A 41,605-nucleotide genomic window follows, 5' to 3' on the forward strand; every position below is an offset into this window, starting at 1 on the left:
GGTACGATCACCTTCTCGTCTGGCGATACCGCGGTGGCACAGATTGTAAATGGTAAAATAAAAACAACCGGCGTAGGCACTACCACCATTACCGCAAATGCATCGGCTACCAGTAGCTACCTCCCGGCCGGTCCTGTATCACAGACATTAACGGTTATACCAAAAATACTGACCATCACGGCCAACGATTTAAGCCGCCCGTATGGCACACCTAATCCAGCACCTACTTTCAAGTATACCAGCTTTGCTTATAACGACGATTCTAGTGTGATCATTGGCACTATCACCGCTACTTTCAGCAGCGACATCAACAGCCCTGTAGGTACCTACGATATTACTCCTGTTCTTAGCGGGGCCAGTGCAGCTAATTACACGTTAACAGGCGAAGAAGGCACCCTAACCATTACTCCGGCAGACCAAACCATTACCTTCCCGGCTATTGCTGATAAAACATATGGCGATCTGCCATTCGCCCTGAGCACTACTAGCAACAGCGGGTTACCAGTCACTTACACTGTAGTTAGCGGGCCTGCCAGCATTACCGGCAACACCGTTACCATTACCGGTGCAGGTGCCGTAACCATTGCCGCTAATCAGGCGGGCAACAGCAACTACAATGCAGCACCGGAGGTTACCCAGTCGTTTACTATCGCACCTGCCGTACTCACGGTAACGGCCAACGATAAAACCAAAACATATGGGCAGGCAAACCCGGCATTTGATTATACGATCAGTGGATTTGTATATGAAGAGACCAGCAGCATAGTAAGCGGCGCGCCAGATATCAGTACCGCTGCAGACGAAAACAGCGATGCCGGCGACTATACCATTACCATTACCGCTGGCAGCCTGCAAGCCCCTAACTATACATTCAACCCGGTAAATGGCACCCTGCATATTACGCAAGCCGGCCAAACTATTACCTTTGATGCGGTAACAGATAAAACCTATGGTGATGCGGTAACACTCAATGCCAGCAGCAATGTGGGATTACCTATCACCTTCACCGTTACTGCCGGACCGGCTACTGTAAGCGGTAACCAACTTACGATCACAGGTATAGGTAGTATCACTGTAACGGCTACACAGCCTGGCAATAACGATTACCTGGCCGCTACTCCAGTGAGCCGCACCTTCCAGGTAAACCCAGCCACGCTCACCGTAACAGCGGATGATAAACAGAAAGCATACGGTGAAGCTAATCCACCGCTTACCTATACTATTACCGGATTTGTAAACAATGAAGATAACAGTGTCGTATCAGGCGCAGCAGTGCTCAATACTAACGCGGATGCCAGCAGTACACCGGGTACTTATACCATCACGGTTGCTGTGGGCACTTTAAGTGCGGCAAACTACCTCTTCACTACCGCAGGGGGTTCCTTAACAGTGAACCTCGCCGCACAAACCATTACATTCCCGGTTATCACCGATAAAACATATGGCGATGCAACGTTTACCCTGAGCGCTACCAGCAGCAGCAGTTTACCGGTCACTTATACTGTGATAAGCGGACCTGCTACCATTACTGGCAATACCGTTACCATTACCGGTGCAGGCAGTGTAACCATCGCCGCCGACCAGGCAGGTAACAGTAATTATCAACCGGCAACACAGGTAACCCAGTCCTTTACCGTTGGCAAAGCCGTGCTCCTGGTTACAGCCAATGATAAAACCAAAACGTATAAACAGCCAAATCCAACGCTCGACTATAGCATTACCGGATTTGTAAACGATGAGAACAGCAGTGTGGTAAGCGGTAACGCAAACATCAGCACTATGGCGGATGACAATAGTAGTGTAGGTGATTATACGATCACCGTTACTACCGGCAATCTGCAAGCCGCCAATTACTCATTCGATTTTGTAAATGGTACCCTTCATACTACACAAGCCGGTCAAACCATTACCTTCGATGCGATCACGGATAAAACCTACGGAGATGCACCGGTAACATTGAACGCCAGCAGTGATGCAGGACTACCGGTTACCTTTATAGTTACTTCCGGCCCGGCAACTATCAGCGGCAATATGCTCACCATTACCGGTGTGGGCAGTATCACTGTAACGGCTACACAGCCTGGCGACAACAATTACCTGGCGGCCACGCCAGTGAGCCGTACCTTCCAGGTAAACCCTGCTACGCTCACTGTAACGGCAGATGATAAACAGAAAGCGTATGGTGAAGCCAATCCTCCGCTCACCTATACTATCTCCGGATTTGTAAATGGTGAAGGCAACAGCGTAGTAACAGGCGCGCCGGTACTTAATACCAACGCAGATGCCAGCAGTATCGCCGGCTCCTACCCGATTACCGTGGCCATTGGCTCTTTAACGGCGGTTAATTATACCTTTAGCCTGGTAAATGGTACATTAACCATCAATGCGGCTTCACAAACCATTACATTCCCGGCTATCACTGATAAAACATATGGCGATGCACCGTTTACCCTGAGCGCTACCAGCAGCAGCGGTTTACCAATCACTTATACCGTAATAAGCGGACCTGCTACCATCAATGGCAACACTGTTACGATTACCGGTGCAGGTGCCGTAACCATTGCCGCCGACCAGGCAGGTAATGATAACCACCAGCCGGCAGTTCAGGTAACGCAAACATTTAACATAGGAAAAGCAACCCTGAACATTATAGCCAGGAATGATACACGCAGCTATACCGGCACCCCTTATACTGGTGGCAACGGGGTAGACTATATCTCTTTTGTGAATGGTGACGACGCTACCAAGCTGAGTGGCACGCTCACTTACAGCGGCACCGCACAGGGAGCTATCAACACAGGCACCTATACGATAACGCCTGGAGGCCTTACCAGCAACGATTACAACCTGGTATTCACAGACGGACAATTGACCATCACACCTGCATCCCAGCAGATCACCTTCAATGCGCCGGGTGATAAAAACCAAGGCGATCCGGATTTCACACTGGTGGCTACAGCCAGCTCCGGATTACCAGTAACGTTTACCAGCGATAATCCACAGGTGATCAGCATCACTGGCAGCACAGCCCATGTAGGTATAGCAGGGGTTGCCCATATTACCGCTTCGCAGGCTGGCGACAACAACTATACAGCGGCGCAACCGGTAGTACAAACCATTACTGTTACGGCCTATCCGCCTCCAGTAATCAGTAGCCAGGGCAACACTATTTTCTGTGAAGGCAATAGCGTTACCTTACAATCTACCGAAGCACCTGCCTACGCATGGTACCGCAATAATGTCCAGATACCGGGCGCCAACAGCAGATCACTTGTTGTTACTGAAAGTGGCAGCTATACCGTGAATGCCATTTACCCTAATAGTTACACTACCATGTCTGATGCAGTGGAGGTAACTGTAAATCCGCTGCCAACCGGCAGTTTACAGGTGGTGGGCAATACTACCCTCAGTAAAGGGGAAAGCGTAAGCCTGATTGCTTCCGGTGGAGACACCTATATGTGGGAACCAGCAGCCGGGCTCAGTAGCACCAACATTTCCGATCCGCTGGCCCGTCCTTCTGTTACCACTACTTACCAGGTAACCATCGCCAACCATGCAGGTTGCAGCGTTACCGAATCGGTTACTATTACGGTAAAAGAAGACTATAAACTGGAAGCTACCAATATCCTTACTCCTAATGGCGACGGTAAGAACGACCTATGGGTAGTAAAGAACATAGACATGTATCCGCAGAATGAAGTAAAAATATTTGACCGCGCCGGCCGTATAGTATACTACCAGCGTAGTTACAACAATACCTGGAATGGTATGGTAAATGGTCAGCCGCTAGCAGAAGGCACCTACTACTACGTCATAGACCTGGGCGCGAACAAACCACAATTCAAAGGATTCATTACTATCATCCATGACAAATACAAATAAGCAAACGATCATGAAAGCATTTGTAAAATATATACTACTGCTGGGAGCTTTCGCTCTCAGCAGCCACCAGGCAGGTGCGCAGAGCGCTGGCAATCCCGCGATGCTGAATGAACCGCTGGCAGCACAATACTTTTTGGATCAATACATGGCCAATGCAGCAATGGCTGGGATAGACACGGGATTGCACGTGTATCTCGCCTGGCAACGCCAGTGGACCAACTTACCCGGTTCTCCGGAAGCCAAAGCCCTCACTGCAGATTATAAGCTCTTTGAACGGGTAGGCATAGGCATGAATATCTACAACGATAAAGCCGGACTGCTCAATAATACCAAGGTGGCTTTCACTTATGCTTACCACCTTCCCCTGAGCCAGAGCGGCAATAGTGTACTCCACTTCGGTATATCCGCGGCCTTTATTAACCGCCGGCTCGATACCAAAGAAGTAGATGGCGATATCACCGATCCTTCTATTTACGCATTTAACAGAAGGGATAACTATTTTGAAGCGGATTACGGTATGGCCTATACGTATAAAGGACTCACTGTACAGGGAGCTATACCCAATCTGGTAAGCTTCATCAGAAATTCCGGCGACTTAGGCATAGACCGGCCACAGTACTTTGCAGCCGCTGGCTACAAATTTGAAACAGGGGAGCAACTCACCTCCATTGAGCCCAAAGTTACCCTCCGCGGAATAAAAGGATATAGCGATATCGTAGATGCCGGCGCCAATTTTGTATTTTTCCGGAACCTGCTGAACGTTTTTGGCCTGTATCATACCTCCAAAAGCTTTAGCGCAGGCGCAGGCATCAACTACAGATCTATCGCTGGCTTTCAGTTTACCTACAGCTCACAAACAGGAGGACTGAGCAATTATACCAACGGAACATTTGAATTGAATTTAGTGGTGCACCTGTTTCAATAAAAACAAGTGCATCATTCAAAAAATCATCATACTCCTCTCAGCCCCGCTATCGTTACCCGGCGGGGCATACCACTCCCCTACCATGTTATGGATATTCACATAACATGACTACAGAATTGCTCCAGAAAGCATTGATAACTTGTGTGTTATTGTACAACAGTACCGTTTACATACATGCCGGATATCAATTTAACATATACCACCACGTTTGACCGGATATTTAATGACGCCGCCAGGAAATTGACGGAATTAGTGTCTGGCAGTAATAAACTCACCAGGAAGGGCTACTGGAACCGGTTAAAAATTAACCGGCTGATAAAAGTATTCGATACCTGTTTACAAGTAAATCCAAGGCATTGGGAAAGCATGTTTTCCCTGGGGAAAGCCCACCAATATCTCGGCGCACATACCCTTGCACTCACCTGGCTGGCAAAAGCCCTGAATATCCAACCCAACAATCCCTATCTCTTACTGGAGATCTCCATACAGCAGGTATATTTAAATGATATTTCCCAAGCTATTCTTTATACAGAAAAAGCATTGCAGGAATTGCCTGGCGACCCGGTGATCCTCGGCAATCTCGCGATGAACTATTTAGTAGCAGGTAAAGACCAGGAAGCTATCGCTACTATTGCTACTGCACTCTCCATCCTTCCGGAAAACCAGATTAACCTGGATATCCAGGCCATCATCACAGCTGTTATAGCCGGAAAACGCCACCGACCTATTTGCCAGGAATTAATAGATAGATAAACAATGCCTGGTTATACTTCTCTTGTCAAAGAAAGACAAAGAACAAATCTTTTCATTCCCGATTTTATCAGAATTTGTATATTAGCTTAATTTTCACTACGCTTGGTGTTACTTTTATAAGGATGCTTAGCCCATAAGTTCTATTATCTGAAACCTTATCTACTATACCAAAATCTATAATGAAGCCATTCTACGCTAATACCACGATGTTGCAGACATACCTTTCGAGCTTGCCCAAAAGCTTATTTTCAATGAAAGGAATATTACTTTGCTTTATTTTATTTTTCTCTTTGGCACCATTCAGCTACGGGCAAAATAATGACTCCACAGACAATTATTCCAATAGTAAAAAAATTATCCGTGACCTTAGTAAAATATTAAACCCTAAAGGTATTCAGGAAAATTACGAAGCTAACATAGGCGGTGTTAAACAATGGGTTTTCGCACGCGGGCAAAACAAGGATAATCCGGTAATCCTGTTTGTACATGGAGGCCCAGCATCTCCAATGTCTCCTGTAATGTGGATGTTTCAACGCCCCATCGAAGAATATTTTACAGTTGTTAATTATGACCAACGGGCTTCAGGGAAAACTTATCTGGCCAATGATACCGCCGCATTAAGCGAAACCATCAATATAGACCGTTATGCGGATGATGCTATTGAGCTGACTGAATTAATTAAAAAAAGATATCAAAAAAAGAAAGTTATTTTGATCGGGCACAGCTGGGGAACAATTGTTGCTATGAAAGCGGCATTAAAACGGCCAGATTTGTTTTATGCCTACGTAGGAATAGGCCAGGTAATAAATACAATGGATAATGAGCGCTTAAGCTATGAGTATGGTGTAAAAGAAGCAACCAGGCTAAATAATGAAGCCGCCCTGAAAGAGTTAAAATCCATTGCTCCCTACCCAGGAGATAAACCTGTTACAAGAGAACGGATTATTATTGCCCGGAAATGGCCACAATATTATGGCGGGTTAAGCGCTTTTAGAGATGAACCGATATATTATTTCGACGCCCCACTATTGTCTCCGGAATATAATAAGCAAGAGGTAGCAGCCATAGACCAGGGAAGCCTGTTTACTTTGTCACGTATATTGCCTGAATTTCTTAAAGTTGACTTTAAAAACATTAAGGAATTTCCAATTCCGGTACTCATGTTCATGGGACGGTATGATTATACCACACCTTCAGCACCAACTGATTTATGGCTTAAAAAAGTAAAAGCCTCCTATAAAAAAGGAATTTGGTTTGAAAACTCGGCCCATCTGATTCCGTTAGAAGAACCCGGCAAAATGTTTCTTACATTAGTGGAATATGTACGGCCACTTGCTTTACAATAAGAAACCTGCATTTGTACAATGCACCAATACTATTTTATTAACTGTATAAATCACTTACCTCAGGTTCTTGCTGCATGCTGATTTAAGTGATTTATACAGTTAATGTGATCCTGTCCAGAATGGGTCTTCCCCTATATCAACTGGCAAGGTATTTATTTTATAATTAATATGTTTACTCTAAGCACCTTGCTTACGCACATATATCGTCTTAATCATAATACTTTGCCCTTCTATTTTCCCCTCGACATAGTTGGTATCGTTAGTATCAAGACGTATATTTTTCACTACAGTACCTAAACGCGCATTTACTGTTGAACCTTTTACATCCAGTGATTTTGTAAGCACAACCGTATCGCCGTTTTCCAATATATTACCATTGGCATCTTTGTGTAAATCTACACTCATGTCATTTTCATGGTCGCCAGTTGCTTTTGCCCATTCCATCGTAGCATCGTCAAAGTACATCATCTCGATATTATCCGCAGCCCAACTTTCATTGCGCAACCTGTTGAGCATCCTCCACGAAACGACCTGAACTGCCGGGATTTCGCTCCACATAGAAGTGGTTAGGCATTGCCAATGGGTGCTGTCAAGTTCTTCTTTCTTCTCTATTTGTGCAAGGCATTTGTTGCAAATGTAAATTTCCCTGTCTGGAATATTATTTACAACGGGCGGCACTTCATAAATATTCAGTGCTCCTGTTGCGGCGCAAAGTTCACATGCATTGCTACTTCTTTCCTGTAATTGAGCAAGATTCATATCATTTCAAATATTGTTGAGGCCACAAATGTGTTAATTATTTGGGTTTATACAAAAAATAATAGCCGAAAATGGGCTTTGTGCAGAAGGATACGGCTTATGGACTCATCGCCACAGGCGCTAAAAACAGATAATAAGCAATCATTGTATGCTATTTTGATCTAATGTGGAGAATATGGCACCTCAAAAGTTAACAAAAAATTAAATATTGAAGGGCGTTTAATAGCGCTAACTCAATATACCTACTGCCAGAAAAAACCCTTGCAGAATCAGATTCTACAAGGGTTTTTTTCAGGATTGAAAGCGGTACTTGTATGAATACCTCCTCATCATCCTGCATCAATCAATAACTTAACTGATTTTTTCCAGGCGGCAATCCAGGCGTTTATCTTTTTTGAAATATTCCAGGATCATCACAGAACCTGGTTTAGCCGGGAAAACTTTTAGTTTACTGGCTTTGGATTTCAGATTTATTTTATCCTGTGTAAATTTAGTACCGTTAAAACGGATTGTATTAAAAGTTTGGCCTTTATAATCCGCATCTTTTACATAATCACTGAAACAGATGGAGAAATTAGCATTATCCTCATCCCCGGTAGTGAAGTCATAATCAAAAGCACCAATACTTTTCAAGTACATAGCAAGCAGATGTTGACTGTTAAAATCACTGATCGCACTGTTCGTGGCAGTATTGTTGGTTTTATCATAGATTTTGGCGTTTGTAACGTGGTATCCCTCATCAAATGTCATGACTACCATATCCGTGATCACTATTTTGGTTGCGCCTACGCTATTTGCAGCGCCAGCAGCTGTGCTCAATACTTTCAAAGCAATACCACCAGCACTGGCCTGTCTTTTATAACCTTCTCCCACAACATATAAATTGCCGTTAGCTCCCTGGATCATTTTATGAATGTACAAGTATCCTACATTGTCTATTTTACCTTTACTGCTGGTTCTGAGATATTTGGTAAAATCCTTCTCCCAGCTATTGTAAGCTTTAGAAAGTACTTTACCCTCAGAATTCACTACATAAAAGGCCATGCCCTTACTTGCATCTTTCACCACATTAGCGTCTTTATCGAAATAAGTACCCGCTATAATAAAGTTACCACTGCTTTTCTGCATACTGATGCTGGCCGGCACTAAAAGAAATTCGTCCTCCTCTCCATCGAGGTCAAATATTTTCTTCTTAGTAATGAAGTTGATGCCCACAATATGTGAAGAAATTCTCTGGCTCATCAGTCGTTTTCTTTTAAACACCTGCAAAATGATTAAGCTATCAGTGTTACCCAGGTACTCGGCAAAAGCAAAACGTTCCTCATCATCTGATGGAATATATTTCCAGAAGGCTTTTTTCTCAGAACCATAAAAGTTTACTTCGTAGGTACGTTCTTTTCCATCTCTCACGGGCATTACAGAAACGAATCCTTTGGTGCCTACATCAAATACATTCTGGTTAGTACCATCATCTGTATGTTGTGTCAAGTAGGTTTCCATCAGTTGTTCCGTTTTACGGGTATACTCATTTTCGTAGGTGTGTAACAGTTTGCCTTCAATTGAGTACACTTTCATAGTGAGCTTTCTTTCTTTTTCGTCCTGAAAGAGGAAAGACAAGCTACCACCATTATAGGCAGCTTCCAGCAAGTTTACATTTTTTCCATCCTGTAATTTAATATCCTTCACTTTATTCAGATTCTCATCCAATATCTGCAAAGTATATTCATTGGTTTTTCTATCTACCTTATCACTCTGATAAAAGAAGAAATAACCTTTGATCTGGCCGTTCTCCATAATGGTACCACTATTACGGAGATACGTTGAATACACATTATCTATAGATAATTTGTTTTGGGCTTGTGCAAAGACCACACACATGCAAAAGAACAGCGAGGCTGTAAACATTTTTCTGGACATCTTCAAAGGTTTTTGAATTAGGGGGACAATTTTGATTATTGAATTAATTGTTTAGCTTTATTATATTCCTTTATAAAAGCGTTGTAGGCATTAAATTGCGGACAGAATGATGCGAGATAATGAAAACTAATCGCCGGAAAATCTTCCAGGTAAAGGTTTTGGATCATCTGCAGTAATACATTATAATTAGCCGGATAATCGGGAGAAGGCAGTTCCGTAAGCTTTCCTAGTATATGCAATTTCTGGGCATCATAACAGCTGTTTAATATCTTTCCTATCTGTGTTACCAAATAAGGATCGCGAGGCGATTCCTGGAGCATTGTAATGGTGTAGTACAAACTTCTTGAATAGTTATCGTTCTCGTAAGCATACACAATCACTTCGTACTTGAAATCATGTTGCAGGGAATCGAATTTCACTTTGTCTATCAGATATAATACCCTGTTATTATTTTCGTTGGCTTTTACATAAGGTTCGAGCAATTTAATACGCAGTTTACAATCCGGATGCGTTTTAAGTGAATCTTCCAGTTCCTCGTTATTCTCTAATTTCGCATGTCCTCCCAAAAGTCCTTCTCTTTTGGTGATCCACCTTTTACGGAATGGGTAATCTTTAGCATCGAAAAGCTGCTCCAGTTGCACAGCTGTATTCGTGGTGTCTACATCAATGTTGTCGAGCAAGGTAAGCGCCGTAATGGCGCCATCCAGGCTGAAACGAGTGTTTTGCATAAACACCAGCCCCATAGAATCTGCTTCCGACTCATGATCCCTGCTATGTCTGCGGCTATTAAAGGTAATTCCCTTTACTAAGTTTTCTAGTTGTTCCCGCTTTTGATACTCCAATGCTTTAATTTTCCGCAACTCCTGTTGCATGTCCTTTCCATTCATCGTAGTAACATACCGGGCAATGCTATTTTCACTATGTTGCAGGTAGTAGTGGGCCAGTTCATGGCAAAGCACAAAGGCAACCTGGCTCTCATTCTCCAACCTCTTAAACAATCCCATATTAAAAAGAATGATCCCCTCCCCTACGTAACTGGCGTTAGGTACACCCGATCTGGAGAAGTAACAATGCAGGTTCTTTTGTTGCAGCAAAGGATTGGCTTTCAAAATCACATGTACCAATTCATCCAGGTATTGCTGGGCAAAAGCAGTGGTATAAATTTCTTTTTTGTCGAACCTGGATTTTATATTCTCCCAACGCCGGTTATATAAGGAAACATATTCCTTTTTATCTTTAGAGGGCAATTGATCCAGCGTGGCCTTATAATTGGCTTCAAACTGCTGCTCCAGGCTTTTAAGCTTACTTTCGCTTTGGGGAGCCGGGTTAAACATCTGTAATTGTGCATTTGATTGAAAGGGCAACAAAAAACTACAGATTACAGCAATAATACAAATCCGGGCTAATAATGATAGCCTGGTAAAATGCGTATTCATGTGAACATTAGGTTATAGGGAGCACGAAATTAATACATTTTATTTCATAGGAAGAAAAAAATTGTGGAGGAAGACATGAAATTCAAGGATCTATTAAGGAACCATTCCACCATTCACAGCATTTGAAGAATGTAAACTACTTATCGACTACCTGTTTTTTAATATCAAATTTCATTTGGTAGACCCTAAATACACCTAAACACAACTGCACCAAGTATAGGTTCCAAGATTATCCAGTAATCCCTATGATACAGAAATCGAACTATTTATACAAAAATTATCATCCCTGAATAATTGTTATCAATTGGTTAATCCCAATTCCATAAAAGCTGGGTACACAAGATAAAATTTTGTTCTGCCGTTATTTGCGCATTGATTAATCAATAGCCAAGAATATGGAAATTTATCAAAATTTAGGTGGCGATTCCAGCGTCTATGCATTTCTTATTGACGATAGTTCTATAATAGTTGAATTCAGTACAGGGGCCAGGTATCTTTATAATAACAGTCAACCAGGTCGTGGTTATGTAGAGCAAATGAAATCACTAGCGCTAAGTGGAAGAGGGCTAAATTGTTTTATTAGTAGGTATATCAAAAAAAATTATGCTGCCAGATTAAGATAATTCTGCCAGGATTTCCGGAGAACAAAAAAGTGGAACGGCCAGGTGCTATTTTAGATCTTCCCGTCAAATACCCCAAAAGCAGAAAAGCCGCGTAAATCCTATGATTTATACGGCTTCGCATCGGCTTATTTTCTTTGATCTGGATGCATGCAATCCCATAGAGCTAAGCACTGCAACTATTTTAGGGCTGCCATATCGGCTTTTGCTTTTGTGGTAGATATCTTCCACTTCTTTACAAAGGACTTGTTTGTCCATAGAACGTTTTGATGGCTTTCTTCTAACCCAGGCATAATAACCACTACGGCTTACTTTGAGCACCTTGCACATCTTCTCAACATCAAATTCTGCCTGATGGTCCTTTACGAACCTGAATATTTGTTGTCTTCCCTGGAGAAGATGCTCACCATCTTTTTTAGTATCCGATTTTCCATTGCTGATTCCTGCAGGGCTTTCTTAAGGGCCTGAATTTCCTTCTGTTCTCGTGTCAGATCCTGTTTCCAATTCCTTGGAAAACTACGGGTATCATGCTCTCTGTGCTCTCTGGTCCAGCGACGAACCATATCAACGCCTATACCAAAGTTCTTTTGCAACAGTTGATGAAATTTTTGAAAGATACCTATCTGGCATAGAAAGGTCTTTAATGTTGATTTTAATACTGGATAGAAGGAGGAGGTCAGCACATTTTGTAGATCAAAAAAATCCGCTACACTCTTTTGTGATAAAGAGTTATAGCAGATTGGACATTATTTTACCTGGACAGTAATGAAAAAAAATTATAAAAATTAGAAGGTGGATAAGTAGCATTCTCATAAACTTTTCCAGAAGGATCAATTAGGACATGATGGGGCCATGCCTGCATTTTATACTTCAACCGTATTTCATCACCAACTTTCTTTTCCGCAAACAAATTTATGCCAGCTATCTTTTTATCAGACAACATTTGCTTCCAGTCAGCATATTTGCAGTCAATACAAACGCTTATAATCTGCAACAGACCATCTCCAGATACCGACTCCAGGTGATTCTTGGCTGGTATATCTTTCAAACACGGTGTACACCAAGTAGCCCATAAATCAAGATATACCCACTTCCCCTTAAACTGTTCGAGTATCACTTGCTTTCCCGCCTCGTCAGGCAGTGCGAATGAAGGCGCTAGCATGCCACTGTCCAGTGATAAAGGTCCGGATAAATATTTTTCTCTGGAAACCAGGCTTTCAGATATTACTGTATGCAGGTATGGACTGGTGATGTCACGTCGGCAGTTTTCATAGAGGTTTTTGTATGTCTTCAACATCCGCCTGTTCTCAATTATTTTCGTATTAAAAGTAATCCAGTAGGTATGAAACAGCTGGAGGGAAGTAGAATCTCTTAGCGCTGCTCTTAGGATAGGAATCACTTTTTCATAAGCATCCGGGAATGATAAATCGTTCTTTCCGGGAATCTTCCCCCAGAAAAGATATTGCAGGAATAAATAATAAACCGGATCAGTTGCCGTATATTTTGATACAGACATCAGAAAAGCATTGTCGGCACCTATGGCAGTATATGACGATGACTCCGGGGGAATATTTCGCCAGGACGCGGCACGGAGCTTCATCCATTTATTCCTCAACACATAAATAGCAAGCTCCCGCTGGTATAAAACCGGCAGGAGTTTTTTCCCGTGCTCACGAAGAAAATCTTGTTCCACTTGATAATAATGGTCAAAAGCAAGGAAGCAAGAATCTAACGGTATAACTGTTTCTACCAGCTTCCAACTCACATCACTACTGTAACGGTATCCGAGAAATTTGGCTTTATGCTGTAGCAATTCATTCAGTGCCGCCGCTTTTCCTGAAAAGGCAAGGTCCTCATTGTCCTTTCCAAAATATATATGCAATGTATCCCCCGGCAATACGGTTACTTCATAACCATCATCATTATCCAGCTCTAGATAAATATCAGTAAAATGATCCACCTGCAAGGCAATGAGTGTATCAGGGGAGTTTCCCGGCATCACTTGTTGTCTGCTATTACCTGGCAACAACATATACCAGGAAATTTCCTTTACTTTAATATTACTGCCGGAAGGAAAATGACAATACAGCCATGAGGAAGAGGGCTGTACATTTTTACCTGCTGCATAACCAGGAAGATCAGGAACCGGTTGACCCGTAGTATTGAATCCTACACACACAGCAAGGATAACAGCAATTAATGAAGCAGGAAATCTCATAAGCTACAATAAAAGATATACTCAAGATAAGGTTATTTTCTTTTCTATTTTAATCAAATAATTCACAGCTAAGTGATTCCAGTGAATTATGTATTTTGTACATGGAAATACGTTATCCTATGTCACTCTATTCTCCTTTCCGGATCATCATATTGTTTACAACACTTACCATCATTGGCATCTGCCTGATTCTGTATCTCCATAGAGACCTTACACCGGAACAATCTTCCTAGAGGCTGACAATCAATTTCCAAATGGAAAATACCACACTGGAAATGACAGAAGAGAAAGTTACTGCTGTATTGGAGAATGCGGTATCTCAATTAGGGCAACTACGCAAGATAACTTCCCGTTCTACTCACTCAAGTGGCAATATAAATTTGGAATTTAATACCAGAACAAATATGCAAGTGAAACACTTCGAAGTTGCTTCCATTATCAGAAAGGTATTTCCATCTCTGCCCCAAAGTGTAACCTTTCCTGTTATTAAAGAAGTACATGACAACTACCTCGGACTGGAAGAAATGTTAATGACTTATACAGTATCAGCAGATAAGGCGTCATATGACATTTTACAGTTTACTGAAGAAAAAATTGTAAAGAAATTATCAAACCTACTAGGCATAGAAGAAACCAACCTGTCTGGAGCCTCACCTCTTAAGATCGCGATAAGCCTTAACCCATATAAATGCGAGGCTCTTCAAATCAGTATGGAATCTGTCCAAACCTCCCTGAAAGAACAACAGGAACAACGCTACCCGGATATGAGGTAATTTATTGTCAATCGGCTAAATGGGAGCAAGACTATCAGATTTTTAACCCCAATGGCGGCTGCTACCCTGGCAGATGTGGCAAAAGAGCCTATAAAGCAAAGGTCAGTAACAAAATCCGGGATGTGTTTTGTTTAAAGGTTTAAAATTTTTTCTGACAGAGCGATTAGTTCATTTTGAGTGTCCTCGCCTACTTCATTTGAGAGCAGGACAATACCTGAATTCAAATCGGGATAAAATACCATATAACTGCTAAATCCTAAACTGCCGCCTGTATGAGAGATGCTCCTGTTACCTCTCTCTGTTTTTCGTACTTTCCAGTTAAAGGCAATCGCACCATCCTCAACCCTTCCAAAAGTTGGCCGATGACTTAACTTTACAATGGGGTTTGCTTCATTCATCTGAAATGCCATGTACTTTAACATGTCTGAGGTTGAGGAGGCGATACTTGCAGCCACTTTTAAGTCTTCCCAGTCAATAACCGGCATTAAACGCCCCTTGCCATCATAACCTTTTGCCATTAGGGCAGGTTGTTTCCCAGGTTTAATCAGGAATGTATTTTTCATTTTAAGCGGATCGGTGAAATATATTTTTAAGAGATTCTCGTAAGTGTTGTTATAAACGCCTTCCATAATATAACCGAGCAATTGAGCTGCAGTGTTACAGTGACGAGCAACAGTGCCTGGTAAAACTTTTAGCTTTACATCGTGCAGGTCATGATAAAAATCTTGCCTGCTGTATTTTTGGTGAACCAAATCCAAAATATAAGGAATAGAGTCTGGATCTGCTTTTCCAAAAATATCTTTATCTGGCATCCAATTAGGCAACCCGGAGGTGAGATTTGCTAAATTAAGTAAGATAACAGGCGTTCCATTGTAATTCAAATTAGGATAATCTTCTTTTAGGTAATTGCGTATGTCATCTTTGAGGTCAACCTTTTTATCTAGTACGGCCCTGGCAAGCAAAGTGGCCCCAAAGGTTTTTGTAATGGATGCAAGTTCGTAAACAGTATTGTTTGTTGGTAATTCAGATTTCTCTCTTTGAGTTGAACCATAATTATAGGTATATGGCTTTCCGTTTTTAATGATTCCTATTGAAATGCCAACCCTAGAACTATTTTTCATAAATGCAGAAACGGATTGATCTACCAGTGAATCTAAGTCAGTTTTCAATCTGTTGTCTGTGGCTACTTTTATTTGATTTGTTTGGGCAGTGCATATAAATGTATACGCTAAAAATGTTAAAAAGAAGGATACCTTTTTCATATGTTTTTAGGTTGTTTTTAATAAGACGATAAAATATTTTAAAAGTTGCACCATTTAACATAACGGGCTAGCAGATAGAACAAAGATCAAAAGCAAGTTATTGATAATTTCATTAATCTCCTGCGACCTTCGCCCATCCTCCAGTAAGCAGCTGCCAGATACCTAGATCACAATAATCTTTATTGAATTAACACACCTCTAAAAATTGTTTATTATCCTAACCATCATCACAATTTATTAAATAGTAAACATATCTATATTTCATTTATTTAAAGGCAACAAAATATTTATTGATACCTACTTTTAGAATTAATACAAAATATCTTCATTCAATAAACTATTTAATCAAAGTATTGTTATACTGTCTGTAATTCCATAATCTATAATAATATCCCTTTTCGTCGATTTATTTTAAGGAAATTTTAATGGTAATTTTTTTTAAAGAAACGAGTGTATTATGTTTTAAAAAAGGTATATATATTCCTATATACAAACAGTCATAACAAGGAAAATATTTACAATGGCCAAATCAGCAAAAGCTAGTGAGACTTATTTAGTGAAACTAATCTCCGATTTATTTAAGGATGATGTTGACATAGATTATGCGGCATTGCCAAATATCCTATTATCAAATGTAATAATCCACGACAAGCATTTAAAAAATAACCAAATAAAAGTTGATGCTACAATTAAGTTTGATGATAGATACTCTGGAAAATTTCTTCTGGTAGGTAAAAAGTCAACTACCTGGCAATTTGTTGCCTATGCTGGATTCAACCCTAAAAAACCTTTAGATATTGGCAGCCAGATTCCACTTGTTGGGGGTGAACTAGAAGGTGATTTAATATTGAAAGATGCCTATCTTATTATCACCACAAAAGAACCAGATGATATAACTATAGATACTGGAAATGCTCCTACATTCGATCCTGGAATCTCTTTCGGATATGATATTTCATTAGTAGAGGAAGATCAACAGATAACATTACCCGTATTAAAATATAAAAAAAAAGCAGAAGCAGAAAATTTTGCAACTATAATGGAGGAGAGTGATGAAGAGGATAAACCATCTATCTACACCATTAGTATTCAAAAACAAATTGGTCCTATCCTCATTGATAGTATTAGCTTGAGTTATTCCGAACAAGTTATTTCCTGTTCTCTTGATGCTTCTATGACAATTGGTCCGTTAAGCATATCATTGAATGGATTATCATTTGGTACCTCTGTAAAAGTCTTCAAACCTAAATTTAATTTAGATGGACTTGGAATTGGATATACTACAACTGCATTAACCATTGAAGGTGCAGTTATACGGGTTCCTGAAGCAGATCTGGAGAAGGATATATTAATACAGTTTGATGGTGAATTAATTATACAAACAGCAAAATTTGGTATGGCAGCCCTGGCTTCTTATGCGCAAGCGAAAAGCGGTTTACCTTCCTTCTTTGCTTTCGTAAATGTAAATATTCCGCTTGGAGGCCCACCATTTTTTATAGTAACCGGATTAATGGGGGGCATGGGTTTTAACAGAAACTTAGTAATGCCTTCTTTCAAACAGGTACAAGACTTCCCATTGATGGCTATTAGTCGCCCACAAACAGGAAGTGCTAAAGAGCATGCAATGGAAACATTGCAGATCCTGGAAGGTCAAAAAGCCGGTGCAGACGGAGAAAAAGTAAAATGGATCACTCCAAAAGCAGGTGACTACTGGTTAGCAACAGGACTAAAATTTTCCTCATTTGAAATAATTGAAGGGAAACTATTATTAGTTGCCGAATTTGGCCATGATTTACAATTTGCAGTACTGGGGTTGGCATGGCTTAGCTTCCCGCTGGGAGTTGATATGAGCAAAAGATTTATTTTTATTGAACTGCAAATTGAAGCTGTTTTAAAACCGATAGATGGATATTTCAGCGCTTCCACCAGTCTTACCGATAATTCATTTTTACTTACTCAGGATAGCCATTTAACAGGAGATTGTTCCTTCAATTTATGGTTTAGTAATAATAAAAATGCTGGTCAATTTGTATTTACAGCAGGCGGTTATCATCCCGCTTTTAAAATTCCTTCCCATTATCCAAAAGTTGCACGATTAGGTTTTAACTGGAAAATATCAACCGATGTATCAATTAAAGGCAATTCCTACTTCGCCATTACACCTTCATGTTGTATGGCAGGTAATGCTATGGAATTGGTCTTTCAACATGGCAGCATAAAAGCATGGTTTACAACAGAGGCTAATTTCCTTGTTACCTGGCACCCATTTTCATTCTTAGCAGCTTTACACATTGAAGTCGGAGTCTCCAAAAGTTTTGATCTGCTTTTATGCCATAAAACAGTATCAGTTTCGGCAGGTGCAACCCTTAATCTTTGGGGACCACCACTCGGAGGTAAAGTAGTTATACATGTTGCCTTTGTTACAATCCCAATATATTTCGGCTCCTCAGAAGCGCTCGACAAAAACAAAACAAAACTGGATTGGAAGTCATTCAGTGAGTTATTACCAAAACCAACTGATACCTGTAAAATCATTGCTAAAAGGGGGCTAATAAAGGAACTGCTAAAAGACAAGCGTACCAAAAAAATTCTTTATACCAATCAATCAACCTCTGATCAAACTACCAAAATTTGGATTGTACGCCCAGGTAGTTTTCAGTTTAGTACACAAAGTGTTATTCCGGCAAGCCGTTTAACATATGGTACGACTAATGATTATGGTAAAAATGTCATTGGTCAAGATATCACCATACGGCCAATGAACCTCTCAAAAGCCACATCTATCCATAATATAAAAATTAATAGAAGTGCCGGCAGTAGTACTCCTATTGATGTAAAAGCCTGGATATTTAGCCCAAATTATGACAATTTAGCTGCAACTTTATGGGGCCCTCCATTAAAAGATAAGGATGGCAATTTTGTTCAAAGTCCACTAAAGCCAAGCGCTGATACCATTGATCATCAGCTCACCGGCTATACAGTTCAGGTTCCACCACCTACTCCCGGTAGCACATTTGGGATTATTCCAATTGCGCGGGTATTTAAAGAATATATCTCACAAAGCAAAAATCCGCTGAACATAAAGATGCCTATATCCAGTGAATATTGGCCAGCAGATAGCAATACAACAATTACTAATATCGGTAAAATTGGTACAACTCTCTCCAAAAACAGAAATGCCCTTTTTGAAGTACTAAACGCAAATAGTATTTATACTGGAAAAAACGACCCTATGACTGGTATGGCCTCCAATGCAAATAATTTATTCACCGATTCTCCAATGGAACAATCTTAAACAGTATGAGATCTCAAAAAGATATTAATGCAGACATTCCTATAGGAGATCTGCAATTTTTCGACAATTATATTCCTGCGTTAGAAGCAGGCAGTTATTACATTTCAGTTAATCACGAACTAACAGTTGATCAAACTAAAATAAATTTCGATACCAAACAGGAAATTCTTGTCACTGGCCCACAATTCACCCTTGATTCCGCACAAATAATTAATAAATATCCTCCTTCAGGGAGTACCGGAAAATATGGTGAGGTATTACCTCATATAGTATTAAAAGACCCGATACTACCCTGGGAACGCTTCTTAAGCACAAAAGGTACCCCATGGCTCGCCCTTATGGTTTTTGTTGAGAATGAATTAACGGATGGACAAAGTCACTCAGACAAATCATCTGAAATTACAATCAATAATTTTCTCAAGCCAGCAGCAACTACGCTTATTGGCAATATCAAAAAAGAAGAAGATATTGATGGAACAACTACCTGTAGGTATATCAATATGTCTACAAGCGTATTTAAGGCCCTTGCGCCAACATTGGAAGAACTACCTTATCTATCACATATTCGTAAAATTAATACCGGTAACAGGCCTATTATGGGTTTACATGAAAAAGGGCTGCTTTCCGTTGTTACCGCTAATAGATTTGCCACGGCACCTGCACCTGATGCCAATCCTCAAGCGATAAAAAACATTGTACATTTAGTATCCCTGGAAGGCCTGGAGCCATATTTGAAGGCGAATGCCGACTTAAGCAAGTACAAAAGCGTATCCTTGATTACACTGGCTAGCTGGACATTCCTCTCTGTACCAGATAACGTACAAGACTTCAAAACCTTAGCTACCAACCTTGTACCGCGAGATAAAAATGGTACTCTTTTAGATCCTTCATTGCTATGGCTTCGATTACCTTTACCAACAAGAGGTAGTGGTACCAGTAAAACCGAAGTCACAAAACGGGTTACAAACGGGTTTGTGCCACTAGCCTATCACGCGCGCAGTGGAGAAAATACATTTGCCTGGTATCGTGGTCCACTAACCCCGGTACTACCCAAAAGTGTAAAACCAGACAAACCATTTCCTACCGCTGATGCTGCACTAATATTTGATAAAACAAATGGTGTATTTGATGCATCCCTTGCTGCCGCCTGGGAAACTGGCAGGGAGGCGGCCTTAGCAGATGGTGATTTCATAAAGAAGTTAAGTGATTTTAGAAAGCAAAACAGTAATACTGCAGCCAGGTTATTTAATCACTTATATTCAGGTCATTTCCCCAATAAGAGTAAAGCTTCAATAAAAATCGATACAACGATACAGGAGAATTTCATGAAATTGCTAACTCCTCACGTCATTAGGGAAGTTGGGAACATTGCCGATCACCGGGTCATTGAAAACACCTCCCAATCAACTACTGCTACGGTCAGGGAATCCCCATCAATACATGCATTTCTGGAAGAACAAGATGTTCAAAATAAATTGAAAAAGAGCATTCACGAGAATATATCTCCAATTGCCGACTGGTTAGCACATTTCGCCCTTTTATATCCAATACCATTTGATAAATTGGTTGCTGATGAAAGAATGTTACCTACCGAATCAATTCGTTTCTTTTATATAGACATGAACTGGATTAATGCAGGTATTGAAGGTGCTTTGAGTTTAGGAGTAGATTCCAGCAAACAATTATTGTTTAATAAGCTTACGAAAGAAGTAGTACCTGATGCAACAATGAGTGCCGTTTCTATGATAAGAAAAAGGTTGCAGGGAAATGAAAAAACTGTTACACCTACTACTGTAAAAACGATGAGTGGATTTTTGTTACGTTCTGCTTTAGTTGCTGGCTGGCCAAATTTATCTATCCAAGCAAAAGACACCAGTGATAAAAGTTTAAAAATAATACGTTTAGATCATCTGTCGCCCACCGTTTTATTATGCATTTTTGATGGTGTTCCTAAGAGTATCGAATTGTGTGAACCAGAGGAAACATTGAGTTTTGGTGTAACTCCTACCGGCTATATTGTTTTGCGAAATATTCAGCATAACAGTTCTATCGGCAGTAAAATAAAAACTATAAAGATCCGGGACCTAAGTAATAAGCAAAAACTTTGCATGCGATCTGCCGGGAGTAACGTATTGAATATTGCTCCATCAGATTCCACCGGATTAATTCAAACCATCACCAACAATTTAAAACAAAGTAGCAATTTACCATCTGGTGGCAAACTTACGGCTGCAACTTTTGCTATCCAGATGATAAAATCAGCTGAAGCAATTGAATTTAAAAGTCAAAACACCTAAAACTCCAACCATGAGGAATCCCTTAATTGTGCCTATGGCACTAGATATATTGATGGCCCCAGATGTACTTTTAAAAAGAGATGAACTTAGATGGTGGCGGTTTACCTATAAAAGTCTGAACGATTTTCAAAGTCCAGAGCCAGGTGGCTTTTCAGCACAAATTAGAAACAATAAACCAGGAACATATTTACACTGGACCTTGCCACGCTCATTACGTGCAAGTAAAGCGTCTGACAACGCCGAATTTCCTCTTGTGCCTAATAGATGGCTTATTGTAAGAATTCACCGGGATGCAAGTGGTAATAATGTGCAACGCTCCTGGGTATTGGAAAGTGATTGTCCTTCTAAAACTCTCGATAACGCTAGTTTATTTTTAGTACCCAAGAACGTTGTAAAAAATTGGAGTGAAAGTAGTGATCCTAATCGCAAAGGTATAACCCCTGGAAAGATTAGTTTAGGCTATAATACTGGTACAGGTACTGGCTCCGATTCGGGTGTTTATACTGTTAATATTGGCGTACCTATAGCACTGAAAGACTGGCACGAGAAATCGCCAAACAATATGTTTCTGACTTCTGTGGCACCTGGAAACATTGAATATACTGGATATGTTCCTCATAATTTGGGCATTTTTTCCTTTTATGATGATTTAAGTGATGTACCTGCTCAAACTACTTTAAGCTATTTAGTAACTGGCTGGTATGCAGATTTGACCTGCGATATTTTAACCAATGGGTTTACAGGCGAAAATACTATAGCTGACGTTTTGAAAAAGTTGAATTGGACAATTGCGCAAGGTAAAAATCCAGGTAATGCAAATATGAGTTTATATAATGGTATGGCCTTTGGATTACCCTGGAATAAAACATCTGTACCAAACCCTGATCAGTTAGAAGATATACGCAATTCTGCAAATGTAACGGTTGGTATTGGTAATACAGGAGTAGATGCTTTTACAACCCTGGTAGCTTCACAGTTAAAAAAGCTTCTTGGTTATTCGGATATGGATAAGGTGATTGAACTGATGCGAGCATTTCAATATGATTTATTACCTGCACTTAATAATATTAATGGAGATACAATTGTAGCTAACCGTGTCAGAAGGGAATGGTTTAACGTAAGGTCTGGTGGCACCCAATGGAAAATTACAGCAAAAAATAATGAAGGTGCTGAATTTTCCGGCAATCGTAGTATTTCAGCAAGAGATGCTGCATGGCTATTACAACTGAATGTTGATCAAAAAGCTTTGGATGACGCGATACTAATATTAAATAACTTACAATGGGATCTTAATGCTGCATGGTGGAAAGAAGGGTATCTTGGAAAACTGGATCCCGATGAAAATCGCACCGGAGTTACTCAAAAAGATATGGCATTAAATCTCGATCCAACTCAATCTCAAAAATCCTTACACAAGGTTTTACAGCAATTAAAAACAATCCACATCTTACAGGGAAAGGTACCACAACCTGTTAATTCCGACAAAAATAATGTACAGGATGCATTCCTCAAAGGTATTGAGGCATTCGCAAAACAAAAAGGCATTGCCAGTGGTTTTGAATTAAAAGCTGTATCATTATCTCGTTTCTGGAAACCAGCCAACCCCAGCGTTCTCATTTCCGGGGTACAATCAGATGCCATCACAAATCCAAATAACAATTTGGAAATTAGACTACCATCCCAAGTTATCTCTTCATTCAAGGTAAACAATACTACTATTAGTGCAAGCGCTTTGGGAAATATCATTCCTACATTACCTAATAACACGGTTCTCCCAAAAGAAATACTAAATATTTACAAAGAGTTCTTTTTATTAGATCCAGCTAATGCCAAACAAATTGCCACGAAAACAGGTTTGACTGTCAAGGTTGTGGAATCTGCTATGTTAAATCCTAAACCTGCAAATTATTTACCTGGTGTTCTTCCTGCCTGTTCACTTAGTATATGGTCACAAAAATGGAATCCATTATATATTGAATGGGAAATTACTCCATTAACGGTACCATATGAATGGAAAACCACCCCTTCGAGTAGCAAAGCTATAAAAAACTGGAATTTCAACGGCTTCGATTATGATTTAAAATCATCTCTGCACGGAACATCAGAATCAGCTCCCTTAAGTGGCAGATCGATCTTAAGTCCACATACCCAGTTTACATTTGGCGCCAAATTAAAAGCCTTTGTTGATCAATACGGACCGGAAAACGAGGATTTAACCGCTATTTATAATCAAATAAAAGATATTGATAACTGGCGTTTTCTAAGCCAGGAATTAATGAACTTTAATGAATACCTGTCACAGCACGACGCTCGCGCTTACAGGCGCCCCACTATTGAAACATTTACAGTGGATAAGAAAACCATTCGGTTTGCCAAAGTAATAGGGTTTCCGGATGATACAAGCTTACCTCCCTATGATACACCGACATATGCTCAAGGCTTTGTAAACTCAGTACCAGCGGTTCGTGGGCTTGGCAAAAGTCAATTTCCATTTCATGGTATCAGAAGCGGACAATTTTATATCAAAAGGCTTAGTTTGTATGATAAATTTGGCAGGAAGCTGGATCTGATCGTAAATGGAAGTGGGGCTATAAATAATGCTTCTCACTTTCCTTTGGTACGTGACAAAGCAGTGTTAATATCCAAAAATTTAATTCCACATATTAAAGCACCTTTTCAGTTACCACCAAGACTTCTACAACATGCTAAATTAGATATTACGTTTATAGACCACCGCAAAAACAACACAGATCCTGAGGTAAACCCCATATGCGGCTGGTTGGTCAATAACTATCTGGATCATTCTATTTTATTATTTCTATCAGATGGCTACAGTGCAGGTGAGCTATTACTGATACAATCAGGTACGAATAAAACAGTACAATGGGTAGCACCTCCAAACGATAACAGAATCACTATCGACGATCTAAAAGCGAAATCGGAACAGCTTTATGCTTTAATAATAGCACTGAGAGGAAAACCAGAAAAGGACTTCAAGGCACTGTTGAGCATTATTGATATTACCTTATCTAAAATTGATCTACTAGGTAACAGAACCGATTTAAATTTATCTACTCTGATCGGCAGACCTTTAGCACTGGTAAGAACAAAATTACAATTCTTGCTAAGAGAATCACCTCTACAAAGTAGCGAATGGCCTGTATTTACAGAAGCGAATTCACAAATTCCTCCATTTACCTCTTCTAATTTTAGCATTCGCCTGGGAGACATGAGCTCAAGTGAAGATGGTGTTATAGGTTATTTTGATGCAGACAATTATAAAGTTTTCAACAGTGTAATTGCACCCGAAAAGGGGCAGAGCTATGTGCAACAAATTGGTCCAATTGGTAGCGAAGATGGTAATTACATCAACCTGCCTTTCGATAGCGTTACAAGTAAAATAATCACCTTATTGGTAGATCCGAGAGGTTCTATACATGCTACAACAGGTATTTTACCCGTGAAATCAATCCAATTACCAACACAATTTGTAAATGGGCCATTAACAGCAATGGAAATTACTTTCAGAGTTGGACCAATACTATCCAGAGTGCTGGATGCTGCTGCTGAAGGAGGCGTAACTCCCCCATTTGCCCAAACAATACATTACCTGCCTATTTCCGAAAAAAATGGTAGCTGGTCGTGGTGGCAAAATACCAGCCCTAATTCCACTAACAAATGGCAAGGCTATAGTTTAGCAAATGCACCGAATAAGGCTGTCCTCAACAAATCAGCAGCAACGTTACATGACGGATATCTACGATTTATTACAGATTTAGAAACTGGAAATCAACAATAATGTAAATCTTGATTATGAAAAAAGAAAAAGAACCAAAGTTGGGCAACCAAATTAAAACGGATCTGCCGATACTACTAAATTATGATAATACCCGTACGGTTCCATCTCCATTGCAATGCAGTACAGAAACACCTGAAACCGGAAAAATTATTATTAATGTTGATCACAAGGGTAAGAAAATTTATTGTGAGAAAATTAAGATATACATTCCTTTTGACGATAAAAATACTAACGGTGCTGCTGATACTATATTTCATTTAGATGCCGATGGAGAAATAAGTGGTGATAGTAACTGGGGAATCTCTAAAACTTATAAAAGAGCCGGTAGTACTTTGGGCCTTAATCCCAAATTAGACTACATCGAATTTGACATCATTAACCATACAGATAATTCGGTAGTTTTAAACCCATTCGATATTACCATTACCGGTACTGTAAATCGTGTTGCAGGTTTACCAAAGGTGGTAATACGTGAACTCTCCAATAATATTGATAATGGAGAGTTCCTAAAAAGAAATCATGCTATCACGGTTTCCAAAAGCACAACTCCTATTTTCTATTTACGGAATCTGATGACCAGTAATCCCCAAAACCCACTTATTCCATGTACCGAGTTTTCTGCTGATAGTAAGATACAGGTAAGTTGGGATACTAATGCATCTTCAATCAAGCTTTATCATAACGTCGATTCTACACCGTTCTATCAAGGATCAGATTCAAGCACAATAATTGATAAGAAAATAAAAAAAGATATCACATTATTGCTGATAGCAACACTAGATAAAGCTACACTCATCGATACTATTCATATTACCATTGCCTCATCTGCTTTGTTAGCTAATTCACTCGAGAATTCCGGCAATCATTTAGTGAAGAAAAATTTAAACGTTAATAAAAAAACAACTGCCAATAAAATGGTGATAAATGATGCCTTAACTGTTTCCGGAATGACCACCTTCAAATCCCATTTACATATACAAGGTGACCTGAAAGTAGATTGACAGTAACCAATTTGGTAATACTGAGATTAATGAATTATCTATCGAAATAAATTTCAAAATTCAATACCCTTATAATCAAGGGTATTTCAGCAACAATCAGGTATTTTATCAGATAGCTTATTGAAAAAGTAAGTCTATTAAAAGGTTATAAATTAATTACAACTAATACTAAAAGCAGGGGGGGGGGTGACAACTTGTGTAAACAAAATAGAAACATTAAATTAATTACTCATTATGAATACTAAAAAGACAACAACAACTGAATTGTTCATTAAGAATTTACAAAGTTATCGTCTTGGAATGACTAGCATTCCAGTAACAGAATTTCCGGGAGGCAGTCAAATTGGCTTAAAATGGGAAAGTAATGGTACATTCTTCAAAGTTTATAATAAAAATAATGCTACCCCAATCTATGAAGGTACTGCTAAATCTATGACGATTAATCGTATTTTATTTACGAATTCTACATTGGTAGTAATGGCAATGTTAAATGATCAGGTAATGTACGCAAGTATTACTTTAACCATTAGTTATCCCAGACTTACACCTGAAAGTGTGGAAACTGCCAATGATGAAACGATAAATGGAAACCTTACAATTAATGGTAGCAGTACTCTGAACAGTACTTCCGTAAATGGAACCTTAGATGTGAATGGGAACTCTAAGTTTAATAATGTTTCTGCTCCATCCATTAAGGTGGATGGGAAATTTTCAACCTATGGAATCGTTTCAACATTTAATAATAGTAAGTCACCTATTGCCAAAGGTGAATACATTCGGCAATCAAGGTTAGAGCCCGAATCCGATGGCATTCTTGTGATGACCATAGAACCTCCAGAAAATGTGAAAGACACTTCCATTGCTGTTGGCGGAATCTATTATGCTGGACGATGGTTTGAAGCAGGCAGTAATTTTAGTACTATTATAGCTGACCACCACCCACTGGGGGTCTGGACTCCAAACACACTTTCTCTACCTATTGCTGCTAATACTAAATGCTGGATTCGTGGTAGTAACTTCACTGAGAGTCATTCCACTATATATTTTTACTGGTTTCCATTAGGCAATCCCTACTTAATTCCAACGCCAATCGAAGACCTAAAAACGCAGCTTGGTGAGATCCGGCATCCAAAAATAGATCCACAGGTTATGATGGCTAAGCGTAAGAATAAAGCAATTGAAATTGTATCACTTTTAGAACAGGCAACCGATAAAATTTTTGATGTCGAAGTTAAAGAGGAATTGGCTACACGATTGTTAAAATTGTAGTAATAAAAAGGGCTGACCCAAAACATCTTTAGGTTAGCCCTCTAATACTTTATCATTCCTTAGTAAAGGCTCGTTAACTTGTATAAAATAGTTTCTATTAATTAACATAGGAATATCCACTTTTTTATTTAATTTTAACCTAACCTGTTTCAGGTTATTCGTTTTTTATCCCTAAAAAATCTATAATTCCCAGGGCTCATTTCCTAAAAATTAAACACCATCATTCTTAAACCCTTCTTAACCGATATCGGAATGAAAAAAATTATCTTGTTGACCTTTGCTTGTATCTCCTGCTTCAGTGCTTATTCCCAAAGATTTATGCACGGAGTTGGTATTATCATTTTTGCAGACAACGTCACCAGTTCAAATACCAGTACAATAGGTGGCCTTACTTATTCTACACGTTTTAATTTTCTTGAGAAAGATAATATGTCTATATCTGTTGGAGTGCCACTAAATATTGGATTGGGAGGTCGCTTCAGTGGCGACTATAACTCTTCATCTGACAACAGTGAAAGCAACAACCTCCGTTTTATGTTTAATTTACCTGTGGTATTCAACCTGAACTTCGGTCGTGGTTCCACCAGGTCTGCTCATAACCGTTTTGGCTTCTTTGCAGGTGCCGGATATGGCTATTACTATGGCAGCAGGAATGAGAATTATAAAGACAGTCAACTACGTGAATATAATACCAGTTATAAGTATAACACCACAGGACCTGTTGCCAACGCCGGCTTTCGTATAGGCGTCGGCAAAACCCATAATCTGGAGGTGAAACTAAGCTATATGAAGGGCTTGAATAACAATATGCCAAATATTTTTAGTTCAGGTGTAATTTTTAATTTCTAAATCATTACTGCTTCTTACTGCTTTCAAATATTGTTGCCTGATAATGCCTGCCACTTTCTCCGGATGCTCGAATATAAAAAAATGATTGCCTGTTACTATTTCCCCATGGAAATCAGCATGGGTAAATTGCCGCCAGTTGAATAGTTTTTCGGCATTTTCTTCTTCGCTGCCCATAATTCCATAGATAGGTGATTGTACGACTGCGCTGAGTTCTTCTTTCTCAGCGATCTCAAAATCGGCTCTTAAAATAGGTTCAATAAACGCCAATAACTCCGGGGTATTCAGCACTTCTTCAGAAAGTCCTCCCAATTTTTTAACTTCCTCAAAAAAGTCATCATCGCTGAGGAGGTAAGTTGTTCTGTCACCCTTACTGGCGGGGCCTGCATTTCCACCCACCATCAATAACCTCGGGAATTTCCCTTCCGCTTCCAGCAACTGTGTTACCCGCAGCGATAGAGCAGCGCCCATGCTATGGCCATAGATCATGAATCCTCCGCCGGCCACCCGGGCCGAGATTTGCCGGTAAAAGTCTCTGGCGGCGGCTTCTGCATCTCGTAGTAAAGTTTCACCTATGCGGTCGCCTCTTCCTGGTAACTCCGGTAATATCACTTCAAAGTCCTTCAGGAGATGCTCCAATGGTTTGAACGAATAGCGGTTTCCACCCGCAAAGTGCAATAAAAACAACTGTGGCTTTTGCATTTGCATTGTTTAGACTAAGAAGCTGGCCAATTGACCAGCCTCTTAGGTAATTAAAAAACGGTTAACAATTTCCGATTAGAAATCGTAATCCCATGTAACGAATTCCAGTCTCTCTTCCAGTTCTTCCACTTCAAAGTGGTCTGCCAGTACAACTATTTCTTCTACATGTGTGGTGATCTGAGTGTTCATGTTAATTGATTTTAATGAAGTTTAACATTTAGGACAGAAAGGTTTATTCCCGGTCTTAACCTGCCCTTTTGCCAAGAAACCGGGAAGCTAGCAGCTTTAATATTTTCAGGATATAGTATATTAATACCAGGTAATAGATGATGATAAACACATTCCCGGGTTGCCAGCCAGGCCATTCAAAACGACTGGTAAGAGCACTTTTCAAGAATATAAGCAGCGCAGCCGGGAATTGCAGCAATGCCACACCGTAATGCGCCGTTACGTATAAAAAATATATGACCATAGCTGTTGTATTACTGATAACATACCCCAGCATCCATCTTTCTTTGGATGACAATTCCCATTGATAACGCCACTTGCCAGACAGCGATTTCTTCTCCCCGATTTTTTTTAATAAGCGCCTAGATTCTGGTAACAAATTAGGGATTTGCAACAGATCAGAAAGTATCCAGTAGCCGTCTGACCGAAAGAAAGGACGTAGTTGCATACATGTTCTTATCAGGATTACAGCAAATGCCAACTGCACAGTGGCGTTCTTACTGTACCACCAGTATATACCAAGAATGGCTGTCAGCAGCAATTCCACATAGACGCCTGCGCAATTGATAATAATCCTTTTCCAACGTGACACCGACCAGATATCAGAAATATCCGCGTACATCACTGGCATGATGAAATAAAAACCAATACCGATACCGCCCGTTTTCACGCCAAATTTCCGCGCAGCTGCAATATGACCCACCTCATGCAGGATCATGGCCCCACCTGCAAGGGCAAAAAAGCTCCACCAGTTTACCCCTTTTAATGCCCACCATTCTTTCATCACAAAAAACAAAAAGTAAAGATTATACAACAACAACAGGCTAAAACAGACAAAGAACAAATTCCGGAAGAATAGTATCTTCAATGGTGCTGCCATCACAGTTACCAATTCTGCCCTCAGCAACGAAAAACGCATGGGCAGGTAGTCTTTCATGCCTGATGGTGACTCAGCGACATCCGTCAATAGCCCCAGTGGGCCAATTTTAGTTGTTACAAGCGTATTGAATTCATCAAATGAGAGCTTTACCTTAAAAGCTTCCTGGAAGCCGGCATATGCCTGCTCCCAGCTACAGGCCTCTTGTAGCAGCTGTATCAGCTGATAGGTTGAATCGTTGATCAGCACATTCTTACCTGTTCCAGTATGCACCACCCAACGGGTAGTACTATAGGGGGCGATATGTAGCGTTGTTATCAACACCTGTTATTGTTGCCGGATTTTAGTTAACAGATACTCCAGGGTATTTACCACAGTGACTGTTGTAAACACGCGAGAATGATCATCAACAATAGTATTTACACCGAAGGATCCCTTCTTCCAACGTGATACCTCCCGGATATCATGTATCTCGGGAGATGGCACCAGCAAGGCATAAGTACTTTGCCAGCTGCCATCCGATGTTTGATGGTGCAGAAGCCAGTTCTGTGCGGCGGTCAGGTTAGGAGCATTTTGAAGTGCATCGGCATGTAACAGTGCCTTCATAGCCATCGCTGTGTACAACGGGCTTTCACTGAAAATAATATCACTGTTCCAACATCCACCGGAAGATTGGCTGGCGCATAGCCAATCAACGGCCTTCATACAGCTGTTCCCGTACCGGCCCGAGGCTGATAAAGCCTGTATGGCATATGCTGTAGCATAAACAGGACTGGACCACCAATAGGAGTCCCAGCTGCCATTTTCCTTCTGCATGTCTGCCAGGTAATCAGCACTGCGTTGATATCCCTCACCATATTGTGCTTTCCTGGAGAGCACATACAAGGCAGCGGCGCTTACACAGGTTTTGGGCGATAACCATCCGGAAACATCTGCTTCCGCTTTCAGCCCCATAATAGACCTTAGTATGGCAGGATTGTGATAGGTACTCCATCCGCCGCCACTGCTGCAGAAAGCTGTCCATTCTTCCAGCAGGGAGGGTTCTATCTGATATTCCCGGTTATGGAGGAACCCGATCAGAAAATTAAGCGAGTCTGCATCACTGCTTATCTGCGGATTATAGGCGCCGCTGAATTTTTCAGAAAACAGCAACGCAGCTGCTTTGTCCGGCAATGCATTATCGCAGCTTACTTCGGTAAGGTTCATCGCTACATATGCCGTAATCCAATTACGTCCCAGGCCCGCATTGGTAAGAAAGTCTGTCCAACTGCCATCATCCTCCATGGCCGCCCATAAAAAGGCTTTTGCATTAGCAATCGCCTGTTCAATATCTGCAACAGAAAACTGTGTCTTTGCCACATGTTGATGTTGACTACTATGAGAAGCTTTTACCTTTGCTTTATCTACCAGCAGGCTGATAGCTTTTATCTGTTCCTGTGCCTTATGGATATTTCGGGAGATGTAATGCTCCAGTTGTGCTAACCCTGTACCGGCAATGGACGCCAAACTCTTTTCAAAGTTCAGGATAGCATGTTCCAGGCAGTGGGTAGCTACGCCGGTCAGGAACAACAGTTTATACCGCTCTTGCCCTTCCGGTAAAGGGGACTGAAGCTTCATCGCTGCCAGCTTTTCTGCTAACAGGCAGGCAGCGAAGTTAGGCTGCCCTTCCTGTATATCCTTTTGGTAATCATCAATATCATCCAGGTATTGAAACCCGATGTGCAGGTACTCCAGGCATTGCTGCAGGGGCCGCAGCTGTGCCGAGTCTGCACCAGGCAATAAACCCATCGCTACAGGTACCGCGTAACACAAAGCCGACTTACCGGCAGCCAGCTGTTCAAAGCGTTCCCGCGTTAACGTTACAGATTGTTTGGCCAATTGCTTCTCCGCCAGGATAGCACTCAAATACTGCTCTCTGCTTTTTTCAAACTGCGGCCAGAAGTCATGTCCTGCAGGGAAAAACGCAGAGAGCTCCCTGACAGCAGCCTCCAGCAATCGGATGTGCACAAAGAATCCTTTAATACCAGCGCCGTCCAATGACTTTTTATCATCGATGAGACGGTCGCATGATAAAGCGAACCTGAAGTACAAGTATACGGCAACGCCTAAACGCTGCTGTGCTGCTTCCGGCACTGCAGGATAAACCGGCGCCAGGTACTTCACCAAGTGCAGATAAAAATGATGCTCCTGCAATACCTTCGGGTCCAGTAACACCTGTTCTGTATGCGGATCAAATGACAGTGATCCGATTAATGCATTATAAGCTGCTATCATATTAAAACGGAAGACTAATCCCTGCTTACATAATTTCCTTTCAATGCCTTCTGCAAGGCATTCACACCTGCTCTGAGGCCAGTGTCATAGTCGCCTTTCTTAAGCGATGGCACTATTTCAGATTTAATCAGCTGTGTACACAGATCATTGGTCAGCCGGCCTTCCAGCTCATCACTGACAACAATCTTTATCTTTTTACTTCCAGGAGAAGCTACCAGCAATACCGAACCACCTTTCTTTCCTTTAGAGATCGGGATTTTGCCTGCCCCTTCTACCAATTGATCAATCTCTTTCTGGTCGAACGTTTTCACTGTAAGAACATAAATTTTAACACCTGATTCCTTTTCTTCCTGCTGCAATTGTTTAAGCAGTGTTTCTTCTGTTGCTGGTTTAAGCACGTCCGCCCTGTCTGTTACCAGACTTTGCAAACCACCTGTTTGTGCTGCTGCAGCCAGGGAACTTATCATCATCCCGGATACAAATGCTGCGAAAATTGTTTTTCTGATGTGCATAATGCTGTTTTATGATGTTGAAGAAATAACGATTGATTATTGTTTGGTCTTCACCCGCTCTACTTCTTGTGGCTTCTCTTTTTCTTTTTCTGCTTTGCCCGTACTGTTTATCCGGTATGTAAACCCAAGCCTTATCATTCTTGTCTGGAAACGATTATCTGCATATACATCCACATGCTGATAACGGCTGCTGGCCACAAATTGATCCCAGTAAAATATATCCGCTCCGCTAAGACGTATAGCACCTTTTTTTTGCAATACACTTTTGGATACCCCAATACTGATAGTACCATAAGGGCGGCGTATAAACGTTTCATCAATGCTGGAAGACGCGTACTGTCCATACAATTCGGCAGACCATCCGGTACCGAATTTATACTGGTTCAGCATGGTACCATAAAATTGCAGCTTGCTCAACGTATAGGGTAGCCCGTTAACTTCTCCTTTGATATCCCGGTTATTCAGATCCAGGTTCAAGGTAGAAGTAAACCCGGTGAATACAGGAATGGTGGAACTAACGTTCAAACCTACTACACTGCTACTGTTCATGTTCTGTGGTATCAGGAAGGTTTCATTCCTGTCTATATCCTGCAGCACTACTGATAAAATAGGTTTGTCTATCCTGCTGTACGACAGCGTAGCTGAAAGGAAACCATTGAACAAAAGATAATTCAGTTCAATATTATTGCTGATTTGCGGACGCAGGTATGGATTTCCCTGCTCGTACGTATACTTGTCTATATAATATTTAAATGGATTCAGATTCTGGTACTCAGGTCTTTCAATCCTCCTGCTGTAGCTGATTCCCAGGGAATGGTCTTCATTCAGCTTATATTCAAGGGATAATGACGGGAACAACGGTGTATAATCCAGGTTATTCACCTGCCCGGTAGTAAGCTGGCTGCTGCTGGAAGATGTTTTTTCTATCCGCAACCCTGCCTGCATATTGAATTTATCCAGTTGTTTTTTATAAGTCAGGTAGGCGGCAACAATACGTTCCCGGTAAACGAAATGGTTGCTGTTAACACTGTCTTCATGCAGCAATCCGCTAACTTCATTATAATACAAGGCATTGTTATCCGAACGCACTTCGCTATACCTGACACCCATTTCAAGCTTGTCTTTCGTGGTAATCGGCAGTTCGTAATCCGCTTTGGCAGAACCTATTTTGATGGTTCGTGGAAACTTCGCCCTGAAATATTCTACTGTATCAGGCTCTTCTTTCAACTCCTTATAAAAATAGTTATCAAAAACCTGTGAGTCATGCGTATTATAGTGGAGGTAGTTAGCATCCAGTGACAGATTTTGTCCTTTATTTCCTATCGCACGACGAAGGTTAAGATTGTAGCCCGGATTATGCCAGGTACCGTTGGTACCTGTATTGGAAGCTACCCGCTGCAAGGTAGCCAGGTCCGGTGATTTCAGCAATGTGGTACTGTAACCGGAGCTGCGCGTAGGATTATCGAAGTATGTTACACTGGCGCCAATGACTGTTTTCACGTTCAGGTAATAATCCATATTGATCCGGGCATTCATGCTGATATTTCTTGTTTTCTGGTAGCTGTTCTGGTCAAAAACCGTTTCGATATTATCGAGATGCATATCACGCAGATTGCGCAACACATAATAATCCTGAAAACCGTTAGCTTGCTGGTAGTTGAAGGTGGCACCCAGGTTAAATTTTTCCGCCCGGTAATGTAACATAACATTATCTGCTGTGTTGGCGTATTTGCCTTGTCTGTAGCTGAGGGCGAACGCAGCTCCCCAGCCTTTTTTTGCTTCTGTTTGGGTAATGATATTAATAATGCCATTGCCTGCAGCATCGTATCGGGCAGAAGGATTGCTGATAATTTCCACCTTCTCTATCTGGTTTGCCTGTAAACTACGGAGATAGTTGGTAAGGTCTGCACCAGTAAGATAAGTTTGCCGTCCATCGATAAGCACTACGGTGCCCTCTTTACCTTTGATAGCGATACGGCCATTTGTTGTGATAGTCACACCTGGTGATTGCGCCAACACTTCCAGTCCGGTACCTCCCGACATGGTAACTGAGCTAGACACATTCACAATAGTACGGTCCATTCGCCGCTCAATAATCGGCTTTACTGCAGTTATTGTTACGTCTTTAAGATCCTTAACATCGGGCGCCATCACTACCGGCTCCAGGTTATGTTGTGTGGAATTTAACCCAAATGATTCGGTTACAAACCGTTCAAATCCAACACAGGTAATGGATACAACATATTCTCCATAAGGAATCTGATCAAAATCAAATACACCGCTGCTGTCGGTAGCCGCAAATTTCACCGTTGTTTTATCTGTATTCTTACGCAGGGCAATAGTAGCAGAAAAAATACCCCGTTGATCCGGCGACACTACTTTTCCATGAATAGACCCGGTTCTTACCTGCCCTATTACAAAATTCGCTGCCAGAAGGCTTGTCATCAACAGTAAAACAATCTTATGATTCATATGCATTTCAATATGGTATTATCTGTGCCTGCCACCCGCAGGTGGCCTCACATAAGGGTTATTAGGTGAATAAATTCAAGGGTAACGCAAAGGTTTCAGGATAGCCAGGTTAACCTTTGATGGCATCAGAAATTAGCATCCCATACCATCTTTCTCTTTTTACGGAAATAAAAATGTTTCACTTCCCACTTATCCCCTGTCTTGTTCAGCTTCACAATTAGCTTTCCATTGGCAGTATAAGCGTATAGGCGGGCATTCTTTTTACCGATGTGCAGCGTTTGTACATCCAGACAGGATACTTTGTTTTCTGCAACGGGAGCCGGTATAACGGTTACCCTGGCGCCATCCCACGTCAACTGCTGCTGCACATCAAACAGCCCGTTTGCTGCAATGGTCAGATGCGCGGGTTTTGCGCCGGTGGCATCCTGCAATGTTTCATCAAAATGTTCAGCACTGATAACAGCCTGCAGCACCTGCTGTGTATCGGCGGATTGGGACGGGGTTGTAAAAAACATAAGTACGGACAATAAAAGAGTCATAAAAAATTTTTAGCCGATGAGTAATGTTACATCTGTACCTCCAGCAAAGGTTGATTGATATTTATATCCACGATAGTGCCGTAATCAAACTTTACCACTTTTTCCGCGCAATGGAAATACTGATCATCATGAGTAACGGCTATCACCGTTTTACCTTTACGCTTCAATTCCGGTATAATTTCTTTGTAAAAAATGGCCCGGAAAGACGGGTCCTGTTCTGCCGCCCACTCATCCAGTACAATCACATCTTTGTCTTCCAGCAACAGGCAGATCAAAGCCAGTCGTTTTTGTTGTCCTTTGGATAAGTTGGTGGAAATCCTGTTTTTTTCTTCATCTATCTTTATCACATCCTTCAGCTGCATCTCATTAATGAGGAACTTAAGCTGCTCATTATCTTGCAGTGCAAACCGGTCATAGTTCTCCGAAAACAGGTGACAGTCTGTAAATATGGCGGATAGCTGGTTGCGGTAATAAGGGTAATTGGATTGATCGATCAATACATCATTCAGATAAATACGACCACTGCAGGGTACATACAACCCCGTGAGCAGGTGGATGAAAGTGCTTTTACCACTACCATTCCCGCCGGTCACAAAAATACAGTCGCCTTTTCTGATGTCTATATTCAGCGGCTGCAAACGGAATGTTTCCTTTTTCTTTTCATCAAAATATTCATACACCACATCCTCAAAACGGATACTTTCAAAAGTGGTATTGATAGGTGTCATATCGCCATGCCCCATTTCGATCAGTTCAGCAGCCTTCAGCAGCTCATTAAATTGATTGATACGGGCAATCGCAATCTGCATCATCGTAAATTCCTTGATCTCTGTGATAACAATACTTACAGGTCCCATGAGAAACAGCAGGGTGATCACAAAGCTGCTGCTGTCATGAATACTGGTATGCAACAACACAGGGATAGCGAAGAGTACCATGCCTAGCATCATGTACCAGGAATAGTTGCCGATCAGCTCATTACCCATCAGTTTCAGGATACTTTTTACGGTAAGCTCCTTTACCTTATTTCTATTGGTTACCAGGAAGTCATGGTAAATATTATCACTGCGTTTGGTACTCATTTTTACTTCCCTGAATCCACGCAGGAAGTCATTTACATTTTGCTGATACACGTTGGCGAGATCCCTTGCCTTGTTCAAGTCACGCTGGATAACCATGTTACGGAGATAATACAGTGTGCCCAGAATAATCAGTACCGCAAATACAACCAGTGCACTGATAGTGTTTACCCAGAAGAGATAGCCCAAACCAATCAGTACCATCACTGCAGCGTTGAATGTTTCGATAAAAGCCTGCGGGAAACGTTGCAGTACCACCACATCCGCCATAGCGGTTCTTACTTTATCTTCTCCCAGTTCCGTATATTCTTCATAGTTAGAAAAGCGCAATTTCTGAAAAATAGAAAGGGCAAGATCATTACCAAGATCATAGGTAAGGCGGATCATATACACCTGGAAAAAGCGGGAGGTGATGAATGACGATACAATCAGCGCTACATAAATACGCCAGTCATAGTTATTCATAAACGGTGTTTGCTCACCTGCGATTTTTCCGTTGATAAACAACAGCAATACACTGGACCACACGGCGTTTATCAGTCCCAGAAAAAGCAGTGACAGATAAAACAGTTTCGATCTCTTTTGAAATAATTTGAAGATATCCACTTTGATGTAGTTTAAAATACAGGAAATTTTTAGCTCAACATAAATCGTGCAATATTGTCCGCCAGCACAGGCGTGTTTTCTTCCCGGATGATACTGAAGTGATCTCCTTCACAGAAGAGATGTTCAAATTTTCCCTCCGTATACGTTTCCCATTTCAGCATCTTATTTTTCTTTGTAGTGCCTGCCGCTTCTATGGCCAGTATATCAGACCGCAACTGTTTATCAGGCAGATAATTTTCCAGCAGCGATAAGTTATGCGCCAGCAGTTTTTGTATTCTTTCCATATCTTTCAGCAGGATTTCATGTGCTACATGTTTGAAATGCAATTCGAATAATTTCTCCAGGTATTGTTTGCCGGTATTTACTTTTTTCCCTTTGATGCGGAGGTCTCCCAGGCCTGCCAGCGGATCTTTATCCAACAGAATAACGTTTACGTGGTGGCCCGCTGCTTCCAGCAGCCAGGCGGTTTCCATAGCCAGTAAAGCGCCCATGGAGTAACCCAGTATATATTTCTTTTCTGTTGTGCCGGCCGCCACTTTCAATATTTCCCTTGCAAAGGACTCCGCCATGGAATCAATGCTAACGTCGAAATTATCTTCATAATCAAAGCCGCGGTATTGTAACCCGTAGCAATTGATGCCAACTTCTTCGAGCTGGGCCGACAAGTGTTTGAATACAGTAGCAGATCCCACTACAGGTGGTATCATAAATAGTTTACGATTGCCGCCGATAGCCCGGCTCAGTGGCAGCAACAGGCCCTTGTCTACCGCATCATGGCTGATAAAGGCCGCCAATCCCCGGATGGTGGGATATTTCACCAGGTCACGGATGCTGATGTTTTTACCGGTGCGGTCCCATATTTTTGACATCAGTTGCATAGCCAGTATAGACTGTCCGCCGATGCTAAAGAAATCATCTTCCACACTAATCACTTCCATTCCAAGCACCGCCTTCCATATGTCCAGCAGCGTTTCTTCCAGCTCATTCTGCGGGGCTATCGCTTTATACAGCAGCTCCCCTTCTTTTGACGGCACAGGCAACAGCGAATAGTTGATCTTTCCATTAGATGTTAAAGGAATGACTTCCAGGAAGCAGATGTAACCAGGGATCATGTAGTGCGGCAGCTTTTGGGCAAGCCATGCTTTTATTTCCCGGGGGTCTGGTGGGTTATCTGCTACCATATAGGCATTCAGGGCATCTCGTTCATTTGCTTCTTTTTTGTAGGTCACAACAGCTATTTTAACGGCTGGATGTGTTAACAAAACCTGTTCTATTTCCGCCAGCTCCACCCGGTATCCTCTTATCTTCACCAGGCTGTCTTTTCTGCCGGCAAATACAATCGTTCCATCCGGGTTCCATCTTCCAATATCACCTGTTCTGTAAAGTTTCTGACCGGGTTTAAAAGGATGATCTATAAATTTTTCGTTCGTTAATCCGGGTCTGTTGAGATACCCGCGGGCAATACCTTCTCCTGACACAGTAATCTCTCCCAGGAAACCTACAGGCAACAATTGCTGGTTATCATCCAGGATGTACAGTTGCGTATTGGATAACGGCCTGCCTGCAGGAATTTCCCCTTCATCGCCCCTCACCTGGTGAACAGTGGTGCAAACACTGTATTCGGTGGGGCCGTAAGCATTATAATACTTCAGGTACTGGTTGTAATAAAAAGCATAATCTGCATGAGGTGCTTCACCAGCGGTAATCAATATCCTGATATTTTTCAGATGACGCTTTCCGAGGCTAACAAGATATGCAGGAGGTAGTGTAGCAATGGTTACACCACATTGCTCAATATACTGCAAAAATGCATTAGGTTGATTAATAATTTCCTGTTTTAATACAACGATAGCACTGCCTGCAAAAAGAGCCATAAATATTTCGTACACCGCGGCATCAAATGAGATAGTGGCGAATTGCAGACTTCTGTCGGCGGGTGTAAGTTCAAAGCGGATAGACTGGTCCAGCGCCATATTGATGGTGCCACGATGTGGTATCATTACGCCTTTGGGGGTACCCGTAGATCCTGATGTATAGATGAGATACGCCAGGTCTTCTGATGTATTCATCAATCCCGGATCTGATTCTTCAAAATCCCCAAGGCCCACCTGAATGGCTGCCAGCGTTTTTACCGGGAACGTAGTATCATTATCCCAGGCGATTGCTGTTGTATCTGTAATCACCAACACGGGTGCCGCATCTTCCAGCATAAAGGCAATGCGCTCTGGAGGATTTGACGGATCAATCGGTAAAAAGGCAGCACCTGATTTCAAAATTCCTAACATCATGATCAACTGCCATGGCGAACGGTCTGCCACAAATGCAATCACACGGTCACGCAGCTCCGGGCATTCACTCCTGATCCAATGCGCCAGCTGGTTCGCTGCCCCGTTAACATCCGCATAGCTCCATTCTTCTTCTTCAAAGAAGATGGCAGGACGATCCGGCTGTTGCATTACCTGGTATTCAAAGTAGGACTGAATAGCGGGCAACGATAACGGATGTGTATACGCTGTTTGATTAAAGCTATGCAGCTGTTTCAACTCTTCCTGCGAAAGGTAAGACAGGTGCGCCAATGGCTGGTCAGTGTAGATGACAATGCTTTCCAGCAGCTGTGAAAAATGCTGCATGAACCGCAGGATAAATGCCTTATCATATACATCCGTATTATATTCTATGTAGAAGTTCAGCTTTTCCTGTCTCTCACTTGCTACGAAAGAAATATCAAACTTACTGCCTTCGGGCTGTCCCGTTGTTTCTTCCATCACAATTCCATCGATCGATAATGTTTCATCTGTCAGTTCATCATTGTTCTGGTAAACAAACATTATATCGAACAGGCTGGAACGGCTGGCATCGGCAGGTAATCCCAGGTCACTGATCACTTTATCGAAAGGATAATACTGATGCTCAGATAGTTTGAACATATTTTCACGGACTCTTTCCACTAGTTTACGGAAACTGTCTTCTCCGGAAACCTTTGTACGTATAGCCAGCGTATTTACATAAAACCCAACCTGGCCGGACAGCTCAGCTTTCTCACGACCTGCCACCACAGTACCAATCACCACATCTTCTATACCAAGATACCGGTAAAAGAGGGTATTAAAGGCAGACATCAGCAACATGAACATACTGGCATTTGTTTTTTCAGACAATACCTTCAGTTGTTGTGTAAGATCACTGCTTAGCTGGTAATAACAAGCATCTCCGCGATAGCTTTTCTTTGCAGGGCGCGCAAATGTTTCCGGTAAGGAGATGCGTGGTATGTCTCCCGCCAGGTTTTCCAGCCAGAAATTTTTATGCCTGGTTCCCCGTTCTCCTGTGAGATACTGTTGCTCCCAGCAGGCATAGTCCTTATACTGTATCGGCAGTTCTGGCCGTTGCACTGGAATAATTGTTCCTTCGTGATTATAATTTTCTATCAGCTCCGCTAATAAAATGGTGGCCGACCAGCCATCGGAGATAATATGATGCATATTCATCAGGAAAATAAACCGATCCGGCCCCGACTGCACCAACCATGTTTGCAGCAATGGCCCATGTTCCAGGTGGAAAGTATAATTGATATGATCCCGGATAAATTGATCTGCACTGATATTATCTGTCTCCAGCTGCTCTGCACTGATGAAATGAAATACCCGCGGCAGCTCGTTTTCAGACAATACCACCTGCCGTACTTCCCCGTTTATCGGCCTGAAAACAGTACGCAGTATTTCATGGCGGCGGATCAGCTGCTGCAAACTACGTTGCAGCTTTGCCACATCCGGCCTTCCATTCATATAATAAACACGTGGAATGTTATATGCCTGTTGTTCTTCGCTCATCTGCTGTAATATCCACAGGCGTTGTTGTGCGTGCGACAACGGATAATGTTCCTGCAACGGTGCAGGCAAAATACGTTCGTAAGCAGTGCGT

General features: G+C 41.4%; 24 protein-coding genes (1 of these 24 running past the window's edge). 11 read left to right on the plus strand and 13 right to left on the minus strand.

Annotated elements, in window-relative coordinates:
- From ACDQ55_RS19700 to ACDQ55_RS19715, 4 genes are all read left to right on the plus strand, one after another.
- Nucleotides 1-3,882, plus strand: partial view of an MBG domain-containing protein gene (locus ACDQ55_RS19700; protein ID WP_420983283.1) — the 3' portion only. 1,926 nt of this gene lie to the left of the window's left edge; only the last 3,882 of its 5,808 coding nucleotides appear in the window; its start codon lies beyond the left edge, outside the window; the stop codon is at nucleotides 3,880-3,882.
- 10 nt (nucleotides 3,883-3,892) lie between these two features.
- On the plus strand, nucleotides 3,893-4,807 hold the full coding sequence (locus tag ACDQ55_RS19705) for a PorP/SprF family type IX secretion system membrane protein (RefSeq protein ID WP_420983284.1): 915 nt from the start codon (nucleotides 3,893-3,895) through the stop codon (nucleotides 4,805-4,807).
- A gap of 174 nt (nucleotides 4,808-4,981) precedes the next feature.
- Nucleotides 4,982-5,560, plus strand: coding sequence for a tetratricopeptide repeat protein (locus ACDQ55_RS19710; protein WP_420983285.1), 579 nt, complete (start codon nucleotides 4,982-4,984; stop codon nucleotides 5,558-5,560).
- A 206-nt stretch (nucleotides 5,561-5,766) separates the two neighbouring features.
- Nucleotides 5,767-6,906 carry an alpha/beta hydrolase gene (locus ACDQ55_RS19715; protein ID WP_420983287.1) on the plus strand — a complete coding sequence of 380 codons (1,140 nt, stop codon included), beginning with the start codon at nucleotides 5,767-5,769 and terminating at the stop codon, nucleotides 6,904-6,906.
- 177 nt (nucleotides 6,907-7,083) lie between these two features.
- Here ACDQ55_RS19715 and ACDQ55_RS19720 read toward each other — a convergent pair whose 3' ends face one another.
- The 4 genes from ACDQ55_RS19720 to ACDQ55_RS19735 all read right to left on the minus strand — a co-directional run bounded on the left by ACDQ55_RS19720 (nucleotide 7,084) and on the right by ACDQ55_RS19735 (nucleotide 13,856).
- A complete protein-coding gene (locus ACDQ55_RS19720) occupies nucleotides 7,084-7,665 on the minus strand; it encodes a PhnA domain-containing protein (protein WP_420983289.1) in 582 nt (193 codons plus the stop codon).
- 351 nt (nucleotides 7,666-8,016) lie between these two features.
- Nucleotides 8,017-9,582 (minus strand): DUF6770 family protein, encoded by a 1,566-nt coding sequence (locus ACDQ55_RS19725; RefSeq protein WP_420983290.1) that lies wholly within the window; start codon nucleotides 9,580-9,582, stop codon nucleotides 8,017-8,019.
- A 35-nt stretch (nucleotides 9,583-9,617) separates the two neighbouring features.
- Nucleotides 9,618-11,018 carry a M48 family metallopeptidase gene (locus ACDQ55_RS19730; protein ID WP_420983291.1) on the minus strand — a complete coding sequence of 467 codons (1,401 nt, stop codon included), beginning with the start codon at nucleotides 11,016-11,018 and terminating at the stop codon, nucleotides 9,618-9,620.
- A gap of 1,371 nt (nucleotides 11,019-12,389) precedes the next feature.
- Nucleotides 12,390-13,856 (minus strand): TlpA family protein disulfide reductase, encoded by a 1,467-nt coding sequence (locus tag ACDQ55_RS19735; protein ID WP_420983292.1) that lies wholly within the window; start codon nucleotides 13,854-13,856, stop codon nucleotides 12,390-12,392.
- A gap of 254 nt (nucleotides 13,857-14,110) precedes the next feature.
- On the opposite strand from ACDQ55_RS19735, the gene ACDQ55_RS19740 reads away from it, so the two are divergent.
- On the plus strand, nucleotides 14,111-14,629 hold the full coding sequence (locus tag ACDQ55_RS19740; protein ID WP_420983294.1) for an efflux RND transporter permease subunit: 519 nt from the start codon (nucleotides 14,111-14,113) through the stop codon (nucleotides 14,627-14,629).
- A 131-nt stretch (nucleotides 14,630-14,760) separates the two neighbouring features.
- Here the strand turns inward: ACDQ55_RS19740 and ACDQ55_RS19745 are convergent, their stop codons facing one another.
- On the minus strand, nucleotides 14,761-15,891 hold the full coding sequence (locus ACDQ55_RS19745; RefSeq protein ID WP_420983295.1) for a serine hydrolase domain-containing protein: 1,131 nt from the start codon (nucleotides 15,889-15,891) through the stop codon (nucleotides 14,761-14,763).
- Nucleotides 15,892-16,411: 520 nt separating this feature from the next.
- On the opposite strand from ACDQ55_RS19745, the gene ACDQ55_RS19750 reads away from it, so the two are divergent.
- The 6 genes from ACDQ55_RS19750 (at nucleotide 16,412) to ACDQ55_RS19775 (ending at nucleotide 28,401) form a co-directional block, all read left to right on the plus strand.
- Nucleotides 16,412-19,186: a DUF6603 domain-containing protein gene (locus tag ACDQ55_RS19750; RefSeq protein ID WP_420983297.1), complete on the plus strand. Its 2,775-nt coding sequence runs from the start codon at nucleotides 16,412-16,414 to the stop codon at nucleotides 19,184-19,186.
- A gap of 5 nt (nucleotides 19,187-19,191) precedes the next feature.
- Entirely contained in the window at nucleotides 19,192-21,483 is a 2,292-nt protein-coding gene (locus ACDQ55_RS19755; RefSeq protein ID WP_420983298.1) for a hypothetical protein, read from the plus strand.
- A 10-nt stretch (nucleotides 21,484-21,493) separates the two neighbouring features.
- The gene (locus tag ACDQ55_RS19760) at nucleotides 21,494-25,282 is read left to right on the plus strand and encodes a hypothetical protein (protein ID WP_420983299.1); all 3,789 of its coding nucleotides are present in this window, start codon (nucleotides 21,494-21,496) and stop codon (nucleotides 25,280-25,282) included.
- Nucleotides 25,283-25,296: 14 nt separating this feature from the next.
- On the plus strand, nucleotides 25,297-26,283 hold the full coding sequence (locus ACDQ55_RS19765; RefSeq protein ID WP_420983300.1) for a hypothetical protein: 987 nt from the start codon (nucleotides 25,297-25,299) through the stop codon (nucleotides 26,281-26,283).
- A 234-nt stretch (nucleotides 26,284-26,517) separates the two neighbouring features.
- Nucleotides 26,518-27,552 carry a hypothetical protein gene (locus ACDQ55_RS19770; protein WP_420983301.1) on the plus strand — a complete coding sequence of 345 codons (1,035 nt, stop codon included), beginning with the start codon at nucleotides 26,518-26,520 and terminating at the stop codon, nucleotides 27,550-27,552.
- A gap of 252 nt (nucleotides 27,553-27,804) precedes the next feature.
- Entirely contained in the window at nucleotides 27,805-28,401 is a 597-nt protein-coding gene (locus tag ACDQ55_RS19775) for a hypothetical protein (RefSeq protein WP_420983302.1), read from the plus strand.
- Here the strand turns inward: ACDQ55_RS19775 and ACDQ55_RS19780 are convergent.
- From ACDQ55_RS19780 to ACDQ55_RS19815, 8 genes are all read right to left on the minus strand, one after another.
- On the minus strand, nucleotides 28,378-29,100 hold the full coding sequence (locus tag ACDQ55_RS19780) for a thioesterase II family protein (RefSeq protein WP_420983304.1): 723 nt from the start codon (nucleotides 29,098-29,100) through the stop codon (nucleotides 28,378-28,380). The two genes, ACDQ55_RS19775 and ACDQ55_RS19780, sit on opposite strands and share 24 nt — an antisense overlap.
- Before the next feature lie 244 nt (nucleotides 29,101-29,344).
- A complete protein-coding gene (locus tag ACDQ55_RS19785; protein WP_420983306.1) occupies nucleotides 29,345-30,529 on the minus strand; it encodes a site-2 protease family protein in 1,185 nt (394 codons plus the stop codon).
- Nucleotides 30,530-30,532: 3 nt separating this feature from the next.
- Nucleotides 30,533-32,479: a hypothetical protein gene (locus ACDQ55_RS19790; RefSeq protein WP_420983307.1), complete on the minus strand. Its 1,947-nt coding sequence runs from the start codon at nucleotides 32,477-32,479 to the stop codon at nucleotides 30,533-30,535.
- 14 nt (nucleotides 32,480-32,493) lie between these two features.
- The gene (locus tag ACDQ55_RS19795; RefSeq protein WP_420983309.1) at nucleotides 32,494-32,991 is read right to left on the minus strand and encodes a TPM domain-containing protein; all 498 of its coding nucleotides are present in this window, start codon (nucleotides 32,989-32,991) and stop codon (nucleotides 32,494-32,496) included.
- A 36-nt stretch (nucleotides 32,992-33,027) separates the two neighbouring features.
- A complete protein-coding gene (locus tag ACDQ55_RS19800) occupies nucleotides 33,028-35,463 on the minus strand; it encodes a TonB-dependent receptor domain-containing protein (RefSeq protein ID WP_420983310.1) in 2,436 nt (811 codons plus the stop codon).
- Between the two features lie 125 nt (nucleotides 35,464-35,588).
- The gene (locus ACDQ55_RS19805; protein ID WP_420983311.1) at nucleotides 35,589-35,978 is read right to left on the minus strand and encodes a hypothetical protein; all 390 of its coding nucleotides are present in this window, start codon (nucleotides 35,976-35,978) and stop codon (nucleotides 35,589-35,591) included.
- A 50-nt stretch (nucleotides 35,979-36,028) separates the two neighbouring features.
- On the minus strand, nucleotides 36,029-37,687 hold the full coding sequence (locus ACDQ55_RS19810; protein ID WP_420983313.1) for a cyclic peptide export ABC transporter: 1,659 nt from the start codon (nucleotides 37,685-37,687) through the stop codon (nucleotides 36,029-36,031).
- Nucleotides 37,688-37,716: 29 nt separating this feature from the next.
- A partial coding sequence (locus ACDQ55_RS19815) for a non-ribosomal peptide synthetase (protein ID WP_420983314.1) occupies nucleotides 37,717-41,605 on the minus strand: 3,889 nt, incomplete at its 5' end.

This window comes from Chitinophaga sp. 30R24 (assembly GCF_049056765.1).
Lineage (GTDB): Bacteria > Bacteroidota > Bacteroidia > Chitinophagales > Chitinophagaceae > Chitinophaga.

Bases quoted from the DNA above. Each gene is read 5' to 3' on its own strand.
- ACDQ55_RS19735 (WP_420983292.1), bottom strand. From the start codon at position 13,856: ATGAGATTTCCTGCTTCATTAATTGCTGTTATCCTTGCTGTGTGTGTA.
- ACDQ55_RS19730 (WP_420983291.1), bottom strand. From the start codon at position 11,018: ATGAATACGCATTTTACCAGGCTATCATTATTAGCCCGGATTTGTATT.
- ACDQ55_RS19780 (WP_420983304.1), bottom strand. From the start codon at position 29,100: ATGCAAAAGCCACAGTTGTTTTTATTGCACTTTGCGGGTGGAAACCGC.
- ACDQ55_RS19720 (WP_420983289.1), bottom strand. From the start codon at position 7,665: ATGAATCTTGCTCAATTACAGGAAAGAAGTAGCAATGCATGTGAACTT.
- ACDQ55_RS19725 (WP_420983290.1), bottom strand. From the start codon at position 9,582: ATGTCCAGAAAAATGTTTACAGCCTCGCTGTTCTTTTGCATGTGTGTG.
- ACDQ55_RS19765 (WP_420983300.1), top strand. From the start codon at position 25,297: ATGAAAAAAGAAAAAGAACCAAAGTTGGGCAACCAAATTAAAACGGAT.
- ACDQ55_RS19750 (WP_420983297.1), top strand. From the start codon at position 16,412: ATGGCCAAATCAGCAAAAGCTAGTGAGACTTATTTAGTGAAACTAATC.
- ACDQ55_RS19715 (WP_420983287.1), top strand. From the start codon at position 5,767: ATGTTGCAGACATACCTTTCGAGCTTGCCCAAAAGCTTATTTTCAATG.
- ACDQ55_RS19705 (WP_420983284.1), top strand. From the start codon at position 3,893: ATGAAAGCATTTGTAAAATATATACTACTGCTGGGAGCTTTCGCTCTC.
- ACDQ55_RS19775 (WP_420983302.1), top strand. From the start codon at position 27,805: ATGAAAAAAATTATCTTGTTGACCTTTGCTTGTATCTCCTGCTTCAGT.
- ACDQ55_RS19755 (WP_420983298.1), top strand. From the start codon at position 19,192: ATGAGATCTCAAAAAGATATTAATGCAGACATTCCTATAGGAGATCTG.
- ACDQ55_RS19795 (WP_420983309.1), bottom strand. From the start codon at position 32,991: ATGCACATCAGAAAAACAATTTTCGCAGCATTTGTATCCGGGATGATG.
- ACDQ55_RS19790 (WP_420983307.1), bottom strand. From the start codon at position 32,479: ATGATAGCAGCTTATAATGCATTAATCGGATCACTGTCATTTGATCCG.
- ACDQ55_RS19770 (WP_420983301.1), top strand. From the start codon at position 26,518: ATGAATACTAAAAAGACAACAACAACTGAATTGTTCATTAAGAATTTA.
- ACDQ55_RS19760 (WP_420983299.1), top strand. From the start codon at position 21,494: ATGAGGAATCCCTTAATTGTGCCTATGGCACTAGATATATTGATGGCC.
- ACDQ55_RS19800 (WP_420983310.1), bottom strand. From the start codon at position 35,463: ATGAATCATAAGATTGTTTTACTGTTGATGACAAGCCTTCTGGCAGCG.
- ACDQ55_RS19740 (WP_420983294.1), top strand. From the start codon at position 14,111: ATGGAAAATACCACACTGGAAATGACAGAAGAGAAAGTTACTGCTGTA.
- ACDQ55_RS19745 (WP_420983295.1), bottom strand. From the start codon at position 15,891: ATGAAAAAGGTATCCTTCTTTTTAACATTTTTAGCGTATACATTTATA.
- ACDQ55_RS19710 (WP_420983285.1), top strand. From the start codon at position 4,982: ATGCCGGATATCAATTTAACATATACCACCACGTTTGACCGGATATTT.
- ACDQ55_RS19805 (WP_420983311.1), bottom strand. From the start codon at position 35,978: ATGTTTTTTACAACCCCGTCCCAATCCGCCGATACACAGCAGGTGCTG.